The following is a 57,671-nucleotide window of genomic DNA, read 5'->3' as shown; positions in this document are numbered from 1 at the left end:
CCACCACCGAGCCGAGACCGTCGACGAGGTAGTAGTACCGCACCCCGTTGGCCCGCAAACCGATGAGCGAACCGGTGTTGTCCCGGGTGTAGTGGTCGGTGGTCCCCGGCGCGGGGTCCGTCGAGTTCGCGGTCACCGTGCCACCGGAGCCCGCCGGAGCCTTCGCCGACGCAACACCCAGGGCCGAGCTGACGTACGTGGTCGAGCCCGCGCCCCGCCGCTCGGTCTGGTCCGCGCCACCGTAGGTGAGCGGAGTCAACGCCGTCCCGCCCGGCTTGGTGATCGAGGTGGTCTGGTTGTTCACCGTGTTGTAGGAGAACGCCCAGCCCGACGACGAGCCGGTGGTGTTGCCGTTGGCGTCGTACGAGTACGTCGTCGAGCCCGCCGACGTCAACTGGTGGGCGTCGTTGTAGCTGTACGACGTGGTGGTGCCGCTCTCCGTCTTGGAGGTGCGGTTGTAGTTCTCGTCGTAGTCGTAGCTGCGCGACAGCGCACCCGACGCACCCGTCAGACGGTTCAGCTTGTCGTAGGTGTACGTCGTCGTTCCGGACAGGTCGGTGACCTTCTGCCGCTGCGCGGTGTCGGTCGTGACCCCGTTGACCGTCTTGCTGTAGTCGTAGGTGAACGAGGACAGCTTCGCCGACGTGCTGTCGTTGGTCGCCGTAATCGACGTCTGCCGGCCGGACTTGTCGTACTTCATCTCCACGGTGACCCGTGGTGACGTCGGCAGGTACATGAACCGCCGTCGGTTGTTCTCGTCGTACGTGAAGGTCACCGCGGTGGACGCACCCGGCTCCAGCAGCGACGTCACCAGGTTCACGGCGTTGTAGCCGTAGGTGACCGAGCCGCCGCCGTCGGTGTACTTGGTCATGTTCCCGTTGCGGTCGTACTCATAGCTGATCGGCGCGGCCCCCGGCACGGACTTGCTGCTGGGTCGGCCGAACCTGTCGTAGCCGAACGTCGTGACACCGGTCGGGTCGGCCAACTGGGTGAGGTTGCCGTCCTTGTCGTAGGTGTAGTCGACGACGACGGCACCCTTGAAGGTGATCTTGTCGACCCGGTCCAGCTGGTCGTAGACGTACTGGGTCTTCTGACCCTTGCCGTCGGTGTGTTCGAGCAGGCGCGACAGCGCGTCCGGCAGGATGGTGATGTCTCCCAGCGGCCCCGGATTGTCCACCAGGGTCAGATTGCCCTTGGCGTCGTACGTGTAGTTGGTGCGGACGTCCTTGCCGTCCTCGCGCCACTTGACCGTGCCGTTCGAGTTGTGCTCCGCCTCGTCGATCTTCTGCCCCGGATACTGCGAGCTCTCGGTGCCGGTCTTGTTGCCCGCGGCGTCGTAGGAGTAGGCGGTGGTGTTGCCCTGGGGATCCGTCGACCCGCTCACCGAGTTCGGGTGCGAGGTGTCGTTGTAGGACATGGTGGACTTCGCCCCGGTGGCGATGCCGACCGACGTCATGTTGTTGGTGTTGGCGTCGTACCCGAAGGTGGTGGTGTTGGTCAGTGCGTCGGTGACGGTCTCGATGTTGTCGTTGGCGTTGTACTTCTTGGACCGCTTGTGGCCGAGGGCGTCCTTCACCTCGGTGACCCGGTCGCGGGTCTCGTAGGTGTGGGTGGTGATGCCATCGGTGGTCGAGGCGGTGGCGTAGCCGTTGGGGTCGGTCACCTCGGTCTTGCCGGTGGAGTAGGTGAGCAACCACCGGGCCTCGGACGGCGTGCCGCCCGGGTTGGTCAGCTCGAAGTAGTCGAGCATCCGGGAGGTGTCGGGCTCGTAGCCGAGGTTGGTGACCCGACCCTCGGGCGTGATGATCTTCGTAAGGCGATCACCGGTGTACTCGTAGACCGTGACGCCGTTGGCGGTGTCGGTCACCGTGTTCAGGTTCTGGTCCGAGTTGTAGGTGTAGCTCACCCGGCGTCCGGTCGAGTCGGTCATCGAGGTCAACCGACCCGAGGTGTACGACAGGGTCACCACGCGGCTCTGGGTGTCGGTGACGGTGGTGACGTTCCCCGAGCCGTCGTACCCGAAGGTGATCTTGTTGTTGTTCTTGTCCTGGGTGCGCAGCAGCCGGCCGGTGGCGTCGGCGAAGTAGAAGCTGCCCTCGCTCTTGTCGAACTTCAGCCGCAGTTCCCCGGTGCTGGTGTTGCGGGTCAGCTTGGCGTCCAGACTCGGCGGGGTCCGCCAGGAGTTGGTGCCGTCGTTGACGAATCGCGCGGTGAAGCCCGTGGGCGCCTGGTAGGTGATGTCGGCGGTGGCGTGGTCGGTCTTGGAGAACGAAAGCTTCACGTCCTGCCCGGTGCCGAGCACCCAGCCCTTACCAAGCGTCGACGTGGCCGTCGACCGCGAGTTGTAGTAGCGGTCCAGCACCAGGTCGGTGCCGGTGCCACGGATGTTGAAGTCGGTGCCCTTGAGCAGCAGGTTTCCGTTGGCGACGTTCACCTTGAGCTGCAACCGGTCGGTCAGGTCCTGGTCCTGGAAGGAGAACCGGCCCTGCTCACCCGTGGGCGAGCCGTCCGAGGTGGTCATGAACCGCCAGCCCGACCACGGCCCGGCGACGCTGCCGTCGTGGCCGCGAGCCCGCCACTTGTACGTGGTGTTGGCGACGAGTTCACCGGACGGCACCGTCCAGCTCGACTCGCTGCCGTTCGTGACGCTGCCACCGGAACCGGAGACCTCGAGCGTCGACCCGCTGCGGTCGTAGATCTCGAAGTCGACCCGGCCGCTGCCGCCGTCCGGGTCGCTGAAGACACCCTTCATGGTCGGCGTCCGCGTCTCGGTCTCGCTCGCGTCGCCCGGCTGAAGCTTGGTCGGGTCCAGCGCGTTCGGGTAGCTGTTGTAGTTCACCACCGCGTACGGGACCTGGCTCTGGATGTCCGCGTCGTCGGAGCGGAACTGCTTCCAGCTGTCCGGGTCGGTCTCGCTGGTGGCCCGGATTCCCATGTAGGCGGTGGCCTGGTTGGCCGTGGCGGCCCGCTGGAAGAAGCTGGTGCCGGTGATGCTCACCCAGCCGTCGTCACAGGTGCTGTTCAGGCCCTTGGTGGCGGTGGAGGTCGCCTCCTGGTAGTTCCACGCCGGCTGGCTCGCCCAGCGCGTGGTGGAACTGGCGGCCCCGGTCGACCAGATCTGCCATGACTTGGCGGAGCAGGTCGTGGAGTACCAGTTCCAGAAATAGACGGTCGCCGAGGTGATCTGCTTGCCACGCAGCGCCGCCGTTCCCCAGTGGACGAACCCTCGGGCGACGCCGGGGTTCTCCCCCGACGCCTTACCGATCTGGATGTCGTTGGCCCCGGACCGGCCAACCGTGTCGTCGGACTTGACGTAGGTCGCGAAGGTGGGCGAGACCGGATTGATCGACGGATCCACGATGACCGGGTAGACCGTCGCGGGGTCGGCGAGGAACGCCTGGTCGGGGGTGAGCGCGAGGTCCATCGCACCAACCCGCGCCGTCTGCTTGGCGGCGATCTTGACCAGCCGCTTCGGGCCGCCGGTGGCCGGGTCGACGGACGAGTCCCACATCTCGGGGGTGGCCGAGGTGGCCACGATTCGGCCCTTGTCATCGGCGAAGCGCAGACCGCCGGCACCGTCGCCGGTGGTGACCAGGCCCTTCGCCCGCACCGGCAGCCGCACCGACGCCACCTGGGCGGCGGCGGCCCGGTTCTTGACCAGCAGGTACTGCCGCACACCGGTACGGCTGGCCTCGACCACGAGGTCGACACCCGGCCGGACCTCCGGGTACGTCGCGCGGTTGGCGGCCAGCACCGGCTTCGGCAGCGCGCCGGTCCACCCGATCGCGGCCCGGTGCGCACCGATAGCGATGCTCAGCAGGTCGTGCTCACCCGCGCCCACCGCTCCGGAAACCTTCAGACCGTTGGGGTGCGCGACCGGTGCGACCGAACCATCCGCCTCCGCACGCATGGTGAGGTCGATCGGCACGAGCTGACCCGCCGCGTCCCGCATCCGGATCGGGCCGGCATACACCTGGGCGGTCGACGTGCCATCGGGGTTGACGAAGACATCCTGCGTCTCGCTGCGGGCAGCGAGGTTCTCCACCCGCTTGGCACACCGGCGGGCGGCGTCCACCGCAGCGGCCTCGTCGGGCTGCTGGTCGGCGCAGCTGGCGTCGGGACCGGACGCCGGCGCTGGTGCGGCGACCGGGGCCGCGACCGCCGGCCCGGTCAGGGTCGGCAGCGTACCGGCCACCAGGGCCAGCGAAGCGGCGACCGCTAATCGTCGAGTGGTACGTGTTCCACTACGGAGAAAGGCATGACTCACCTACGGACCTCCAAGTCCGAAAACGACAGTGATCGAACCGTAGGAGAGATACTTGCCGCACGTCAATCATTACTTTGTGTTGCGTGATCAGCAGTTCGACTACCCATTTAATCGTCGACAAAGTGACGCCTACACGTCGCAGCTGGGGCAGAGCGGTCACCATTGCGGCAATTTCAGGTGATTCCCAGGGAGTTCCCGTGGCACCGCGTACACGCCTCTACCTGGGATGATGTGCCGACAAGGCCGTGCAAGCCGAAACGGGGCAGCGCGCCGGAGCACCTACCGCTAGGATGGACTCAAGTCGATTTTCGAAGGTCACCGGCAGCATTTCTCCGCCTACCTGAAAAGCGCCCGGAGTCTGTCCACATTCGGGTCACCGCACGGTCGACGAAAGTCCAACAATGACGCCACCGGCCCACCACAATTGTCAGTGGCGGGCCGCCACCAGAGCTTCCCGCATCGCCGCCAGCGGCGCGGTCACGCCGGTGAACTGTTCGAACTGACCCACCGCCTGGGCCAGCAGCAGGTCCAGTCCCGACACCACCCGCAGACCGGCCGCGCGGGCGGACGCCGCCATCGGCGTCGGCCACGGATCGTAGAGCGCGTCGAAGAACACCGCCCCCGGCCGCCAGATCGCACCGCCGGCCAGCGGATCGGCGACCCCCTTCGGCACCGTGGAGACGACCACGTCGGCGGCCGAGACGTGCCGTTGCGCATCGGCCCAGCGGCCGGCGCTCAGGGCGACACCAAGCGCCGTTGCCACCGGCCGCAACTCGTCCACCGCCTCGGCCCGACGGGCCACCACGACGACCGACGAACAGCCCAACCGCGCGGCGGCGGCGAGGGCGGCGCGGGCCGTTCCACCCGCGCCGAGCACCGTCACCGCCGCACCGGCCACCACCCCGGCCCCGGTGAGCACGCCCACCATGCCACCGACGTCGGTGTTGTCCGCGTACCACGTGCCGTCCGTACGGCGTACCAACGTGTTCGCCGCGCCGACGGCGACGGCGACCGGCGACGCGGCGTCCGCCACGGCGAGCGCCGCCTCCTTACCCGGCATGGTCACCGACAGTCCGGCCCACTCCGGGCCCAAGCCGGCGACCAGATCCGGCAGCTCCGCCGCCCCGCACTCGATCCGGGTGTACGACCATCCGGTCAGCCCGGCGGCGGCGTACCCGGCGTTGTGGATCACCGGAGAGAGGGAGTGCGCGATCGGCGCACCGACCACGGCGGCCCGCACTAACAGTTCTCGCCGCTGAGCACGCCGTTGCGGCACATCTGTCGTTGCAGGTTCCGGAAGTCGGCATCGTTGGAGCCGTAGCCCATCGTGCCCTTCTTGTCCACGGTCATGAAGTAGATCCAGTCGCCCACCGGCGGGTCCATCGCGCCCTTGAGGGCGTCCTCCCCCGGGTTGCTGATCGGCGTGATGGTCAGGCCGTCGGCACCGTGGGTGCGGTACGGGTTCTTCGGATCGTTGAGTTCGCTGGCCTTGAGGACGTCGGAGTCCTTCGGGTCCTTACCCTGCAACCGCAACCAGTAGTTGATCGCGCTGTCGATCTCCAGGCACTTGCAGTGGTACTTGTCGGTGTACACCCGGTTGTAGATCACTCGGGACACCTTCGGGAAGTCGACGTGGTTGACCGACTCGGCCTGTGCGATGGAGGCGGTGATCAACGCTTCGTACGGGGAGATGCCCCGCTTGTCCTGGACGGTGTCGACGAACTTGATCTGCTCGGTCACCTCGAGGAACTTGTCCACCATCAGCGACAGGATCTGCGCGGCCGTCGCCTTGGGCGGAAGCTCGTACGTCGCCGGGAACAAGAAGCCCTCCAGGCTCTTCGCCCCCTTCTTGCCGTCTCCCCGGTTGAACCAGAAGGCCGGCACCCCCAGCTTGACCGGGTCCTTCGCCGCGGCCTTGAACTCGGCGACCGGGATCTTCGTCGCCTTGGACAGCTCGTCATAGATCGCCAAGGTGATCATCCCCTCCGGGATGGTCACCCCGTTCACCACCCGGCTCTTCGGATCCAGCAGCAGGAGCAGGGCCTCGGACGCCTTCATCTCCTTCTTGACCTTGTAGCGGCCCACCTGGAGGTTCTTGCTGCGCGAGTTCTCGTCCGCCGCCTCGATGAAGGCCTTGACGCTCTTGACCACACCGGCCTCGTACAAGGTGGCACCGACATCGGTCGCGCTGTCACCGGCCTTGACGTCGACCAGCACCTCACCCGAGCCGGCACCGTCGTAGTCGGGCGTGACGAAGTAGTTCTGGATCCGGTCGAACCCGTAGTAGGCGCCACCACCGATGGTGCCGAGCAGGACCAGGGCCATCAACAGCGCCAGGAACGTCTTGCCCCGACCGCCGCCGGAGCCTGACTTGCGCTTGCGGAAACTACGTCGATGCCGGCCCTTCTCACCCCGCTCCGGCTCGTCAAACCCAAGATCCAGATCGTCGATCATTACGTCCGCCTCCGCTGCGCGTCCAGCCAGCTCTGCAGGATCTCCACCGCGGCCGCCTGGTCGACAACCGCACGTTGACGCTTGCCACGAACGCCACGCTCGGCAAGCCTACGAGAAGCGACCACGGTCGACATCCTCTCGTCGGTGAGCGTTACCGGGACCGGAGCTATCACATTGACCAGACGGTCAGCGTAGGCCGTGACACTGATCGCGGCCGGGCCGTGTTTGCCGGCCAGATTGACCGGAAGCCCGACGACCACCTCGACCGCCTCGTGCTCGGCCACCAACGCCGCGAGCTGGGCAATGTCACTCGGCACCGCCTCCGGCGCGGCGGTGAGATCGCGGGCGAGGGTCACCAGCGGCGTGGCCAGCACCCCGTGCGGATCCGAGCGGGACACCCCGACGCGCACCTGACCGACGTCCACACCGAGACGAACTCCCCGTGTGAACCCGCTCACCGTAGGTCACCCCTGTGCTGTCGACGAACCAGGGCGGACCATTCGGTCCGCCCTGGTCGACACTGACCGTCCATCACGCCTCGGTGATCGCCTTCTCGACGGTAAGCAGCAGGTTCGGCGCCTCGGTCGCGGGCAGACCGCCACCCTGAGCCAGGTCGGGGCTCCCCCCGCCGCGCCCGGAGAACGCCGCCTTCACCAGGTCCGACGCGGCGAGGCCCCGGCTGCGGGCCGCCGCGTTGACCGCCACCACCAACGACGCCTTGCCGTTCGCCCGGGCCGCCACGGCGACCACCGCCGGTCGCGCCGGGTCGATCTTGCCGCGAATCTCCTGGGCGAGGGTCCGTACGTCGTTGCCGGCCGCGCCCTCCGGCGCCTCGGTTCCCACGTACGCCACCCCGCGCACGTCCTTCGCCTGTGCGGCCAGCGCACCCGCCCCACCCAGCACCAGCTGGGCGCGCAGCTTCTCCAGCTCCTTCTCCGCGTCCCGGAGCTGGGTGACCGTCTGCTCGACCCGGTCGGCGACCTGGTCGTTGGGCACCCGGTACAGCTCGGCCAGCCGGGACACCAGCAGGTGCTCACGCGCCAGGAAGCCGAACGCGTCCATGCCGACCAGCGCCTCGACCCGCCGTACGCCGGAGCCGATCGACGACTCGGAGAGGATCTTCACGAGCCCGAGCTGCGCCGAACGGGCCACGTGCGTGCCGCCGCACAGCTCCCGGGCGTAGTCGCCCACCTCGACGACCCGCACCTCCTCGCCGTACTTCTCACCGAACAGCGCCATCGCGCCGATCCGCCGCGCCTCGTCCAGCGACGTGATGAAGGCGTGCACCTCCAGGTCGGCCAGCAACACCTCGTTGACCTGCTGCTCCACGTCACGCAGGACGGTCGGCGACACCCCGGTCGGGGTGTTGAAGTCGAACCGCAGCCGACCCGGCGCGTTCAACGAACCCGCCTGGGTGGCCGACTCGCCGAGGAAGTTGCGCATGGTCTGGTGCACCAGGTGCGTGGCCGTGTGCGACCGGGAGATCGCCCGCCGCCGGCTGGTGTCGATCTCGGCGTAACCGGTGTCGCCGGGGTGCACCTCGCCCCGGATGACGCGGGCCCGGTGCACGATCAGGCCCGGGACGGGCTGCTGCACGTCGAGCACCTCGACCTGACCGTCGCCGACGGTGATGATGCCGTGGTCGGGCTGCTGGCCGCCGCCCTCGGCGTAGAACGGGGTCGTGTCGAGCACCAACTCGACGGTCTCACCCTCGGTCGCCGCCGCCCGTGGGCCGTCCGCGCCCAGCAGTGCCCGCACCCGCGACTCGCGGGCCACCTCGCTGTAGCCGGTGAACGTCACCGGGCCACCCTCGTCCAGCACCGACCGGTACGCCGACACGTCGGTGTGCCCGGTCTTGCGCGCCTGCGCGTCCGCCTTGGCCCGGGTCCGCTGATCGGCCATCAGCCGACGGAAACCCTCGTCGTCGACCTTCAGGCCCTGCTCGGCCGCGATCTCCAGGGTCAGGTCGATCGGGAAGCCGTACGTGTCGTGCAGCTGGAACGCCTTCGCCCCGGACAGCGAACTGCCGCCCGCCGACCGGGTCTCGGCGATCGCCGTGTCCAGGATCGTCGTCCCGGCACGCAGCGTCGACAGGAACGCCTCCTCCTCCGCGTACGCGTACTGCGCGATCCGGTCGAAGTCGGTCGCCAGCTCCGGGTACGAGGGCGCCATGCAGTCCCGCGCCACCGGCAGCAGCTCGGGCAGCGCCCGGTCCTGCCAGCCCAGCAGCCGGATCGACCGGATCGCCCGACGCATGATCCGCCGCAGCACGTACCCACGGCCCTCGTTGCTCGGCGTCACGCCGTCGCCGATCAGCATCAGCGCCGTCCGCACGTGATCCGCGACCACCCGCAGCCGCACGTCGTCCGGGTGCGACTCACTCGCCACGTGCCCGGAGTGCGCCCCGTACCGCTTGCCGGTCAACTCGGCCGCCCGGGCCAGGATGGGCCGCACCTCGTCGATCTCGTACAGGTTGTCGACGCCCTGCAGGATCGACGCCATCCGCTCCAGGCCCATGCCGGTGTCGATGTTCTTCGCCGGCAGGTCACCCAGGATCGGGTAGTCCTCCTTGTTGGTGCCCGGACCCCGCTCGAACTGCATGAACACGAGGTTCCAGTACTCCATGTACCGGTCCTCGTCGACCGCCGGACCACCCTCAGCGCCGTACTCCGGGCCCCGGTCGTAGAACAGCTCCGACGACGGACCGCACGGCCCCGGGATGCCCATCGACCAGAAGTTGTCCGCCTTGCCCCGACGCACGATCCGCTCCGCCGGCACACCCACCGACCGCCAGATCTCGAACGCCTCGTCGTCATCGAGGTAGATCGTCGGCCAGATCCGCTCCGGATCCAGCCCGTAACCGCCCTCGGCGATCGGCTTGGTGGACAACTCCCACGCCAGCGGAATCGCGCCGGCCTTGAAGTAGTCGCCGAAGGAGAAGTTGCCGTTCATCTGGAAGAACGTGCCGTGCCGGCTGGTCTTGCCGACCTCGTCGATGTCCGGGGTACGGATGCACTTCTGCACGCTGACCGCCCGCGCGTACGGCGGGGTCTGCTGGCCCAGGAAGTAGGGCACGAACTGCACCATGCCGGCGTTGACGAACAACAGGTTCGGATCGCTGATGGCGGGCAGCGGAGCGGACGGCACCACGGCATGGCCGTTCGCCTCGAAGTGCGCGAGGTACCGCCGCTTGATCTCCGCCGTCTTCATCGCTGGTGTTCCTCCGGAAAAATCTCTCTATCGCCGATCCGCGGGTCTTCCCGCAGCTCGGCGAACTGGTCGTCGAACGCCTCGCCCTGGACGAACGCCTGGTGAATTTCCTGCTCACGCTCGGCCATTCCGACCCGCACGTCCTCCACGAAGCTACGCACCGACTCGACCAGGCTGCCAGCGGATTCCGACAACGAGCTGGCGATGCCGGCCGGGGTGTACGCCTGCGCGGTCCGGGTCGCCCTGCGGACCACCACCACGCCCACGGCCACGCCGATGCCGAGCCAGAACAACCGCTTCATGTCGCGCTACCTCCTGTGGCCGGGTCGGTCAACGGTTGCCGCGCCGGGCGGCCCGCCGCTGCTGCTTGATGGTGTCGCGCACCTCGCGCTCGGTCTCGGCGTGCCGGCGGCTGGCGGCGGCACGGCGCACGCTGTAGCCGAAGGCGGCCACCTTGACCAGCGGGTTCGCGGCCGCGGCGGACACCACCGTCGCCAGGTTGGCGACGTTGGCGGTGACGTTCTGGGCGTGGCTGGTCATCGTGTCGACCTTCGCCAACTGCAGGTTCACACCGTCGAGCGAGGTCTGCACCTGCTCCAGCGCCACGTTGACGTTCTTCACCGTGGTGTTGACGTCGCCGAGCAGCGGTGCCGTCCGGTCGTTGAGGTCGTTGATCATCCGGGTGGTGGCGTCCACCGTGTGCCGCAGCCGCAGGATCGGCAGCGTCAGGATGAGCACCAGCACCGCGAACGCGCTCGCCGCGATCAGCGCCGCGACCGCCAGAATGTCGCCCACGCGTGTCCTCCTCAAGCAGATTTCCGCCGGACCCGACGTCCCCGGAACGCACAACCGTGGTGCCCACCGAACCCACCGGACCGTCACCGGCCGGCGGGTCCGCCAGCCCCAGACCCTACCGTCCGTGATGGAGAGCGGCTCAGGACGGTGAGGGTGTCACATCGCCCAGCGGATCCCCACTGACCGTCGGGTACGGATCCTCGCCGGTCAGTGACGGATCGGTGCTGGGCTGCGGCCTGGTCCGCTCGTCGTCGATCGCGTTGCGCACCTTCACCGACACCAACGAGCCGGCGCACTCCCCCGCAGCGGCCGACGGCTCGGGGGACGGCACGATCGCCGGCTCCCCGTCGACCGGCGGCGGTACGCAGGCCGGTGCGCGCACCCACAGGTCGAGGGTCAACTCGTCCTGACGCCAGCACGTGTAACTGCCCTTCGTCTCCTGCTCCGGGCAGCGGCTGACCTTCCACGGCCGCCAACCGTCGCCGCGCAGCGCCTCCTCGTAGACCTTCGCGGTCTCCTCCGGCGACTTCTCCGAGGTGACGGTGCGCTCGCGCAGCCGGCAGTCGAGCAGGCACCAACGGCTGCCGCTGACGTCGTCGACCGTCTTCGTCGCGGCCCACGCGGGCACGTCGAGCTGGTCCAGGTTGTCGAACACCGGATCCCTGCTGAGGGTGCGGAGGCCGAAGAAGAGCGGCACCGCACCGAGCAGCACGATGCTGACCAGCGCCAGCACGGCGACCCGCAGCCGACGTCGTTCGCGCGACTGCCGGTGCTGCTCGGACCGGGCGCCCGGGGCCGCGTCCTCGTCGTCGGCGACGTCCTGGCCGGCCGCGCGCAGCGCCGGCTCGTCGACCGGCTCGACGGGTCGCCGGTCCACCGGCCCCGCCGCGCCCGGTGGCACGACGGCGGCACGGGCGACCGGCTCCCCGGCACGACCGGGCGGCGGCACGGGGGCGACACCGCTGGGTTCGGGACGGCCGCCGTCGCGGGGCGGCGGCAGCGCCCGGCCCGCGGCGCGGTCCGCCGGTCGCGGGGCGGCGGCACGCGCGGCCACAGGTGACCCGGGACCGGGTTGCTCGACGCCCGTCCGGACGTCGCCGCCGGGTGGCTGGGCGACGCCCGGGGGACGGACCGCGGCGCGCGCCGGAGTGTCCGGGCGGGGTGGACCATCCGGGCCGACGCCCGGCGGCACCGCCGCACGGGCCGGACCATCCGGGCGGGGCGGACCATCCGGGCCGACGCCCGGCGGTACCGCCGCACGGGCCGGACCGTCCGGGCGGGACCGGGCCGTACCAGGTCGGGGTGGCGCGTCCGGACCGACGCCGGGCGGCGTCGCCGCGCGAGCGGGACCGTCGGCGACCGGCGGCACCGCCGCACGGCCCGGACCCTCGGGGCGGGACCGGGGCGGGCCGTCCGGACGTGGAGCGGGTGGACCATCGGGGCCTGCGCCCGGCGGCACCGCCGGGCGCGCCGGTCCGTCGGGGCGGGCGACGCCGGGCCGAGGCGGACCGTCGGGCCCACGGCGGCCGGCGCCGGAGACCGGCGCGTCGCCGGGCGCGAGCCGGGCCCGACCACCGGGTGGGCCGGAGCGGGCACCCCGCACGGGCGCGCCAGGCACGGGGCGTCCGCCGGGCGGACCGGCGTACGGGTCGTCACCGCGCTCGCCCGCCGGGCCGGGCCGCCCCTCGGTGGCCGGCTCGGCCGTCGGGCGGCGGCGACGGTTGATCGGGTCCGGGGCGGTACCCGGAGCACTCCGGCGGCCGACGGGGCGCTCCCCCGGCACCGGCGACTGCGGCCCGGAACCGCTCGGGTGCTCGCCGGTGGTGTCCGGGGCGCGGGCGGCCCGGCGGCCGGTGGGAGCGTCCGCGCCCGGGTCGGCGGGCGGCCCGGCGGCCCGGCGGCCGGTGGCACCCTCCGCGGCCGGATCGGGTACGGCGAGTGGAGCACCGGAGCGGTCGTTCAGGTCGCCGGCGGGCGGTGGGCCGGTACGGCGGCCGGCAGGCTGCCCGCCGCTTCCCCGACGGTTGACCACCGGCAGGCCCGGGTCGGTGTGCGGCAGCCGGCCGGCCTGCCGCAGCCAGTCCGCCGGCCGCTCCGGACGGTCCCGGCGCTCCGGCTGCGGCTCACCGCCGGTCGCCACGCGTCGGTCCTGCTCGTCGGGGACCGCCCGACGGCGACCGCTGCCGTCGGTGGCCGCGCCACCGGTGGCCGCGCCACCGGGGGCAGCGCCACCGGGGGCAGCGCCCCTGGGCGACGCGTCGGGCAGCGGCGGGGCGTTGCCCGAGCGGGGAACCGACGGCTCGTCCGGTTCTGCGGCACGGCGGCGACCGCCCGCGGCGGGGCGGGGTGGCTCCGGCGCTCCCGGGTCGACCGGCCCGGGACGACGCCGAGCCGTACGCGGGTCGTCGGCGACCGCGGGATCGGGTCGCAGTCCGTCGGCGACCTGCGGGGCGACACCGGTAACCGGTCCGTCGAAGCGGGCGGCGCCACCGGCGGGCCGCGCCGGTTCGGGCGTACGCCGTCCGGGCGGCAGACCGTCACCGCTGAGCGGCCGGCCGCCCGCGCCCGGCTCGGGCGCGGGTCGCCGACCGGGCGGTACGGCCTCGGGCCGGCGCAGCGGCGGCAGGGCCTCCGCCCGGCCGGTCGGCGCGGGGACCTCGGGACGGGGGCCGGTCGGAGCGCCCACGGCCGGTGACCCCGGGGGCGGGCCGGACGGCCCCACGGTCGGACGCGCCCGCGCGGGGCCGGCGGGAGCGCCGCCCCTCGGTCGGGGGCCGGCGGGGTCAGCCGGGTCCCCGCCGCCCGGGCGGACGGTCGGCGGCGTACGGGGGCCTGCGGAGGTCGGGGCGACGCCGGGAGGCGGCTGGTTGCCGCGCGGCGACGGCGGACCGGGTACGCCGGCCGGCCCGGGCTCACGCGGGCGCTCGACCGGTGCCCGGTCGGCGGGCGGGCGGGCGTCCGGGCGACGGCCGGGCGGGGGCGCCTCCCCGGGCCACGGCCCGTCGACACCTCGACGCGCCCCGGCGGCCTCAGTGTCCGGCCGACGCGGGCCGGGCGGCGCGTCCGGCGGCGTCGGCATGCCGGCACGCGGGGGCACGGGCTCGGCCGGAGCCCCGTCCGGGCCCAGCTCGCCCCGTTGCTGCTTGGCCGAGCGGAGGTCGTCGATCCAGCCGAACTCCTCGCCGGCTACCGGTTCCTCCGGCTCGGCCTCGGCTCGGCCCCGACCCCAACGGCGGCCCTTGGCGCGGGGATCACGCCGCTCGTCCGGGCCCTCGTCGGGGCGGTCGGCACCACGCGATCTCACTGTTGACCCTCTCCTGCGGCGTTCGTGCCGCCGTCCTGCGTCGTAGCGGCACCGTCCACACCCGTGCCCACCCGGCCGTTCCGGCCAGTAAGCGCCGTCGCCGGCTGCGGCGTTACCGGTTCTCCGGCCGACACGGGCGGTCCAGCGGTCGCGGGCGGTCCGGCGGTCGGGCTTTCCGGGCGGGCCGGTGGGGCCGGCAGCCCGCGGACGATCCGGCGCAGCAGCGGCAGCCGCGTCGCCACGGACCGTTCCGCGCCGTGCGGGCCGGGTTGGTAGTAGTCGACGCCCACCAGGTCGTCGGGGACGTACTGCTGGGTGACCACGCCGCGCTGGTCGTCGTGCGGGTAGCGGTATCCGGTGCCGTGGCCCAGCCCACGGGCGCCGGCGTAGTGCGCGTCGCGCAGACCCCGGGGCACCGCGCCGCCCCGCCCGGCCCGTACGTCGGCGATGGCGGCGCCGATCGCGGTGGTCGCCGAGTTCGACTTCGGCGCGGTGGCCAGGTGGATCACGGCCTGGGCCAGGTTGAGCTGCGCCTCGGGCAGACCGACGTACTCCACCGCGTGGGCGGCTGCGGTGGCCACGCTCAGCGCGGTGGGGTCGGCCATGCCCACGTCCTCGCTCGCGAAGATGACGAGCCGTCGGGCGATGAACCGGGCGTCCTCGCCGGCGACCAACATCCGGGCCAGCCAGTGCACCGCGGCGTCGACGTCCGAGCCGCGCATGCTCTTGATGAAGGCGCTGATCACGTCGTAGTGGGCGTCGCCGTCGCGGTCGTACCGCACCGCCGCCACGTCGACCGCCTGCTCGGCGGTGGCCAGGTCGATGCGCCCGGTGCCGAGGGCCGTGGCGGAGGCCGCCGCCGCCTCCAGCGCGGTCAGCGCCTTGCGGACGTCACCGGCGGCGAGCCGCACGAGGTGGTCCTCGGCGTCGGTGGCCAGGGTGAGCGCGCCGCCCAGGCCGCGCTCGTCGGCGACCGCACGGCGCAGCAGGCCGCGTACGTCGTCGTCGTCGAGCGGTTGCAGGGTGAGCAGCACGCATCGCGAGAGCAGGGGCGAGATGACCGAGAAGTACGGGTTCTCGGTGGTCGCCGCGAGCAGCGTGACGGTCCGGTCCTCGACGGCGGCGAGCAGCGAATCCTGCTGGGTCTTGCTGAACCGGTGCACCTCGTCGATGAACAGCACCGTCTGCGGGCCGCCGGAACGGCGCTGACGACGGGCCGTCTCGATCACCGCGCGGACGTCCTTGACGCCGGCGGACAGCGCCGACATGGCGACGAACCGGCGGTCGGTGGCACCGGCCACCAGGTGCGCGATTGTCGTCTTGCCGCTGCCGGGCGGGCCCCAGAGGATGACCGACATCGGTGCACCACCAGAGACCAGTTGCCGCAGCGGAGCGCCGGGGGCGAGCAGGTGGTCCTGCCCGATCAGCTCGTCCAGGCTCACGGGTCGCATGCGGACAGGCAGGGGCGAATCGTCCGCTACCGGAGTGAAGCCGTCGACACCGGCGGGACCCTCGGGCGCGGCACGCGGCCCGGTGGGGGCACCGAGGGAGAAGAGAGCGTCGGACTCCATCAAGAAGACAGTACCGGGCCCGACCCGAGACGCCGGAATCGCGCTACGGGCCGGGCCATCGCTGATCGGTCTCGGTCAGCCACGACCGGGGCGGCGACCCCGGTACCAACGACCGCCACCACTGCCCCGCGGCCCGCTGCCGACGCCGCCCAGGTAGAGCGCGAGCAGGAAGAGGCCGAGGAGCACGAGGGTGTTCCAGTTGAACAGGTCGGGCGCGCCGAAGTTGGTGTCGAGCAGGTCGATCAGCAGGGCGAAGCCAAAGACGATGGCCGCGAGAATGGCGAGCATGTCGGTCCTCCGGTGGGGGTTCCCAGTAGGTCGGCGCCTGATGTACCCAATCGGTCGACCCGCCAATCTCCACCATGGATCGGCTGCCCACTGTGCCGCCCAGCGCCGTCGTGCCGGCAGGCCGGGCCGCGCGCAGCACCCGAACGGTGGCGGCATCGCGGCGCGGAGACCCCGCGAGATCGCCGACGTCGCGGCGTTGCCGCCTGCGGACACCGCCAGATCCCCGATCCGCAGTCGACCTGCCGCCGCGACGACGGCAGAGGACCGCGTCCCGGCTGCCCCTCGGGCGGGGCCAATGACCCGGCGGCAACGCCCGCATCTCGGCCCACGGCGGGGGCGAGAACTCACACGAGCGTCGGCAGGGCGGATGACCGGCAACAATGCCGCATCTCGCCCACGGCCGGGAGCGAGGACTCGCATGAGCGTGATGCCTGTGAGTCATCTTGATGACTCACAGGCATCACGCTCACCGAGGTAAGGCACGCCGCCGCGAACACCGACGGGTGGCTGGGGAGATTCGTCCCAGCCAGCCGTCGCACGAGCAGCGCAGGCTACCGGTCGGCGATGGACGCGAAGGTGAGGACCCGCGCAACTTCGGCGACACTGCTGTCTCCGGTGCGGGTGAAGCAGCAAGATCCCCGAAGTTGCGACGATCTTGAGCGTGCGCGCGGGGCGCACGGGGCGAACGGGGCGCGCGGGGCGCGCGGGGCGCGCGGGGCGCGCGGGGCGCGCGGGGCGCGCGGGGCGCGCGGGGCGCGCGGGGCGCGCGGGGCGCGCGGGGCGCGCGGGGCGCGCGGGGCGCGCGGGGCGCGCGGGGCGCGCGGGGCGCGCGGGGCGCGCGGGGCGCGCGGGGCGCGCGGGGCGCGCGGGGCGCATCACTGGGCCGGCGCGGTCGCCCGTACGCCGGCTCCTAGGCTGTTGCCATGATCATCGAGGACCAGGCGCTGCACGACCGGGCCGCCATCCTGGCCGCCGCCGGGGGGCACCCGTTCGTCCGGCACTCGCTCTCGCCGGGCATCCCGGCGCGCGGTTGGCAGCGCGACGGCGCCGTGCTGTGGTTGTTGCCACCCGAGCGGGGCTCCGGCGCCGACGCCGTGGGTCCGGCCGGGCCGGTACTGGACCTCTGCGCCGCGCTGGTCGCCGAGGGACTGCTACGACCGGAGCAGCGCATGCACCTGCCCCGGTTCGACCCCGCCCTGGCGGTCGGGCGGGTGGCGGTGGCGCAGCACGTCGACTGGGACTTCCACTGGACCACCGTCGCGCCCCCGCCGCAGCCGGGCGAGCAGCGGGTCGTACGGCTGACCGACGCCGACCGCCCGGCGCTGGATGCTCTCGTCGACGAGGCGTTCCCGACCACCACCACGCGCCCGGGCGACCCCACGGTCGTCGACTGGTACGGCATCCGTTCCGGCGACCGGGTGGTCGCGTGCGGCGCGGACCGCAGCCGGGGGGACGTCGGCTTCCTGGCCGGCCTGACCGTCGCCCCCGACCAGCGCGGCCGAGGACTGGGCGCGGCCCTGACCGCCGGGATGACCCGGGCGCTGCTGGCCCGGCACGACACCGTCGCGCTCGGCGTCTACCCGGACAACGTCGGGGCGGTGCGGCTCTACCGTCGCCTCGGCTTCACCAACACCCTGTCCCGCACCGGGATCCGCCTCGGTCCCGAGCGCTAACGCCGCTCGACCGGCACCGCCGCCTCGGTCGGGTCGACGGCACCGCCCGTCGGGTCCGCGCCCCCACCGGCGGAGCCGCCGCGCGGGCGAGGCGGCTCCACGACGCCCTGGGAGTCCGCCGCCGGGTCGGCCGCCGCAGCGCCAGCCAGGTCCGCCGCCGCAGGGCCGGACGGGTCGGCCGTCGCCAGCGCACCGGCCGGGTCCGACGCGGGCCGCCGGCCAGCCCGCCAGGCCGGCAGGTAGAGCGGGGCGGCGACGGCCAGCACGACCGCGCCGACCACCATCGCTGTACCCACGCTGGTGCTGGCGGCGAGCGCGGTCAGCACCACTCCGCCGAGCGCGGCCGCCGGTTGCCCCATCATCGAGTTCAGCGAGAGCACGCTGGTCCGGTACGGGCCGTCGACCTGGCGGTGCAACAGGCCACTGTGCAGCGGGTTCGACGCGCCGTGCACGGCGTAGCAGGCCAGGTAGGCGACGAGCACCCCGATCGGCCCCGCGAACAGCCCCATCCCGACCACCGTGACGCCCTGCAGGATGCGCAGCAGGGCCGCTCCCGGCGCCGCCCCGGGCCAGCGCAGCAGCAGTGGGGTCAGCGCCGCGCCGACCGCGTTGGCGATCCAGGCGGCGGAGCTGGCCGGCCCGAGCAGCGCGGCGGCGCGTTCCGGGTCACCGACCACCTCGGCGAGCCGTACCGGCAACAGCGACTCGAAGGTGATCATGCCGAAGCCCCAGAACAGCTCCACCGCCACCAGCGCGAGCAGCACCCGGGATCGGCGCAGCAGGCCGACCGCCTGGCCGATCATGCGGGGCGCCTGCGTCACCGACCTGCGCACCGCCGCCAGACCGGTGGCCGGCCGCTTTTCGACCAGCAGGGCCAGCAACGCGCCGAGCGCCACCGCCTGCGCGAGGAGCGCGGCCAGCACCGGCACGGTGAGCGCGCTGACCGGCCCGAACGGCCCGAGCGCGACGAGTCCACCGCTGAGCAGGGCACCGCCGCCGATGGCGACACCGACGACGGTGCCGGCGTACCCGAGGCCCTTCTCGTACTCGGCCTGCGGGTCGGCGGCCAGCGTGGCGTCGACGTACCAGGACTCCAGGGGGCCGCTGTCGAGCGCGCGGTAGATGCCCTGCAGTGCCCAGACCAGGAAGAAGAGCGCGAACGAGTCGGCCACCGCGAACACGGCGAGGGAGGCGAGGTTCAGGACCCCGGCGGCGAGCAGGACCGGCTTGCGCCCGAGGGCGTCGGCGAAGCCACCGGTGGGCAACTCCAGCGCGAGCACCAGCAGTCCCTGCGCGGTGGTGACCAGGCCGATCTGCGGCAGCGACAGGCCGCGCTCCTGCATCAGCAGGATCATGACCGGGATCATCAGGCCGGTGGGCAGCCAGCGCAGGCCGTACAGCGTGAGGTAGCGACGCCGGACCTGGCGTACGGTGAGCGCGCTCACGACGCCACCTCCATTCGCGACTGCGGGGCCCGCAAACCCGGCTCACTCCTCGCGCTCATCGGGGGCCGTCCAGCAGCGGATAGGCGGCCAGGAAGACGTGCACCGGCCGGGCCTGCGGGTCGGCGGGCTCGGCCGTGTCGACCGACTCGGCCTCCCGGTGGTAGCGCTCCAGCACCTGCCACACCTCCGCCTTGAGCGCCTCCAGCCGCTCGCTCGGGATGGTCATGAAGATGTCGCCCATGCCGAAGGCGTCCCGCCAGGCGGGGGACCACTCGTGCTGGTTGGCGAACCAGCGGTCGGCGTGTTCGACGAGGAGGCGCACCTGGTCGCCCTGGATCCATTCGATAGCGGCACGGGCGTCGGGGTCGTCGTCGAAGTCGCTCGGATCCCAGCTCGTGACGTCGTGCGCAGCCTGCCACCAGCGCTGCCGCCCGCTGCCCCGGTCGGGATCCTCGGTGACCAGCCCGACCTCGGCGAGTTGGCGCAGGTGGTAGCTGGTCGCGCCGGTGTTGGTGCCGAGCAGCTCGGCGAGGGTGGTGGCGGTGGCGGGCCCGTTCACCCGCAGGGCACCGACCAGTCGCATCCGCAGCGGGTGCGCGAGCACCCGGACCTGCCGCTTGTCGATCCGCACCTCCCGCGGAGCGGGCTGCGGAGTCGCTTCGTCATTCACCATGACTGCACACTATCTTTGCACACTTGTCATGCACAAGAGTTGTGCACAGGAAGTGTGCGTGATGTCAGACCAGGAGTTCCCGTACCCCGCGCAGGTGCGTCCGCAGCAGGCCGGCCGCGCGGGTGGAGTCGAGGCGTACGTCGCCGGGGCGCACCACGCCGACGGCGGCGGCCGTGGTGGTCTTCAGTCCCGTCGCGTCCAGCCCGAACCGCTCGGCGACCAGCAGGCCCAGCTCGGCCCGGCTGACGGCGTCCGCGCCGGCCACGTTGAGCAGTCCGGCGTACGACGAGTGGGCCAGCTCCAGTACGGCGTCGGCCAGGTCGGTGACGTCGACCGGGCACCGGACCTCGTCGGTGAACAGGACGGCCCGGCCGGCGAGCGCGTCCCGGCAGAGCTGGATCTGCTTGCTGCCCTCCCCGAGGATCAGCGAGGTACGCACCAGCGCCGCGCCGGGATCGATCGCGCGCACGGCGGTCTCGGCCGCCGCCTTCGCGGCCCCGTACGCGTTGACCGGGCTGGGCGGCTCGTCGTCGAGGTACGGCTGGGGCCGGCCGCCGTGCAGCGCGTCGCTGGACAGGTGCACCAGGCGGGCGCCCACCTCGGCGGCGGCGAGGGACACGTGGGCGGCGCCGTCGGCGGTGACCGTCCAGTCGTCGTACCGGTAGGGGGTGGCGACCACGGCGTCCGGCCGCACCTCGGCGACCAGCGCGCGCACGGCAGCCCGGTCGGTCACGTCCAGCCGCCGCGCCACCACCCCGGAAACACCGACGTCACCACGGTGGAAGGTGCCGACCACCGACAGCCCCGCACGTACCCCCCGCCGACACACCTCCCGCCCGAGAAACCCACTACCCCCGACGACAAGTACCCGCATCTCCGCCCACTCCCCCGTTGATCAAGAGGTCTGCGTCATCTCGCGGGGCGATGATGACGCAAACCTCTTGGTCGACCAAGCAGGGGTCGGACCGAACCGGGTCAGACCGGGTCGGCTACCGGGGCGGCCGGTCCGGCGGTGCCGGTGTGGGCCGTGGCCGCGGGCTTGGGCTTGGCGTCGATGCCGGCCTCGGCGCGCTGCTGGCCGGTGATCGGGGTGGGCGCCCCGGTCAGCGGGTCGAAGCCGCCCCGGGTCTTCGGGAACGCGATGACCTCGCGGATGGAGTCCGCGCCGGCCAGCAGCATGCAGACCCGGTCCCAGCCGAATGCGATTCCGCCGTGCGGCGGGGCACCGTACTTGAACGCCTCCAGCAGGAAGCCGAACTTGTCCTGCGCCTCCTCGGGGGTGATGCCGAGCAGGTCGAAGACCCGCTGCTGCACGTCGCCCCGGTGGATACGGATCGAGCCGCCACCGATCTCGTTGCCGTTGCAGACGATGTCGTACGCGTACGCCAGCGCCCGGTCCGGAGCCTCCTCGAACCGGTCCACCCACTCCGAGTTCGGCGAGGTGAACGGGTGGTGCACGGCCGTCCAGCCGCCCTCGTCCGTCTTCTCGAACATCGGCGCGTCGACCACCCAGCAGAACGCCCAGGCGCTCTCGTCGATGAGGCCGGAGCGCTTGGCGATCTCGACACGGGCCGCGCCCAGCAGCTCCTGCGCCTCGCGGGTGGTCGTGCTCGCCGCGAAGAAGACCGCGTCGCCCGGCTTCGCGCCGACCGCGTCGGCGAGCCCGCCCAGGTGCTCGGCGGAGAGGTTCTTCGCCACCGGGCCGCGCGCCTCGCCGGTCTCGGCGTCCAGCACCACGTACGCCAGGCCCCGCGCGCCGCGCGCCTTGGCCCAGTCCTGCCAGCCGTCCAGCTCCTTGCGGCTCTGGGCCGCGCCACCGGGCATCACCACCGCGCCCACGTAGCCGCCCGCGTCGATCGCGCCGGCGAACACCCGGAACTCGGTGCCGCGCAGGTAGTCGGTCAGCTCGGTCAGCTCGACGCCGTAGCGCAGGTCCGGCTTGTCCGAGCCGTACCGGGCCATCGCGTCGTGCCAGGTGATCCGCGGGATCGGCCGGGTGATCTCGTGCCCGGCCAGGTCCTTCCAGAGCGCCGAGACGATCGCCTCGCCGAGGTCGATCACGTCGTCCTCGGTGACGAAGGACATCTCGATGTCGAGCTGGGTGAACTCCGGCTGCCGGTCGGCGCGGAAGTCCTCGTCGCGGTAGCAGCGGGCGATCTGGTAGTACCGCTCCATGCCGCCGACCATCAGCAGCTGCTTGAACAGCTGCGGTGACTGCGGCAGCGCGTACCAGCTGCCGGGCTGCAACCGCACCGGCACCAGGAAGTCGCGAGCGCCCTCCGGGGTCGACCGGGTCAGCGTCGGCGTCTCGATCTCCAGGAAGTCCCGCTCGTGCAGCACGCCCCGGGCGAGCTGACTGGCGCGCGAGCGCAGCCGCAGCGCGTTCGCCGGGCCGCTGCGGCGCAGGTCCAGGTAGCGGTACTTGAGCCGGATGTCGTCACCGGCCTCGACCTGGTCGTCCACCGGCAGCGGCAGCGGCGCGGCCTCGGAGAGCACCTCCAGCGCGGCGGCGGTCACCTCGACCTCGCCGGTGGGCAGGTCGGGGTTCTCGTTGCCCTCGGGGCGGCGGGTCACCTCGCCGGTGACCTTCACGCAGAACTCGTTGCGCAGCGCGTGCGCGTCCTCCTCGCGGAACACCACCTGCACGACGCCGGAGCCGTCGCGCAGGTCGACGAAGATGACACCGCCGTGGTCGCGCCGGCGGGCCACCCACCCGGCGAGCGTCACCGTCGAGCCGGCGTCCGCGGCGCGCAGGCTTCCGGCATTGTGGGTACGGATCACGGCTGGCAACTCCTCATCGTGGAACAGTCCTTCACCCGCATTGTGTCAGGGGTGACCGCCCCCGCTGGGGGGCACCCGTCAGGCCCGCGTGATTAGCTGGTGGGGTGAGCCGGCGAACCCCGGGCGACGGGCCCCGACGCCGGTTAGCGTGACCTGATGCGCGCCGTACCGAACTGGGGCGTCGCCACGGCGGTGGCCGCGCCGGTGCTGCTGGTGGGCGGCTGGACGGTCGCGGGCGCCCGGCAGCCCGCCGGGTACGACCCGATCCGGGACACCATCAGCGAACTCGCCGGGCCGGACGCCACCGACGCCTGGATCATGATCAGCGCCCTGGTGCTGCTCGGCTGTTGCTATCTGGCGATCGCCGCGGTGTTGCACGCGGCCGGACTTCCGAGTCGCTTCCTGCTCGCCGTCGGCGGCGTGGCCACCATCGCGCTCGTCGCGTTTCCTCGGCCGACGGTCGGCGGCTCGCTCAGCCACGGCATCGTGGCGACCGTCGCCGTGCTGGCACTGGCGCTCTGGCCGGCCGGGTCGGCGCTGCGGCTGCCGCGTGGCCCGGACGCCGCGCACCCCCGGGTGCCGCAACCGCCCTGGGCGTTTCGGCGCGGTGTGGCGGTGAGCGCCACCCTCGTGCTGCTGGCCCTGTTCGGCTGGTTCGCGTTCGAGGTGACCAGCGGATCCCGGACCGGTCTGGCCGAGCGGGTGACGGCGGTGGGCGTCTCACTCTGGCCGCTGCTGGCGGTGTTGTCGGCCCGCCGGGCGCACCTCGCGTGGGCCACCGGGGCCACACCGCTCGGGCCGACCCTGCCGGCGACCCGTGTCGTACCCCCGGATCCGCTGCTGCCGACGGACGGCCCGGACCGGCTCGCGTGAGCCGACCCGCACGCGCGACGCGGGCCGCCGGAGTGCCCCGGCGGCCCGCGTGCGGTACGTCGATCAGAAGACGCTGACGCCGTAGACGCTGAGCGGCTCGGTGACGGGCTGGAAGAAGGTGGTACCACCGGTGCGGCAGTTGCCGCTGCCGCCGGACGTGAGGCCGAGCGCGGTGCTACCGGAGAAGAGCGAGCCACCGCTGTCGCCACCCTCGGCGCAGACGTTGGTGCGGATCAGGCCGGAGACCGAGCCCTCGGCGTAGTTCACCGTGGCGTTGGTCGCGGTCACCGAGCCGCTGCGCAGGCCGGTGGTGCTGCCCGAGCGCTGCACCGACTGGCCGACGGACGCGTTGCCGGCGCCGGTGATGTCCCGGTAGCTGCCGTTGTAGAGGTAGACGTTACCGGCGGCGTTCGCGGAGTTGCTGTGCCGCACGATGCCGTAGTCGTTGCCCGGGAAGCTGGTGCCGGTACGGGTGCCGAGCAGGCTGGTCTGGCTCGAGTTCGAGTACCAGTTGGTGCCGAGGTTGGTGCAGTGCCCGGCGGTCAGGAAGTAGTAGGTGCTGCCGCTGCGCACGTTGAAGCCCAGCGAGCAGCGGTAGCCACCGGTGTAGATGGCCTGGCCACCGGAGATCCGGGTGCTCAGCACGCCGGCCTCGGCCTCGACCCGCACCGCGCCGTTGGCACGCGCGGCGGCCGCCTTGACCCGCTCCAGCTTGGCGCCGGTGACGGTGCTGTCGACGGAGACGACCACCTGGTTGGTGACCGGGTCGCTCCACCAGGCGGTGCCCGGGATCTTCGCCGAGCGCTCCAGCTCGGCGGTGGCCCGGTTGAGCTCGGCGGCGCCCCGGGTGACGTACCGGACGCTCGCTCCGGCCTTGCTGACCGCGCTCGCGGCGGCGGCGTCGGTCACGGTGACGACGGTCTTGCCGCTGGCGTCGATGTACGAGCCGGCGGAGCGGTCGCCGAGCGCGGCGGAGAGGGCCGCGCCGGCGTCGGGCGAGGCGGCGGGGGCGGCCTGGGCGGGTGCGCCGATGAGCGAGCCGACGACCAGGGTTCCGGTCACGGCGACGGTCGCCGCAACACGGAAGGAGGACCTCGTGGGTCGCATGTAACAAACCTCCTGGGCGGGGGAGACGGGTCTGGCCGGGGGTGGCTGACCCGAGGGCAACCCGGCCGATCTGCGAAAACCGGTCGAGTGAACTGAAGTATTCACATACTTAAGATCATTGACAAGAGCTGGTTTCGCCCGAATTCGTCGACCGGCACCGATGACGCCGCCGCAACACCATGGACACACTCGTGGGCATCTGCCGTCACACCCCAACGACCGCCGGATCTCTTTCGGACAGCCCCGGGCAACGACTGAGGTTGATGCCACAACGGACGGGCGTGCGCGCGTCGAACCGTCACAGCGCACAGGTGCCCGCGACGCCGGGCCGTCGCAGCGGGCGGACGCCCGCGACGCCTCGGATGGGCGGCGGGCGGCGTCAGGGGGTGCGGCGGCGCGCGCCGGGCCCCGGGCGGGGCAGCACGTCACGCGGTTCCCGCACCTGGTGCCCGTCGGCGCAGCGCAGTTCGGCGCGCACCTCGGCGCCGCAGTCGCGGTGCTCCACGCGCAACGGCGCGCCCTCGGCGTCGGCCAGGTACCTGTCGCCCCAGCCGAGCACGGCGACCAGCACCGGCCAGAGGGCGAAGCCCATCTCGGTCAGCCGGTACTCGTGGCGCAGCCGGCTGCCGGGCTCCCGGTACGGCTCACGACGCAGGACACCCCGCTCGACCAGCAGGGCCAGCCGGTTGGTGAGAACCTGCCGCGGGATCCCGGTGCGGACCCGCATGTCGTCGAAGCGTCGTACGCCGCTGAACACCTCGCGCAGCACCACCATGGTCCACCGCTCGCCGAGGATCTCCATCGCACGCGCGATGGTGCAGTTCTCCACCGACCAGTCCAGTGCCGCGGGCCTCATCCGACCAGGCTAGGTCTCATTGACAGACTCAGCAACATCCTGCCACGCTGCGTCCATGACACAGACTCAGGAGCCGGCGCGGAGCCGTACCTTCACCTGGTCGGACCCGGCGGCCAACGCCGCGCAGGTCGGTCGGCGCAGCGGCCTCGACATGCTCCGCGCGATGATCGCGGGGGAACTGGCCGCGCCCCCGGTGATGCACCTGCTCGACATGGCCCGCATGGAGGCCGACGAGGGGCGTGTCGTCGTCGAGCTGACCCCGCAGGAGTTCCACTACAACCCGCTGGGCACCGTGCACGGCGGCGTCCTCTCGACGCTGCTGGACACCGCCGCCGCCTGCGCCGTACACACCACGCTGCCCGCCGGGGTCGGCTACACCTCGCTGGACCTGAACGTGAAGTTCCTCCGGCCGGTCACCGTCGCGAGCGGCACGTTGCGCTGCGAGGGCACCGTCCTGCAACGCGGACGCCGCACCGCCCTGGCCGAAGCCCGCCTGAAAGACGCCCAGGACCGCCTGGTAGCCCACGCCACCAGCACCTGCCTACTCCTCCCCCTCCCCTGACCCACCCCGCCTCGACCCCACCCCTTTGCCGTCGATCTTGCAGTTCCTGTCGCCGAAACGCGGGCTGCGCCCCGATTCGTGACAGCAGAAAGTGCAAGATCGACGGGGTGGGACGCGCGGGGTGGGGCGCGCGGGGGTGGGTGGGTTGTTAGCGGAGGGCTAGGCGGGCGGCTCGGGCGTCGCGCTTCTCCTCGAAGCGGGACGCCGCGCGGTCCAGGTCCGCCAGCTGGGCGGCGAGCTGCTCTCTCGCGGCTTCGCCGTCGGCGTTGAGGCCGGTCACGTTGAAGACGTCCCACTGGCGCAGCACCGGCTGCAACACCTCGTCGCGGTGCTGGCGCAGGTCGTAGATGCCGGCGAGGGCGATCGCCACCGACTTGCGGGCGAAGCCCTCGATGCCGTTGCCGGGCATCTGGAAGTCGGCGACAACGTCGGCGACGGCCCGCATGGCCTGACTCGGGGCCAGCTCGAACGCGGCGGCCAGCAGGTTCCGGTAGAAGACCATGTGCAGGTTCTCGTCGGCGGCGACCCGGGCCAGCAGCGCCTCACAGACCGGGTCCCCGGTGGCCTTGCCGGTGTTGCGGTGCGAGATCCGGGTGGCCAGCTCCTGGAACGAGACGTACGCCAGCGAGTGCAGCACCTCGTCGTCGTGCGCGTTGACGTAACCGGCGGACATGTGGGTCATCCGGGCCCGCTCCAACGCCACCGGGTCGACGGCCCGGCTGACGGTCAGGTAGTCGCGGATGGCGACTCCGTGGCGCCCCTCCTCGGCGGTCCACCGGTGCACCCAGGTGCCCCAGGCGCCGTCGCGGCCGAACAGGGTGGCGATCTCGTGGTGGTACGAGGGCAGGTTGTCCTCGGTCAGCAGGTTCACGATCAGCGCCGTGCGGGCCACGTCCGGGATGGTGGAGTCGGTGGGCGACCACGCCTCACCACCGAGCGGCCCGTCGAACGTACGACCCTCGCTCCACGGCACGTACTCGTGCGGGAACCACTCCTTCGCCAGCGAGAGATGGCGGTCCAGGTTGCGCGCGACTACCGGCTCCAGCTCGACGAGCAGGGCGGTCTGGCTCAGTGTGGTGCTCACGGTCACGAAGAACTCCCTACGGTGGCGTAACTTACGCTACCGTAGGTCCCCGCGACCGTTAGCGCCAGTGGGAGTCTCAGTTCACCGCCGGCCGGAGGTCGGCGGCCGGCGGCGTCCAGGCCTGCGCGTCGGCCATGACCTGCTCGCCGGAGCGGATGTCCTTCACCTCGTCCGCCACGCCGTCGGCCCCCGGGAACCAGACGTACGGGATGCCGCGCCGCTCGGCGTACCGGATCTGCTTGCCGAACTTGGCCGCGCTCGGCGACACCTCGGTGGCGATCCCCCGCCGACGCAGCGCCGCCGCGATCGTGTCGCTGGCCGCACGGTGCTCCTCGTCGGCGAGCGCCACCAGGACACAGGTGGGCACCGACCGGGAGACGGACAGCTCCCCCGCGCCGAACAGCAGCCCGAGCAGCCGGGTCACCCCGATCGAGATGCCCACCCCCGGGTACGAGGTGGTGCCCGCGGTGGCCAGGTTGTCGTACCGGCCGCCGGAGCAGATCGAACCGAACCGCTCGTAGCCGCGCAGCTGGGTCTCGTAGACCGTGCCCGTGTAGTAGTCCAGGCCGCGCGCGATGCGCAGGTCCGCCACGCAGAGGCCGGGCGAGTGCCCGGCGGCGGTCTCCACCACCCGGACCAGCTCGTCGACGCCCTCGTCGAGCAGCGGGTCGGTGACCCCGAGCGCGCGTACGGCGTCGGCGAAGGAGGCGTCCGGCGCGGAGATCTCGGCCAGCGCGAGGCACGCCTTGGCCTGCGCCTCGCTCGCCCCCGCGGTCTCGGCCAGCAACTCGACCACCTTCGCCGGGCCGATCTTGTCGAGCTTGTCGACGGTGCGCAGCGCCGCCTCCGGGTCGGTCACCCCGACGCCCCGGAAGAAGCCCTCCCAGATCTTGCGGTTGTTGACCTGGATGGTCACCGGTGGGATGGGCAGGGCGCGCAGCGCGTCCCCGATCACCAGCGGCATCTCCGCCTCGTGGTGCGGGGCCAGGGTGTCCCGGTCGACGATGTCGATGTCGGCCTGGACGAACTCCCGGTAGCGCCCCTCCTGCGGCCGCTCCCCCCGCCACACCTTCTGGATCTGGTAGCGGCGGAACGGGAAGGCGAGCTTGCCGGCGTTCTCCAGCACGTAGCGGGCGAACGGCACGGTCAGGTCGAAGTGCAGCCCGAGATGGTCGTCACCACCGGCGCCCTCGGCGTCGGCGTGCAGCCGCCGGATCACGTAGACCTCCTTGGAGGTCTCCCCCTTGCGCAGGAGCTGGTCCAGCGGCTCCACCGCGCGGGTCTCCAGCGGGGCGAACCCGTACAGCTCGAAGGTGTCGCGGATCTTCCCGAGCACGAACTGCTCGATCATCCGCTGGCCGGGGGTCCACTCCGGGAACCCGGAGATGGGCGTGGGCTTGCTCATCGCGTACTCCTTGCGGTTCCGCGCCCGCGGCGCGGTGGTGTCGTGGGTCCGCGCGCGGCGCGGACGAATGATCTAGAGACCCCGGGTGGGCGCGGCCGGCGACGTGCCGGCCACCTCGACGAGGTACGGGTTGCTGGCGCGCTCACGGCCGATGGTGGTGCTCGGTCCGTGGCCGGGCAGCACGACGGTGTCGTCGGCCAGCGGAAGGATCTTGTCGCGCAGGCTGGCGAGCATGGCCGGCATGCTGCCGCCGGGCAGGTCGGTGCGGCCGATCGAGCCGGCGAACAGGACGTCGCCGGAGAGGCAGATCTCGTCCGCCTCCCAGCCCGACCCGGCGCCGGGCAGCCGGAACAGCACAGACCCGCCGGTATGGCCCGGTGCGTGGTCGACGGCGATCTCCAGGCCGGCGAGCGTGAGGGTCGCGCCGTCGGTCAACTCGGCCACGTCCTCCGGCTCGCTGTAGCTCAGCCGGCCGCCGAAGAGCGACGTCAGGTCGGCCGAGAGGCCCTTGGCCGGGTCGGCGAGCATCTCCCGGTCGCCCGGGTGCACGTACGCGGTGATCCCGCGGGCGTCGCAGACCGGCGCCACCGAGAACGTGTGGTCCAGGTGGCCGTGGGTCAGCAGGACCGCAGCCGGATGCAGGCGGTGCTCGGCGAGCAGCGCGTCGAGCTGGTCGAGCACCCCGATGCCGGGGTCGACCACCACGCACTGCTCCCCCGGCGCGGTGGCGACCACGTAACAGTTGGTGCCGAAGGCGTCCGCGGGAAAGCCGGCCACGAGCACGGGCGCTGTCCTCTCCGTCGAGCTGTCGTCCTGCCCAGCAGCCTATCGGGCGGGCCGAGCGGGTTTGCCGCGTCCGTCCCACAGGCCCCGGGCGGCACAGTGACAACCTCCGATAAGCGCTGCTCGGGACGGGGTGCACCTCGTACACCACATTCCCAGTCACTAGCCGTACACTCTGGCGGGCGTGTGGCGCGGCACACGCGACGCCCGGACGGGCCGCAAGGGCCGGCCGCCGGTGACGATCAGGCGAAGAAAGGGGAGCACCTGTGGCTTCCAGCAGGGACCGGCAGCGCAAACTGGCGCGGGCCAAGCTCGACCGGCAGATGGCCCGCCGAGCGGCCGCCACACGGCGTCGTCGGCAGATCCAGGCCGGTGTGGGCGCCTTCCTGGTCCTCGCGGTGATCGTGGCCGGCTCGGCCTGGGCGCTCGGGGCGTTCGACTCCGACCCGAAGCAGAACACGGCGGCCGAGGAGACCTGCCTCTGGACCCCGCAGGACGCGACGGCGAACACCAACCTCAAGGACGTGGGTACGCCGCCGACCAAGGACCTGCCCACCGACGGCACCCGGCCGATGACCGTCACCACCAACCAGGGCGCGCCGATCACCGCCGAGCTCAACCTGACCAGCTCGCCGTGCGCCGCCGCGAGCATCGCCCACCTGGCGGGCCGGTCGTTCTACGACAACACCAAGTGCCACGAGATCACCGCCGACGGCGCGCTGCGCTGCGGTGACCCCAGCGGCACCGGCCTGGGCGGGCCCACCTACTCGTTCTACGACGAGGACCTGCCGACCGCGCCGTCGCCCTCGGCCAGCCCCGCGCCCGGACAGCCGCCGACGTACCCCAAGGGCACCGTCGCGATGATCTCCAACCCGCCGGGCGTCAACGGCAGCCAGTTCCTGATCTTCTTCAAGGACTTCACCACCGCGGACCCGAAGTACCCCGTGATCGGCAAGGTCACCGGTGGGCTGGACGTGGTGGAGAAGATCGGTGCCCAGCCGACCGTGGACAATGGGACCGGGGCGAAGGTGAAGCCCAAGACCGACGTGGTGATCCAGAGCCTCACGGTCGGCGAGCCGGTCACCGGCGCGGCACCGCCGCCGTCCGGCGCCCCGGCCAGCAGCCCGAGCGCCGGCTGACCCCGGTCGCCCCCCACCCACCCGAGCGGCACCCCGCAGCAGACAGCCAGGAGGATCCAGGCGTGACGTCCACCAGAGAGCGGCAGCGCGCGGCGGCACGCGCCCGACTCGAGAAGGAGATGGCCGAGCGGTCGGCCAAGGCCCGCAAGCGCCGCCAGACGCAGGCGATCGTCGGCGCCGCCGCCGCGCTGGTGCTCGTGGTCGCCGGCACCGTCTGGCTGGCCACCAGCCTCGGCGGCGACGACGACAAGGGCGAGAACGCCGCGTCGGCGCCCGGAGCGTCCGAGTGCGTCTACAACGCGATGCCGGCCGACCAGCGGTCCCCGCAGATCAAGGACGTCGGGGTGCCGAGCAACCAGCAGTCCGCCCAAGGCGTGCAGACCATGACGATCGACACCAACCTGGGCCCAATCACGGCCAAGGTCGACCGGTCGCAGGTGCCGTGCACCGCAGGGGCGTTCAGTCTCCTCGCCGAGAAGAAGTTCTTCGACAACACCAAGTGCCACCGCCTGGTAACCGAGGGCATCAAGGTCTTGCAGTGCGGTGACCCGAGCGCCACCGGCAAGGGCTGGCGCGACACCGACGGCACGGGTGGCCCGAGCTTCCGGCTGCCGGAGGAGAACCTGCCCACCGACAAGCGTCCGCCGTACCCGGAGGGTGTCATCGCGATGGCCAACTCCGGTCAGCCGGGCAGCACCGGCAGCCAGTTCTTCATCGTGTACGGCGACTCGCCGCTCGACCCGGCGTACACCGTGCTGGGCACCGTCACCGGTGGTATGGACATCGTCAAGGACGTGGCCAAGGCCGGCGACGACGGGGCGTTCGCCCAGCAGGCCGGTGGCGGCCACCCGAAGAAGGAGGTCGTCATAAAGACCCTCACGATGAGCAACCCGCAGGGCTGACGCCCGCCAGGATGACGAAGCGCCCGCCGGCTGAGCCGGCGGGCGCTCTCGTGTCTGGGGTACGCGTCAGGCGCCCGAGGTGACCCGGTACGCGTCGAACACGCCGTCGACCTTGCGAACGGTGGCCAGCAGGTGGCCCAGGTGCTTCGGATCGGCCATCTCGAAGCTGAACCGGCTCACCGCCACCCGGTCGCGGGTGGTGGTGACGGTCGCCGACAGGATGTTGACCCGCTCGTCGGAGAGCACCCGGGTGACGTCGGCGAGCAGCTTGTGCCGGTCCAGAGCCTCGACCTGTATCGCCACCAGGAACGTGGAGGCGGACGTCAGCTTCCAGCTCACCTCGACCACGCGCTCGGCCTGCGCCCGCAGGTCCTCGGCGTTGGCGCAGTCGTCCCGGTGCACGCTCACCCCACCGGAGCGAGTGACGAACCCGAACACCGAGTCCGGCGGGACCGGGGTGCAGCAGCGCGCCAGCTTGATCCAGACGTCGCTGACGCCCCGGACCACGACACCGGGATCGCTGCTGCTCTGCCGGCTGCGCGGCGGCCGGGTGGCGACGGCGGTCTCGGCGATGTCCTCCGCCGCGCCCTCCTCGCCGCCGTACGCGGCCATCAGCTTCTGCACCACCGACTGCGCGGAGACCTGGCTGTCACCGACCGCCGCGTAGAGCGAGGCGACGTCGGCGAGGTGCAGGTCCCGGGCGATCGACATCAGCGCGTCGGAGGTGAGCATCCGCTGCAACGGCATGCCCTGCTTGCGCATCGCCTTGACGATCGCGTCCTTGCCGGCCTCGATCGCCTCCTCGCGCCGCTCCTTGTTGAAGTACTGGCGGATCTTGGTGCGGGCGCGCGGGCTCTTGACGAAGCCCAGCCAGTCCTGCGTCGGGCCGGCCGTCTCGGACTTCGACGTGAAGATCTCGATCACGTCGCCGTTGGACAACGTCGATTCCAGTGGCACCAGCTTGCCGTTGACCCGCGCGCCGATGCACTTGTGCCCGACCTCGGTGTGCACCGCGTACGCGAAGTCCACCGGCGTCGACCCGGTCGGCAGCGGGATGACGTCGCCCTTGGGGGTGAAGACGTACACCTCCTGGCTGGACAGGTCGAAGCGCAGCGCGTCCAGGAACTCGCTCGGGTCGGCCGCCTCGCGCTGCCAGTCCAGCAACTGCCGTAGCCAGGTCATCTCGTCGATGTGCGCCGGCGGGCCGACCACCTGGGTGCCCTTGTGCTCCTTGTACTTCCAGTGCGCGGCGATACCGAACTCGGCGGTACGGTGCATCGCGTACGTGCGGATCTGCATCTCCACCGGCTTGCCGGTGGGCCCGATGACCGTCGTGTGCAACGACTGGTACATGTTGAACTTGGGCATGGCGATGTAGTCCTTGAACCGGCCCGGCACCGGCTGCCAGTTGGCGTGGATGACCCCCAGCGCCGCGTAGCAGTCCCGCACCGTGTCGACCAGGATCCGCACACCCACCAGGTCGTAGATGTCGTTGAAGTCGCGACCCCGCACGATCATCTTCTGGTAGATCGAGTAGAGGTGCTTCGGTCGGCCGGTCGTCTCCGCCTTGATCTTGGCGGCCTTCAGGTCGGTACCGACCTTCTGGGTGACCTGCCGCAGCAGCGACTCGCGCTGCGGCTGGTGCTCACCGATCAGCCGGTTGATCTCCTCGAACCGCTTCGGGAAGAGCGTGCCGAAGGCCAGATCCTCCAGCTCCCACTTGATCGTGTTCATACCGAGGCGGTGGGCCAGCGGCGCGAGGATCTCCAGAGTCTCCTTGGCCTTCTGCTCGCGCTTCGGCGCCGGCAGGAAGGACAGGGTACGCATGTTGTGCAGCCGGTCGGCCAGCTTGATCACCAACACCCGCGGGTCCTTGGCCATCGCCACGACCATCTTGCGGATCGTCTCGGCCTTGGCCGCGTCGCCCAGCTTGACCTTGTCCAGCTTGGTGACGCCGTCGACCAGCAGGGCGACCTCGCCGCCGAAGTCGGCGCGCATCGCGTCGAGGGTGTACTCGGTGTCCTCGATCGTGTCGTGCAGCAGCGCGGCGACCAGCGTGGTGGTGTCCATCCCCAGGTTGCCCAGGATGGTGGCCACCGCGAGGGGATGCGTGATGTACGGGTCGCCGGACTTGCGGTACTGCCCGGAGTGCCACCGTGCGGCCGTGTCGAAGGCACGCTGGAGCAGCCGCGCGTCGGCCTTCGGGTGGTTCTCCCGGTGGCTGGCGATGAGCGGCTCCAGCACCTCGCTGACCTGCGAGGTCTGCCAGGGCGCGTTGAACCGGGCCAGGCGGGCGCGCACGCGCCGGCCGGTAGGTGCGTTCGAGAACCCGAAGCCACCGCTCGGCGACGGGTCGACGCCGAGGTCCGTCGGGAACGGAACCACGACCCCGTCCGCGCCGGGCGACGCCTCGACGGCGCTCGCCGTGACATCGGCCGGAGCCGTCGCGCTGTCGGCAGGAGCCCTGCCGGAGCCGTTGTCGGTGCCCGTCACCCGGGCCGGCACCTCGCCGTTCCGGTCGGTCACCGAGCCGTCAGCGTCGCCTGTGGGGTGCACCGTGCCCTCCGCCGGAGGGACGACATCGTGGGACACCGGCCTCCTCACCGCTCGCCGGAAACACGCCGGCCGTGTGTCGGCCGGCCTGGTCTCGCGTCACCGGACGGCGTACCGCCCGCGTCAGCAATGGGCAATGCTACCCGCACGGACGGTCCCCTGCCGCTCCGCCGGACGGCCGACGCCCGCGCGGCCGGCCTGACCGGGCCCCGGCTGCGCCGGTCGGCACGACCGGTCGACCCGGAACGTGGGCGCGTCCCCGTCCCGGCAGGGGCGCGGCAGGGATCAAACGGTCAGAAGGGCATGGACCGGACGCGGCGTCAGTCGCTCCCGCGCGCCCAGGAAGGCGAGCTCCAACAGGACGGTGAAGCCCGTCACCGTACCGCCCGCGCGCTCGACCAGGTCCAACGTCGCCTCGGCGGTACCCCCGGTCGCCAGCACGTCGTCGACGACGAGCACCCGGTGGCCGGCGGTGAAGGCGTCCTCGTGCACCTCGAGGGTGGCGTCGCCGTACTCGAGGGCGTACGAGACCGAGTGCGCCGGGCGGGGCAACTTGCCGGCTTTGCGTACCGGCACCACACCCACCCCGGCCGCGTACGCCACGGCCGCCGCGACGACGAACCCCCGCGCCTCGATGCCGACCACCACGTCGAACGAGTCCCGCCCGTGGTACGCGACGATCCCGTCGACGACCTCGCGGAACGCCTTCCCGTCGGCGAACAGCGGCATCAGGTCCTTGAACAGGACACCGGGCTTGGGGAAGTCCGGCACGTCCAACACCCGGCTGGCGACCAGTCGGGCGGCCTCCGGGCCGCTGTCCCCACGCGGGGCGTTGCTGTGGGTCTCCGTCACGGCTGTTGCGTTCCCTTCCAACGACGACGGCGTCCGGCTTGCTGCTCGCACAGCATGCCGGACGCCGTCCGGGCGTTTCCTCCCGGGTCAGCCCCGGGGTCGGTCAGCGCCGTTTGGCGCTCGGGCTCCGGGCCGGTGGGCGCCGGGGTCGGTCAGCGGCGCTTGGCGCCACCGGGCCGGTTACCGCCGCCGCCGGGGCGACCGCCCCGCGCGCCGGTCGGCCGCTTGCCCGCCGGTCGCGAACCCACCTTCGGGGCCGCGCCGGCCAGCGCCGCGGAGTCCGGGTCGATCACGTCGGCGGCGTCGCCGTCGACCGGGGTCGGTGCGACCTTGCCGGTGGTCTCGCCACGGCCCGACGTGCCCCGGCGGGCCTGTACCCGCTTGTTGTGCGCCTGGATGCGCGGGTCGTAGTTCTTCAGCAGCGCCAGCAGTGGCGTCGCCACCAGGATGGAGGTCAGGAACGCCACCGCCATACCGACGAACAGCACCAGACCCAGGTCCTTCAGGGTGCCCGCGCCGAGCAGGCCGGCGCCGATGAAGAGCAGACCACCGACGGGCAGCAGCGCCACCACGGAGGTGTTCAGCGACCGCATGAGGCTCTGGTTGACGGCCAGGTTGGCCGCCTCGCCGTACGTCATGTTGTTGTTGGCGGTGATGCCCCGCGTGTTCTCCTGCACCTTGTCGAAGACCACCACCACGTCGTAGAGCGCGAAGCCCAGGATCGTGAGGAAGCCGATGATCGTCGACGGGGTGACCTCGAAGCCGACGAGCGAGTAGATGCCGGCGGTGAGGATCAGGTTCATGAACAGCGACGAGACCGCGGCCACGGCCATCCGCCACTCGAAGCGCAGGATCAGGTAGACCATCACCAGCGCGATGAAGATGACCAGGCCGAGCACGGCGCGCTCGGTCACCTGGCTGCCCCACGCCTCGCTGACCTGGTTGCTGCTGATCTCCTTGACGTCGATGTTCAGGTCGTCGGCGACCTTGGCCTTGACCGCGTTGGCCTGCTCGACGGTGAGCTGCGGCGTCCGCAGCTCGTACGAGTCGCCACCCGGGCCGCCGACCTTCTGCGTGGTGGCGACCTTGACACCGGTGTTCTCGGCCGCGAGGGCCGAGTTGACCTCGCGCTCGGCGTCGTCAAGCGTGCCGACGCTGGCCGGCACCTGGAACGAGTTACCGCCGGCGAACTCGATGCCGAGGCTGAAACCGCGGAGCGCGAAGCTGAGGATCGCGACCAGGATCAGGACACCGGCGACACCGAACCACAGCTTGCGGCGGCCGACGATGTTGAGACCGGCCTCGCCGTTGTAGAGGCGGCTCGCCAAACCGTTTTGAGCCATCTCAGGCCTCCTTGGCGCGCGGGTTGCGGGGCTGAGTCTGCTGGCTACGGGCCGGAAGTGCCCGGCCCAGGCCGCTGACCCGCGGGGACAGGAACGCCCGGGTCCGGGCGAACATCGTCATGATCGGGTGCCGGAAGAGGAAGACCACGACCAGGTCCAGCACCGTGGCCAGGCCGAGCGCGAACGCGAAGCCCTTGACCGTGCCGACCGAGACCACGTAGAGCACCACCGCAGAGAGCAACGTGATCGCGTTGGCCGAGATGATCGTCCGGCGGGCCCGGATCCAGGCGCGGGGCACCGCGCTGCGTGGGCTGCGCCCCTCTCTGATCTCGTCCTTGAGTCGTTCGAAGTAGATGACGAACGAGTCCGCCGCCACACCGAGCGACACGATCATGCCGGCGATACCGGCGAGGGTGAGCGTGAAGCCGATCTGCCGGCCGAGCACCACCAGCGCGCCGAAGACCAGCAGTGCGGAGAGGATGAGGCTCAGGAAGATGACCGAGCCGAGCAGCCGGTAGTAGAAGAACGCGTAGATGATGACCAGCAGCATGCCGATGCCGGCCGCGAGCAGACCGGCCCGCAGGTGGCTGGCGCCCAGGGTCGCGGTGACGTTCTGCGCCTCCTGCTGCTCGAACGTCACCGGCAGCGCGCCGTAGCGGAGCTGGCTCGCGAGGGTACTGGCGTCCTTCTGGGTGAACTGGCCGGTGATCTGCGAGTTGCCGGTCAGCACACCCTGGATCTCCGGCGAGGACACGATCTCGTTGTCCAGCACGACGGCCACCCGGCACTTGCCGTCCTGGCCGAGGGCGGTCGCGTCACAGGCCTGACCCTCGTTGGTGAACGCCTCGCGGGTGAGCGCCGTCCACTTGCCCTGGCCGTCGCCGGTGAAGTCGAGGCTGACCACCCAGGAGTTGGCCTGGTCGAGCACCGCGTCGGCGTCGTTCACGTCGGTACCCAGCACCTTGGCCTGGTCGAGCAGGTACTTCGACACGCCGTCCTCGCAGGAGACGACCTGCTGCTTCGGGTCGGAGATCGACGCCGGCGGGCGCTTGTCGAGCTGCGCGCACCCGATCGTCGGCACGTTGAACTGCATCTGCGCCGGCAGCACGGCCACCTCTTGCGGGCTCAGCGTGCCGAACGGCTTGAGCTTGTCGCCCAGGGACGGGTCGGCGCTCAGGTCGGCGGGGGCCTGCAGCCCGCTCGCGGCCTGCCAGGCGGCGGCCCCGACCTTCTGCTCGACAGCCTTGCGCTGCTCCTCGATGCTCGCGGGCACCGGCTCGGCGCTGGCGCTCGCCGACGGCGCGGCACTCGCCGACGCCGACGGGGTCGGCGTGGCGCTGGCGGACGGCGCGGGCGCCATCCCGCCCTGCCCGCCGCTGGCCGACGGGCTGACCTTCGCCGCGCCGGTCGCCGACGGGGTCACCTTCGGCGCGGCGCTGCCCGACGGGGCGCCGGACGGCGGCGCGGCGCTCGGGGTCGGCGTGGCGGCCGGCGGCGCGGCGGCCGTCCCGCTGCCGTCTGCGGCCTTGAGCACCTTGCGGAAGCGCAGCTCGGCGGCGCTGCCCACGTCGGTGAGGTCCCGGTTCTCACCGGGCAGGGAGATGACGATGTTCCGGTTGCCCTCGGTGACCACCTCGGCCTCGGCCACGCCGAACGCGTTGACCCGGCTCTCGATGATCTGGCGGGCCTCCTCGAGGTTCTCCGCCGTCGGGGGCTTGCCGTCGACGGAGTTGGTCGCCTCCAGCGTGACCCGGGTGCCGCCGATCAGGTCCAGGCCGAGCCGTGGCTCCAGCCGGTCCTTGAAGCTGCCGCTGGCACCGCCCGCGAAGAACACCAGAAGGTAGAGGACGACGAAGATGAGCCCGAGCACGGCGAGTTGCCGGCCGGGGCGCATCTGTCCCTGAGGTGGTGCCACGGTTGTCCTGTCTCCCTGTACGGTCGCGCCGCTGCGCGCGGCGGCGGCGAGTGTCGGGCCGGGGGTTCCGGCCAACGATCTGACCTGGGTCGGCGGGGTGCCGACACAGTGGCCGGACACGCCGGCACGGAGACGCCGACGGCCACGGGAACGTGCCGACGCCCGGCGTCGACCCAACTATCCAGTTTTCACGTCACATCCGCTGCCCCGTCGGGCGCGGCGCCCCGGGGAGTCGGCCGGCCGGCCGTACCGCCGGAACCGTCGCCCCCGCGGGAGGGTCACTCCTTGACGGTGTCCGCGTCCTCGGTGACCGGCTCGCTCGGCAGCTCGGCGCGGGTGACCACCCGGGCGATGGCCGGCCGGGCGTACCGGGTCTGGACGCCCGGAGCGATCTCGAGCAGGACGGCGTCGTCCTCGACACCGGTGACCGTGCCGTAGAGCCCTCCGATGGTGACCACCTCGTCGCCCGGTCCGAGCGCGGACTGCATGGCCTCGGCTTCGCGACGACGCTTCTGCTGGGGACGGATCATCATGAAGTACATGACGCCGAAGAGCAGAGCGATCATCAGGATCGGCGTGAAGCCGCCGGCCCCACCACCCGCTGCAAGGTATTGCACGGTTACTGCCTTCCGATTGGTCTCCTGACCGGCACGGGGGGTGCCGGAGCGGAGGCGGATTCTCACGTCCTGTACAGACCGCGGCGAAGTCTAATCCCTGCACCTGAGAACACCGAATGCGGCACAGATCACGTTCACATTACGGCTGATCGGTATCCACGGAGAACAGATCGGGTGCTGGCGGGACATCCGCACCAAATGTACCATTCGGCGGCGTACGCCCCAGATGCAGCCAGGCGGCCTCCGTGGCCACCCGCCCGCGCGGCGTACGCGCCAACAGGCCGGCACGCACCAGGAACGGCTCGCAGACCTCCTCGACCGTGTCCGGCTGCTCCCCCACCGCCACGGCGAGAGTGGACAGCCCGACCGGGCCACCCCGGAACGAGTCCACCAGTGCGGTCAGCACCGCCCGGTCCAACCGGTCCAGGCCCAGCGCGTCGACGTCGTACACCGTGAGGGCCTTGCGGGCGGTGCCGAGGGTGACCACACCGTCGGCACGGACCTCCGCGTAGTCACGGACCCGGCGCAACAACCGGTTGGCGATCCGGGGCGTGCCCCGGGAGCGACCGGCGATCTCGGCCGCGCCGTCCGGGGTGATCGGCACCCCGAGGATGCGCGCCGAACGGTGCAGCAGCGTCTCCAGGTCCGCCGGGGCGTAGAAGTCGAGGTGCGCGACGAAGCCGAACCGGTCCCGCATGGGCCCGGTCAACAGACCCGAGCGGGTGGTCGCGCCGACCAGGGTGAACGGCTCGACGTCCAGCGGGATCGCGGTCGCGCCCGGTCCCTTGCCGACCACCACGTCGACCCGGAAGTCCTCCATCGCGCTGTAGAGCAGCTCCTCCGCCGGACGGGCGATCCGGTGGATCTCGTCGATGAAGAGCACGTCGCCCTCGGCGAGACTGGTCAGGATCGCCGCCAGGTCACCCGACCGTTCGATCGCCGGGCCGCTGGTCACCCGGATGCCCGCGCCCAGCTCGGCGGCGACGATGTTGGCAAGGCTCGTCTTGCCCAGCCCGGGCGGCCCGGAGAGCAGGATGTGGTCCGGCGGAGACCCCCGCCGCATCGCGCCCTGCAACAGCAGGTCGAGCTGGTCACGCACCCGGTCCTGGGCGATGAACTCCGCCAGCCGCCGAGGCCGGACGGTGGCCTCCGCGTCCCGCTCGGCATCGCTGACGTACGCCGAGACGAGCCCGTCGGTCTCGCTCATCGGGTACGGCCCAGCAGCCGGATGGCCTGCTTGAGCAGGACCGGCACCGGCGGGGTGGCCCCGTCGATCGTCTCCGCCACGGCGGCCACCGCCTGGTCCGCCTGCCCGGCCGTCCAGCCCAGACCGACAAGCGCCTGCCGGACCTGGTCGGGCCACGCGCCGCCGGTCACGCCGCCGGCCCCGTCGGCGCCGATCGAGACCGGGCCGATGCGGTCGCGCAGCTCCAGCACCAGGCGCTCGGCGCCCTTCTTGCCGATCCCGGGCACCCGGGTCAGCGCGGCGGTGTCGGCGTTGGCGATGGCCTTGCGCACCGCGTCCGGCGTGTGCACGGCCAGCACGGCCTGGGCCAGCCGCGGACCGACCCCACTCGCGGTCTGCAACAGCTCGAACAGCGCCTTGGCGTCGTCGTCGGCGAACCCGTACAGGGTCAGCGAGTCCTCCCGGACCACCAGGCTGGTCGCCAGCCGCGCCGGCTGCCCCACCCGCAGCTCGGCGAGCGTCCCGGGCGCGCAGTGCACGGCCAGGCCGACCCCGCCGACCTCGATCACGGCCAGATCCGGACCCGTCGCGGTCACCGTGCCGCGCACGCTGGCGATCATCGTGCTCCTCCTCGTCGTGCCCGGTCGGCCGCGGCGGCCAGCTTGGAGCGGGTGCCGCCGCGCCACACGTGGCAGATGGCCAGGGCGAGCGCGTCGGCGGCGTCCGCCGGTTTCGGCGGCTCGGCCAACCGCAGCAGCCGGGTCACCATCGCGGTCATCTGCGCCTTGTCGGCCTGACCGGAACCGGTCACCGCCGCCTTCACCTCGCTCGGGGTGTACGTCTGCACCGGCAACCCGGCCCGCGCCCCGGCCAGCACCGCGATGCCGCTGGCCTGGGCGGTGCCCATCACCGTACGGACATTGTGCTGACTGAACACCCGCTCGACGGCCACGCTCTCCGGCCGGTGCTCGGCGACCAGCCCGCTCAGCGACCGGTCCAGGTGCAGCAGCCGCAACGCCAGGTCGTCGGCCGGGTCGGTGTAGACCACGTAGTAGGCGACAAGCGTGCAGGGCCGGCCGGGCACGCCCTCGACGACGCCTACCCCACAGCGCGTCAACCCCGGGTCGACCCCCAGCACCCGCACGCCGCCCCCTCCCCCAGTACGTGTGTTCGACACCCTAACCCCCACCCTCCCCCACCGCCCCCACGGGACACGCCCCGCGGCCCCGCGCCCCACGCGCCACGCGCCCCACGCCCACGCCCACGCCCACGCCCACGCCCACGCCCACGCCCAGATCGTCACAACATCGGGGAAGTTGCTGCCTCAGCCGCGCCGGAAACAGCAACATCGGGGAAGTTGAGCAGATCTTGGCGGCGCGACCCACGATCGCGGTACGGCACGGACGGCATGGCACGGGCCAACGCCCTGCACGGCCCAAGGTCAGGCTCGATCCTGGATCTAGTTGCCTCTTCGACCGGCCGACACCACTACATCCTGGATGCAGCGTGATCTTGCCGACGGCCAGGCATACCGGCGGGCCGGCAGGCCCGGGCCGGGCAGCGCAGACACCCAGACGCCAGGAGGCAGGCGGCAGGCGGCAGGCGCACATTTCGACGGCCAGGCGGGCCAGCGGGCCAGCAGGCCGGCGGGCCGGCGGGCCGGCGGGCCGGCGGCAGACGCCCGGCGGCAGACCGCAGGCACAGGCCGCAGGCGTCCCAGACGGGCCAGCGGCGGGCGGCACGGGCCAACGGCGGGCGGCACGGGCCAACGGCGGGCGGCACGGGCGAGCCGGTGGCCAGCCGGGCGGCGCGGTTCGCCGGAAGGGCACACAGCTTTGCCCGGGAGTATGTGGCTCCGGCCCATGTGCCGACGGACACACAGCTCGTAACTTCTTGCGCCATGACGGCAGAACCCGTGGCGGTCCCCCACGTCGTACAGGTCGACCTCGCCGGTCGGACCGCCCTGGTCACCGGTGGCGGCAGCGGCATCGGGCGGGCGTGCGCCCTGCGGCTCGGCGCGGCCGGCGCGAAGGTGCTCGTGGTGGACCGCAACCTGGAGGCGGCCAAGGCCGTCGCCGCCCAGGCCGGCGGACGCGCTGAGGGCGTGGACCTGGCCGACGCGGCTGCCGTGGACGCCCTCGACGCGGACGTCGACATCGTGGTGAACAACGCGGGGCTCCAGCATGTGGCGCCGGTGCAGGACTTTCCCGTCGAGCGATTCGAGTACATCCAGCGGGTGATGGTGGAGGCGCCGTTCCTGCTGATCCGCCGGGCGCTGCCGCACATGTACGCCCGGGGCTGGGGTCGGATCGTCAACATCTCGTCGGTGCACGGTCTGCGCGCTTCGCCGTACAAGGCGGCGTACGTGTCGGCGAAGCACGCCCTGGAAGGGCTGTCGAAGGTGGTGGCGCTGGAGGGGGCCGCGTACGGGGTGACCGCCAACTGCATCAACCCCGCGTACGTGCGGACCGCTCTGGTGGAGAGCCAGATCGCCGATCAGGCGGCCAGCCACGGTATCGAGGAGGCCGAGGTCGTCGAGAAGATCATGCTGGCCCGGGCGGCCGTCAAACGGCTGATCGAACCGGAGGAGGTGGCCGAGTTGCTGGCGTACCTCTGCTCGCCGCCCGCGGCCTTCATCACCGGCGCGTCGATCGCGCTCGACGGGGGCTGGACGGCCAACTAGTGGGTCCGCGCACAATGTCGACCATGTCGTCGCCGGTGGAGTTCCTGGAACTGCTCGCCCGCGAGGCCGCCGCGGTGGAGTTCGAGGGCCCGCTGGTGGCCGCGCGGGCCGCGGGTGTGCCGCCGGACCGGCTGGCCGAGTTGGAGCAGGCCAAGACGGTGGCGTTGCGGGTCCGTGCGCTGTTGGAGCGCCGTCGTCGTCGGGAGACCGAGCTGTCCGGCCTGTACGACACGGTCAGTGACCTGGCGGGGCTGCGCGACCTGGACGACGTGCTGCGGGCGATCGTGCACCGGGCGCGCAACCTACTCGGCGCCGACGTGGCGTACATGACGCTCAACGACGACGATCGCGGCGACACGTACATGCGGGTGACCGACGGGTCCGTGTCGGCCCGCTTCCAGCGGTTGCGGCTGCCGATGGGCGCCGGCCTCGGTGGTCTGGTGGCGCAGTCCGGCGCGCCGTACGTCACCGCCAACTACGGCGAGGACGCGCGCTTCCACCACACCGGTGAGATCGACGCCGGTGTGGGCGAGGAGGGCCTGGTGGCGATCCTCGGGGTGCCGCTGCGGCTCGGCTCCACCTCGATCGGGGTGCTCTACTCGGCCAACCGCTCGGCCCGACCGTTCGCCCGGGAGGAGGTGGCGTTGCTGGTCTCCCTGGCCGCGCACGCCGCGGTGGCGATCGACACGGCCCGGCTGCTGACCGAGACCCGTTCGGCGCTGGCCGAGTTGTCGGCGGCGAACACCACCATCCGGGCGCACAGCAGTTCGGTGGAGCGGGCCGCGGCGGCGCACGACCGGATGACGGCGCTGGTGCTGCGCGGCGGCGGCGTGGAGGACGTGGCGGCGGCGGTGACCGACGTGCTGGGTGGGGCGCTGTTGGCGTTGGACGCCGAGGGTCGCCTGCTGGCCCGGGTCGGCGAGATCGACGAGCCGGAGCGGGCGGACATCGTCGAGGCGGTGGCCGCGTCCCGGACGGAGGGGCGCAGCGTCCGTCGTGGTCCGCTGTGGTACGCGGCGGTGGTCGCCGGCACCGAGAACCTGGGCGCGCTGGTGTTGCGTCCCAACGACGAGTTGGTCGACGCGGACCAGCGCATCCTGGAGCGGGCCGCGCTCGTGACCGCTCTGCTGCTGCTGTTCCGTCGGACGGTGGCCGAGGCGGAGGGCCGGGTCCGGGGCGAGTTGCTGGACGATCTGATCGCCCGGCCGCTGCGCGACACCGACGCGCTGCGCAGCCGGGCCCGTCGGCTCGGTGTGGACCTGGACGCGCCGCACGTCCTGGTGGCGGTGGGCGACGATGCGATCGCGGCGACCGGCTCGGCACGGCAGCGGGTGCTCTCCTGGGCCACCACGTACGCCTCGGCACGGGGTGGCCTGGCGGCGGCGCGCGACGGTCGGGTGGTGCTGATGCTGCCGGGTCAGGACGCCGGCGGCAGCGCCCGCGCGGTGGCGCGGGACCTGTCGCGGGTGACGGGCCGGCCGGTGACCGCCGGGGCGAGCGGCCCGGCGACCGGGCCGGGTGCGCTGGCGGGGACGTTCCACGAGGCGGACCGCTGCCTGACCGCCCTCGGCGCGCTGGGCCGCGCCGGGCAGGGGGCGAGCACCGCCGAGTTGGGCTTCGTCGGGCTGCTGCTGGGCACGGTGGGTGACCGGGGCGACCGGGACGTGGCGCGGTTCCTCACCACCACCGTCGGGCCGGTCGTCGACTACGACGCCCGGCGGGGGACGGCGCTGGTGAAGACGCTGGAGGCGTACTTCGGGGTGGGGGGCAGCCTGGCCCGGGCCGCCGAGCAACTGCACGTGCACGTCAACACGGTCACGCAGCGGCTGGAGCGGGTCGGGCAGCTGCTCGGCGCGGACTGGCAGCGCCCCGAGCGGGCGTTGGAGGTGCAGTTGGCGCTGCGCCTGCACCGGCTGCGCGCCCCGGCGGACTGACCCGACGCTCAGGGCCGCGCCAGCGAGACCGCCCGCCGGCCCGGCCGGGGCGCGGGGTCGGCTCAGCGGGCCCTGATGCCCTCGAGGACGGCGTCGACGACCTGCGTGGGCAGCGTGCGGTCGTCCAGCTCGGGGTTCCACTGGAGTACCCGTTGGATCAGCATCGGCCCGGTGAGCAGTGCCATGGTGACCTCGATGTCGATGTCGGGCCGGAGCAGCCCTTCGTCGATGCCGCGCCGCAGCACCTCGCGCATGAGCTGCCGCCGGGGCTCGATGATGTTCTGGTACAGCTGGAACTGGTCCGGGCTGCGGTTCACGGCCGGCACCAGGCACGGCATGATCTTGGCCGCGCGGCTGTCGACGTTCTGGCCGACCGCGCCGACCAGCACGAGCAGGTCGTCGCGGACGGAGTGACCGGCCGGCTGCGGCATGATGCCCTTGAGTCGGCGCAGCGCGTCGATCAACAGCGCGTCCTTGCCGGCCCAGCGGCGGTAGATGGTGGCCTTGCCGACGCCGGCGCGGCTGGCGATCGCCTCGATCGAGAGCGCCTCGATGGTGCTGCCCTCGGCGAGCAGGTCGAGGGTCGCCTCGACGATCGCCTCGTCGGCGCGGAGGCTCCGCGGTCGCCCGGGCGACCGCGGAGCATCGGCGGTGGAGGTCATGTCGGACATTGTTCCCGAACCTAGGCCGTGCCGGCCAACTCGGGCTCGGTGGCGGGCTTCGCCGACGCCGGCGGCAGGGCATCGCGGCCCGGCATCCAGCGCAGGACCACCAGCATGCCGAGAGCGGCGACGATCGCGGACAGCGCCGCCGCCCAGTGCATGGCCGTGACGAAGGCGTCGTTGGCCGCCGAGATCAGCGTGGGCGCCGCGGGGCCGAGTTGGCCGGCGGCCGCGTACGCCCCGGAGATCGACTCGTTGGCCGCGTCCTGTGCCTTCGCGGGCAGGCCGGTCAGCGCGTCGCTGACGTCGCTGCGGTAGACCGCGCTGAGCACCGAGCCGAGGACCGCCACGCCGAGCGCGCCGGCCACCTGGCGGACGGTGTTGCTCACCGCCGAGCCCACGCCGGCCTTCTCGCGCGGAAGCGCCGACATGATGGACTCGGTGGCCGGCGGCATGATGTTGGCCATTCCGACGCCCTGGATGAAGAAGACGACCAGCACCAGCCAGATCGGGGTGGACGCGCCGATGAAGGCGAACGCGGCCAGCGCCACGACCGTCAGTCCCAGCCCGACGGCGGCGACCGCCCGGCCACCGTAGCGGCGGACCATCGCGGCGCTGCGCGGCGCGAAGATCAGCTGGGCCCCGGCGAAGGGCAGGAAGAGCAGGCCGGTCTGCAGCGGGCTGTAGTCACGCACCAGCTGCAGGTAGAAGGAGCTGAAGAACATCACGCCCATCGCGGCGAAGAACACCAGGCCGACGATGGCCACCGGCGCGGCGAACCGGGGCACCTTGAACAGGCGGACGTCGAGTGACGGGTGGTCGGAGCGGAGTTCGTGCCGCACGAACCAGGCCAGCACGGCGAGGCCCAGCAGGATCGAGCCCCAGGCCACGGGACGGTCGAAGCCGTGCTCGCCACCGTCGATGATGCCGTAGGAGAGGGCCACCAGGCCGACCACGGAGAGCAGGACGCCGAGCAGGTCGACGCGGCCGGGGCGCGGGTCACGCGACTCGGGGACGAGCAGCGCCACCAGGATCACGCCGGCGGCGACCACCGGGACGTTGATCAGGAAGACCGAGCCCCACCAGAAGTGCTCCAGCAGCGTGCCGCCGAGGATCGGGCCGATCGCCACGGCCAGGCCGACCGCGCCGGCCCAGACGCCGATGGCCCGGCCGCGCTCGCGGGGGTCGAAGACGTTGGAGATGATCGAGAGCGTCACCGGCATGATGGCCGCGCCGCCGACCCCCATGAGGGCGCGGGCCGCGATGAGCTGCGCGGGGCTGTCGGCGTACGCCGAGAGCAGCGACGCCAGGCCGAACAGCGCCAGACCGATCATCAGGAAGCGCTTGCGGCCGGCGCGGTCGCCGAGCACGCCGAAGGTGAACAGCAGGCCGGCGAAGACCAGCGTGTAGGAGTTGATCGCCCACTCCAGCTCGCCCTGGCTGGCGCCGAGGCCGTGCACCGGGTCGGCCAGGGTGCGTAGGGCGACGTTGAGGATCGTGTTGTCGAGGACGACGACGAGGAGGCTGATCACCAGCACCCCCAGGATCGCCCACCTCCTCGGGTGTCCGGTGTTGTCGTGCAGCTCCATGCCCGGTTCTCCCCCCGGTTGCACCCGTTCCGCAATACGATACGGGCCAGACTCGTAACGGCGAACAGCCTACGACCGCCATTAACGATACGGCACTGTTTCGTATCGGAAGTGGTCCGCGTCACGTCTCGGCCCGACGCCGCTCCCCCTGCTCCGGCCAGCCCAGACAGGCGGCCACGGCGGCCGGCAACGCGGCCAGGTGGGCCGTGGGGGCGGCGAGCGGTTCGATCCAGCCCGGCCCGGCACCGTAGACGCGCAGGCCGGGGAAGTCGCGGGCGAAGCGCACCAGACGGTACGCACGGCCGGTGACCGGCGTCTGCGACCACACCACAACGGTGTACGGGCCAGCGCGGCGAACGGCGCTGCTCAGCGCGGACCACGGCAGCGCGGGCCCCAGGTGCAGGCAGCCACGCCCCCGCTCCCGCAGCGCCGCGGCGAGGGCGTGCAGACCGAGCGAGTGCGCCTCCCGCTCGGCGCCGGCCAGCAGCACGCCGCCGGTCGGCAGCGACCGCCCGGGTTCCCGGCGGTACACGTCCAGCCCGACCCGGACGCCCTCGGACAGGGCGTGTTCCACGGCGATCTCGGCGGCGTCACGCCCGGACAGTGGCGCCAGCAGCGGCTGGCAGACCTGTTCCCAGAGCGCCGACACGCCCCACTCGGCCGCCAGCTCGAGGATCAGCGAGGCGACACGGTTACCGTCCAGGTCCTCGGCCGCCAGCGAAACCCGCTTGAGCGCGGTCTGCACGGCGTCGGCCGGCATCGGATCGGTCAGCACAGACGTACCCCCGGGTCGGTGTTTCTCTACCCAGGGTTCGCCGCGACCGGGCGCGGCGGATGCGCCCGACGCGGAATTTACCGGCGGCGGGCCGCGCCGGCCGGCGCGGCCCGACTTGACCGGACCTCCTAACTTGAAGATCCACACAGCCCAGCGGAAGGCCCACCCCATGCCTGTCGGCTTCACCATGGCGATCGTGCTCGCCGTTGCCCTGGTCGTCAGCGCCGTCGCCGCGCTCGTCGCCCCCGCCCGCTCGCTGAAGCGGGTGGCCGCCCTCGCCGCGCTCGGCTTCCTCACCCTCAGCCTGGTGGTCGGCATCGCCTCCAGCGCCCACTCGGTGCCGATCCGCTCGGTCGGCATCGTGACCAGCTTCGGCAAGCCGACCGGCGAGGTGACCGGGTCGGGCCTGAAGTGGGTGGCCCCCTGGCAGAAGGTCGGCGAGTGGGACGCGGGCCGGCAGAAGTACGACCACATCGGTGGTAACGACTGCGTCCGGGTCCGTACCGGGACGCTCGCCGACGCCTGCGTCGAAGTGCTCATCGAGTGGCAGGTCAAACCGGAGAACGCCCCCAAGCAGTTCATGGACTACAAGGGAGACTTCGAGAGCTTCCGGGGACAGCGGGTGGGCGTGCAGCTCGACAGCGCGGTCAACGACGCGTTCGCCGCGTACAACCCGCTGGAGAAGATCGACGCGCGCACCGGCGACCTCAACGTCGACCTGAAGCCGTTCGCGGCCAACATCAAGACCAGCGCGGAGAGCCGTCTCGCCACGGACGTCGACATCCTGTCGGTGACCATCACCCGGGTCAACCACGACGACAAGACCGAGGGCAACATCAAGGCGTTCCAGGACAAGCTGGCGCAGACCCGCAACCTGGAGCAGGACCGTAAGAACGCCGAGATCTCCAAGCAGATCACCGAGACCAACGCGAAGGTCGACAAGGTGACCCGGTGCCTGGAGATCGCCGAGAAGAACGGCGCGAACCCGGGCCTGTGCATCAATCCCGGCATCGTCACCGGCAAGTGACCCGGGGCGGGCTCAGACCATCCGGCGCAGCGCGGTTTCCACGGCATCCGTCAACGGGTCACCCTCCGTCGCCGGATGCCGGGTCAGACCGAACTCCACGTCCGGCAGGGTGGGTAGGGCGTGGGCGTGGTCGGACGACATGCCGGGTTCGAGGTTGGCCGGCATGAGCGCCGCCACGCCGAGCCCGGCCCGGACCGCCGCGAGCACCCCGACCAGGCTGTTGCTCTCGAAGGCCACCCGCCACGGCCGACCGGCACGCCCCATCGCGTCGAGGACGGCCGTACGCCAGGAGCACGGGGTCGAGAACAGCACGACCGGCAGCGGATCGGCGGCCACCTCCACACCCTGGCCGACCGCCCACACCAGCGATCGGCGTACCGTCCAGCGCGGCGGACCCGGGATGTCCGGCACCGCGTCGAGCACGAGCTGGACGCGGCCCGCGTCGTAGGCCTCCCGCATGGAGACGTTGGACAGGCTGAGCACCTCCAGCGTCGCGCGGGGGTGCAGCCGGGCGAGGTCGGCGAGCGCCTGCGGCAGCTGGGACGCGGCGAGGTCTTCGAGCAACCCGACGCCACAGTGGCCGGTGAGCGCACGCCCGGTCTCGGTCAGCGCCTGTCCGGAGAGCGCGAGGATGCGTTCGGCGTACGGCAGCAGCTGCTCACCCGCCCGCGTGGGCGAGACGCCGGACGGCGACCGGTGCAGCAGCGGATGGCCGACGACGCTCTCCAGCCTGCGCACCTGCTGGCTGAGGGCGGGTTGGGTCTGGCCGAGGGCGGTCGCGGCGCGGCTGATGCTGCCGGCCCGTACGGCGGTGACGAACGACCGCAGCAGGCCCGTCTCCAGGTCCCTGACCATAACGAGTCATTATGCCTCACCCAAGCAGATGACCACTTCTTATGGGTCGGGCAGTGACCTAGCGTCGGCTGGGTGACCAGCTATCGGCAGGTGCTCGGGGTGCCCGGAATGGCGCCACTGCTGGGCGTCTCGCTGCTGGCCCGCACCGCGATAACGGCCGACGTGACCGCCCTGACGCTCTACGTCGTGCTGAGCCTGAAGTTGGGCTACGTGGCGGCGGGTGCCGTCGCGGCGGCCCTGACCGCCGGAGTCGCACTGGGCGGGCCGCTGCTCGGTCGCCTGATCGACTCGCGGGGCCTGCGCGCCGTGCTGCTGGTCACCCTCCTGGCGCAGGTCGCGTTCTGGCTGAGTGTGCCGCTCCTGCGCTACGAGCTGCTGCTGGCGGCCAGTGTGGTGGCGGGCCTGCTGATGGTGCCCGTACAGGCGGTGAGCAGGCAGGCGATCGCCGCGATGACGACAGCCGAGCTGCGCCGGACCGCGTTCGCGCTGGAGTCGGTGCAGGGCGAGCTGTCGTACCTCGTGGGGCCGGCGGTGGTGATCCTGGGCGCGGCGACCGTGTCCCCCGAGCTGGTGGCGTGGGGCGTCGGCGCCGCGATCCTGGCCGGCAGTTCCGGCATCGCGCTGCTCAATCCGCCGATGCGCACGCCCGACGACGGGAACGCCACGACCGGACGGCTGTCACGCCGGCAGTGGCTGAACGCTGACATGATCGCCGCGTTGACGATGGCGCTCGGCACGACGACCCTGCTCAGCGGTGTCGACCTCGCCATCATCGCCACCCTTCGCGAGGCCGGGCAGGTCTCCTGGGCCGCCGTGGTGGTCGTGGTGTTCGGCTTGTCCTCGGTCGTCGGTGGCCTGGTCTACGGCGCGCTGGCCCGGCCGCTGCCCACCTGGCTCCTGCTGGGCACGCTCGGGCTCGTGACGATTCCCGCCGGGCTCGCCGACACCTGGCCCTGGCTGTGCGTCGCCGTCGTCGGCAGCGGGCTCCTCACCGCGCCGACCCTCGCCACGGTGGCCGACGCGGTAAGCCGGCTGGCACCACCGGGCGTACGGGGAGAGGCGACAGGTCTCCAGTCGTCGGCGCAGAGCGCCGGGTTCGCCCTGGGGTCCCCTCTCGTCGGCGTGGCGATCGACCTCTGGGTGCCGGCCGGCGGCTTCGCGGCGGCCGGAATCGCCGGTCTCGCCGCCGCACTTGTCGGACGCCTCCTGACCGGCCACTCGCCCACCCGCGAGGTTGGCGAGGTATGCCGTCCGGCGCAACAGCCGGGAAACCCGTCGAGCGTCGGCGGTGGTCCCGCGCGACAATGATCGGCGTGCCTGAGGTCGCGGTCGTCGTCGCCCACTCCGAGCGCGCGACCGTACGCGTCGGGGACGTGTTCCTCAAGATCGACGCCGATCCGGATCACGCGGACGTCGAGGTGGCGGCAATGGCGCTGGCGCCCGTGCCGACTCCGGAGGTGCTGTGGCGCAACCCGCCCGTGCTCGCGCTCGCCGCCCTGCCCGGGCGGGCACTCGGCCGCCTCGGCGAGCCGTCGACCGCCTCGCCGAGGGCATGGGCGGCGGCGGGCGCCGCCGTACGGACGCTGCACGACGCGCCGCTGCCACCCTGGCCCGGCCAGAGCCTCGACGAGCTGGCCACGCGGCTCGACCGCGAGTGCGCCTGGCTCGTCGCCAACGATGCCCTCCCCGCCGACCTGGTCACCCGCAACCGGCACATCGCCGAGGCGGCGCTCCGGCCGTGGACACCCGTGTTCACACACGGCGACCTCCAGGCGGACCACGTGTTCGTCGCCGGTGACGAGGTCACCGGCGTACTCGACTGGTCCGAGGCGAGCCGGGGCGACGCCCTGTTCGACCTCGCCATCCTGACGCTCGGCCACGAGGAGCATCTCGGCGACGTCGTGGCCGGCTACGGCGCCGACGTCGACCTCGACGTGATCCGGGCGTGGTGGTCGTGGCGCAGCCTGGTGGTGGTCCGGTGGCTGGCCGAGCACGGCTTCGACCCGTCGGCACCCGGCTGCGAGGTCGACGTGCTGCGGGCGCGGATGTGACGGTCGTCAGGGAATGAGGCGGTCGAGCAGCTCGAACCGCTCGTACGGCTGGTCGTAGTCGCCGAAGTGGCCGTCGTCGCGCACGATCTGGGTGCCGCCGAGCCGCTCGAACATCGCGCGTCCCTGCCGGTCGTCGCAGCCGTACGGATCCTCGCGCGAGTTGACGAAGTAGATGTCCCGCACGTGCGACCGGATCGCGGCCCAGTCGTAGCTCTCCTGGAGGACGGGCTCCTCGCTCGCGTTCGGCGGGGTGCAGTAGCCGGCGACCAGGATCGCCTGGGCCACCGTCACCTCGACGTGTTCGAGGAGCGCCAGGAGCAGGGCCGCGCCGCCGGAGTGACCCACCAGCACCGTGTCCTCGTCGACGTGACGCCCGTCGAGCACCGCCGGCAGGAACGTCGCGATCGGCTCGACGTTGACGCCCGGCAGGTGCGGCACCTCGACGACGTACCCCCGGGCCTCCAGCCGCCGGGCCAGCCAGCGGTACCAGACGACGTCCGGGTTGCCGCCCGTGCCGTGGAAGATGATCGCGTTCCGTCCCACCGTGTCCCTCCCTGGTGTCGAACGCCGATCACACCACGGTTCAGCCCAGCGTGACGACCCAGCGGGCGCCCTCGCCCCGCGCCAACCTCCCGAACGCGACCGGCGCCTCGTCCAGCGCCATCGTGCCGCTCACCAGCACCCCCAGGTCCAGCGTGCCGTCGGCCAGCTCGGCGGCCAGCACCGGCACCTCGCGGTCCGGGTCGGACGAGCCGTACACCGAGGAGCGCAGCGTACGGGCGGAGTGGAAGATGTCGAGCGCGCCGAGGCTCACCATGTCGTCCTTCGCGCCCATGCCGACCACGGTGACCGAGCCACCGCGCCGGGTGAGCCGCCAGGCCGCGCGGATGGTGGCGGCCCGGCCCACGCACTCGAAGGCGTGGTCCACGCCCCGCCCCTCGGTGCGTGCCCGCACCTCCTTGGAGAGCCGGTCGTCGGAGAGCAGGAAGTCGGTGGCTCCGGCGGCCAGGGCCAGGTCACGCTTCGCCTCGGCCACGTCCACGGCGAGGATCGTCGTGGCACCGGCCCGGCGTGCCGCGCTGAGCACGGCGAGCCCGACCCCGCCCAGCCCGACGACGGCGACCGATTCGCCGGCCGCGACCCGGGCGGTGTTCCGGACCGCTCCCAGGCCGGTGAGCACCGCGCAGCCGAGCAGCGCGGCCTGCTCGACCGGCAGGCCGACGGGGATCGGCACGACAGCGCTCGCCGGCACCACCACCGCCTCGGCGAGCGCGCCGAGACCGAGCGTCAGGTGCAGTCCGAGCCCGTCCTCGGTCTCGCCACGCGGCACGGTCGGGGCCGTCGTGTCGGCGCAGAGCCACGGCTCGCCGCGCCGGCACCACCAGCAGGCCCGGCAGGCGGGCGCCCAGTTGAGCACCACCGGGGTGCCGACCGTCAGCCCGCTGCCCGGCCCGACCTCCGCCACCACCCCGGTCGCCTCGTGCCCGAGCACCAGCGGAAACCTCGCGGCGATGGTGCCGTTCACCATGGACAGGTCGGAGTGGCAGACCCCGGCCGCCCGGATCGTCACCCGCACCTCGCCGGGGCCGGGCGCGGGCAGGCGTACCCGCTCGACCCGCAGCTCGGCCCCGGGCCCGCGGGCGACCAGCGCTCGGACGACGACCGGCGCGGACGCCGGCTCGGGAGCACCGCCCGGCGCGGTCGGCGGCAGCCCGGTGCCCGTCATCGCTGGATCGCCTTTACCTCGCAGAACTCGGCGAGCCCGTGCGTGCCCAGCTCCCGACCGAGGCCGGACTGCTTGTAGCCGCCGAAGGGGGCGTGCGGGTTGAACGGCGCGCCGTTGATGTCGACGGCCCCGGTGCGCAGGCGTCGCGCCACCGCGAGGGCCGCATCGGTGTCGGCGGACCAGACCGCGCCCGCCAACCCGTACCGCGAGTTGTTGGCGATGGCGACGGCCTCGTCGGTGTCGTCGAACGGGATGACCGCGAGGACCGGGCCGAAGACCTCCTCCTGGGCGAGCGCGCTGTCCGGGTGCACGTCGGCGAAGACGGTCGGGGCGACGAAGTGCCCGCGCGCCGGGACCGGGGCGTCCGGGCCGCCGACGACCAGCCGCGCGCCGTCCGCGAGCGCCCGGTCGACGTGACCGCGTACGCGCTGCGCCTGGGCGGCGGAGACCAGCGGGCCGAGCCGGGTGGTCGGGTCGAACGGGTCGCCGAGGCGGTAACCGGAGACCGCCGCCGCCACCAGATCGAGGGTCTCGTCGTACCGGTCGCGGTGCACCAGCATCCTGGTCCACGCCGTGCAGGTCTGCCCCGAGTTGAGCAGGGCGTTGCCCACGCCCACCTTGACCGCGGTGGCCAGGTCGGCGTCGCGCAGGATCACGTTGGCGGACTTGCCACCCAGTTCCAGCGCGACGCGGGCGATCCGGTCGGCGGCGAGTCGCATGATCCGGCTTCCGGTGGCGGTGCTGCCGGTGAACGACACCAGGTCGACGTCCGGGTGCCCGGCGAGCGCCTCGCCCACCACCGAACCGGTGCCGGGAACCAGGTTGAGCACGCCCGGCGGCAGGCCGGCCTCGGTGACCGCGTCGAAGAGCAGGTACGCGGTCAGCGGGGTCAGCTCGCTCGGCTTGAGCACGACCGTGCAGCCGGCGGCGAGCGCGGCCGCCACCTTGGCCATCACCTGGTGCAGGGGGTAGTTCCACGGGGTGATCGCGCCGACCACGCCGACCGGCTCACGGACGACGAGGGAGTTGCCGACACTCTCCTCGACCGGTGGGCGGGCGGCGAGCGCGACGTGGTCGCGCAGCACCGTCAGCGGGAGCCCGACCTGCACACGGGCGGCGAGCTTGAGCGGCGAGCCCTGCTCGACGGCGATGGTGCGGGCGAGGTCGTCGGCGCGGGCCACGAGCGCGGCGTGCAGCCGGTCGAGGTACGCGGAGCGTTCGGCGGGCGCGGTGGCCGCCCAGCCTACGAAGGCGGCGCGGGCGGCGGCGACGGCGGCGTCCACATCGGCCGCCGTGCCGGCGGGCACCTGACCGACGGTGTCGCCGGTGCTCGGATTCTCCACGTCGAGCACGTCGGTGCCGGCGGGAGGCGTCCACTCGCCGCCGATGTGCAGGTGACGCCGGAGGCGCAGGAGGTCGGGGAGCGGCGACGGCGGTGCGGCGAGATCCATGGCGTCCCTTCGGGGGTGGGCGGCTCAGCGGCGGACGGACGATGAAACTAGCGCTGGGAGTTTCGACGCTACCCGCTGGACCGACCGGACTCCACCGCGCCGAGCGGGCCGACGGCGCGGTCGTACTCGGCGGCCAGTCCGTGCAGCAGCGCGTCCAGGCCGAGGGCGAAGGCGCCCTCGTCGACGCTCTGCTGGTGCTCGGCGAGCAGGTGGGCCTGGCGCAGGTGCGGGTAGTGGGCGGCGTACAGCTCGGGGTCCTCGACGAAGCCGCGGGCGAACGAACCGAGCGCCGACCCGGCCACGAAGTAGCGCAGCGCCGCGCCGATGTGGGTGGCGCGGGCCGGCGGCCAGCCGGCGCGGACGAGACCGCCGTAGACCGCGTCCGCCATGGCGAGGGCGGCCGGCCGGCGGCCCGGCCCCTGCGCCAGGTGGGGCACGATGTTCGGGTGCTCGGTGAGCGCCCGCCGGTAGGACCACGCCCACTCGCGTAGCGCGGTCGCCCAGTCCCGGCTGGCGAATCCGCTGGTGTCGACGCCGCCGGTGACCTCGTCGGCGACCGCGTCGAGGATCTCGTCCTTGGTGGCGAAGTGGTTGTAGAGCGAGGGTCCCTGGACGCCCAGCGCGGCGGCGAGCCGGCGGGTGGAGAAGGCCGGCAGGCCCTCGGCGTCGATCAGCGCGGTGGCTGTCTCGACGATCAGCTGCCGGGTGAGCCGGGGCTGGCGGGGTCGGGGCACTGCGCTCCTCTCGGGTCTGGACGTACTAAAACTTGCACCGCTAGTTTAGACGGGACCGGCCGCGCCGACGCCAGGAGGACCATCGTGGACTTTTCGCTCACCGACGAGGAGCGGGCGGTGCGGGACACCGCCCGGTCGTTCATCCAACGCGAGGTGATGCCGCTGGAGGCGGAGGTGCTTCGCCGGGAGCGGGCCCACCAGCCGAGTCTGGACCATTCCGAGGTCCGCGAGCTGCAACTCAAGGCCCGCAAGTTCGGCTTCTGGGGCCTCGCGACCCCCGAGGAGTACGGCGGGATGAACCTGCCGGCCGTCCTCCAGTCGCTGATCTGGACCGAGCTGGGCCATACCTTCGTGCCGTTCCGCTTCGGCGGCGAGGCCGACAACATCCTGTTCCACGCCACCGAGGAGCAGAAGCAGGAGTTCCTCATCCCGACGATCGAGGGCGAGCGCCGGTCCTGCTTCGCGATCACCGAACCGGGCGCCGGCTCGGACGCCGCCAACATCCGGCTCTCCGCACGCCGGGACGGCGACGACTGGATCCTCGACGGCGAGAAGACCTTCATCACCGGCGGCCACGACGCCGACTTCGCCATCGTGGTCGCGGTGACCGACCGGGAGAAGGGCGCCCGCAACGGTGGCGCGACCGCCTTCCTGGTGGACCGGGCCATGGGCTGGCGCTCGGAGTTCATCCAGACCATGGGCGAGGGCGGGCCCGCGTCGCTCGTCTTCGACGGCGTACGCGTGCCGCACCGCAACATCCTCGGCGAGATCGGCCAGGGCTTCGCCCTCGGCATGGAGTGGATCGGCAAGGGCCGCTACACCATCCCGTCGCACGCCGTCGGCATCGCCGAGCGGGTCCTGCAAATGGCCATCGAGTACGCCAACACCCGGGAGACGTTCGGCGCGAAGATCGGCACCAACCAGGCCATCCAGTGGATGATCGCCGACTCGGAGACCGAGTTGGAGGCGGCCCGCTGGCTGATCCTGCGCTCGGCGTGGACCGTCGACCAGGGCCTCGACCCCCGACACGCGTCGTCGATGGGCAAGCTCTACGGCGCGCAGATGGTCAACCGGGTCGTCGACCGGGTGCTCCAGATCCACGGCGGCATGGGCTACACCCGGGAGCTGCCCATCGAACGCTGGTACCGGCAGGTCCGGCTCTACCGCATCTTCGAGGGCACCGACGAGATGCAGCGGCTCATCATCTCCCGGGACCTGCTGCGCGGGTACACGAAGATCGGCGGTCACCTGGCCTGAGCCCGGATGTCAGTCCGCCGTGAACTCCCTGGCCCTGCCGAGCATCTACCCCTGTGACAGCTGCCCATCAGTCAAAGGGGGATGCTCATGCACCACCAACTCGGGGCCGTCGCGACGGCGATGGTCGTCGCCACGATCGGCGCCGTCGCGGTTCCCGCCGCGCCGGCGTCGGCCAACGTCAGTCAGGGCTACGTCATGGGTTCCGGCACCTGGACGGACGACTGGGGCGACGAGGGCCCGATCTCCGCGTCGACCCGCTCGTACAACAACGTCGTCGCCATGTGGCAGAAGATCCTGGTGGCCGACGGCTACCTCACCGCCTCCGGTGTCGACTGCCGGTTCGGTCCGGCGACGACGGCCGCGACCAAACGGTGGCAGACCGACCGGGGGCTCGTGAGCGACGGCATCGTCGGCCCCAGGACCTTCGCCAAGGCGGCAACCCGCCTCAGCACGTACGAGGGTAGCGACTGGTTCTACTACGACGGGCTCGGCAGCAACTTCGTCTACTTCGGGCGTCTCGCCGACGGCAGGTGGGACATGAGCCTCGGGCCCGATCTGGAGTGGAAGCAGCTCGCGTACACGTACGCGAGCTTCAGCGTCTGCTCCTGAGCACCGGCCGGCCGTGCCCCACCGCGGGGCGCGGCCGGCCTTGCGGCCTCAGCCGACGAGCGCCGTCAGCGCCGCGTCCACGTCCGCCTCGGTCGAGTAGAGGTGGAACGAGGCGCGGACCCGGCCGGCCCGGACCGCCGCCCGGATGCCGGCCGACGCGAGGCGCTGTTCCGCGTCGGGCACGTCGACGGCGACGATCGCGCTGTCCCCCGCCGGCCGGCCCAGGCCGGTCAGGAACCGGTTGGCCAGCGCCACGTTGTGCGCCTGGATCGCCGGCACGCCGATCTCGGTGACCAGTTCCATGGCCGGCGCGGCACCCACCCAGCTGAACCAGGCCGGCGAGATGTCGAACCGGCGGGCATCGTCGGCCAGCCGCAACGGCAGGCCGTAGTAGGAGGCGTGCGGGTCCTGGCCGGCGAACCACCCGGCCGCGTCCGGGCGCAGCCGCTCACGCAGGGCGGGGGCCAGATAGGCGTACCCGGTGCCGCGCGGGTTCATCAGCCACTTGTAGCCGCCCACGGCCACCACGTCGGCCCGGCTGCCGTCGAACGGCAGCCACCCGCAGGCCTGGGTCGCGTCCACCACCACCAGCGCACCGTACGCGCGGGCGGCGGCCACGATCTCGTCGTACGCGGCGACGGCGCCGTCGGACGACTGCACCACGCTGAACGCGACCACGT

General features: G+C 72.2%; 48 protein-coding genes (2 of these 48 only partly in view). 12 read left to right on the top strand and 36 right to left on the bottom strand.

Annotated features, from left to right (window positions below; translation table 11 throughout):
- From ACN269_RS31360 to ACN269_RS31315, 10 genes are all read right to left on the bottom strand, one after another.
- On the bottom strand, positions 1-4,195 hold the 5' portion of the coding sequence (locus tag ACN269_RS31360; RefSeq protein ID WP_421475929.1) for an RHS repeat-associated core domain-containing protein. Its footprint begins 527 nt before the window's first position; only the first 4,195 of its 4,722 coding nucleotides appear in the window; the start codon lies at positions 4,193-4,195; its stop codon lies beyond the left edge, outside the window.
- A 499-nt stretch (positions 4,196-4,694) separates the two neighbouring features.
- Positions 4,695-5,507 (bottom strand): shikimate dehydrogenase, encoded by an 813-nt coding sequence (locus ACN269_RS31355; RefSeq protein ID WP_421475927.1) that lies wholly within the window; start codon positions 5,505-5,507, stop codon positions 4,695-4,697.
- Positions 5,507-6,721 carry an endolytic transglycosylase MltG gene (gene mltG, locus ACN269_RS31350; RefSeq protein ID WP_421475925.1) on the bottom strand — a complete coding sequence of 405 codons (1,215 nt, stop codon included), beginning with the start codon at positions 6,719-6,721 and terminating at the stop codon, positions 5,507-5,509. Before mltG ends, ACN269_RS31355 begins: the two co-directional genes overlap by 1 nt.
- Positions 6,721-7,179, bottom strand: coding sequence for a Holliday junction resolvase RuvX (gene ruvX, locus ACN269_RS31345; protein ID WP_421475923.1), 459 nt, complete (start codon positions 7,177-7,179; stop codon positions 6,721-6,723). Before ruvX ends, mltG begins: the two co-directional genes overlap by 1 nt.
- 73 nt (positions 7,180-7,252) lie before the next feature.
- Entirely contained in the window at positions 7,253-9,931 is a 2,679-nt protein-coding gene (gene alaS / locus ACN269_RS31340; protein ID WP_421475921.1) for an alanine--tRNA ligase, read from the bottom strand.
- Positions 9,928-10,233 carry a hypothetical protein gene (locus ACN269_RS31335; protein WP_421475919.1) on the bottom strand — a complete coding sequence of 102 codons (306 nt, stop codon included), beginning with the start codon at positions 10,231-10,233 and terminating at the stop codon, positions 9,928-9,930. The genes alaS and ACN269_RS31335 overlap by 4 nt, the downstream gene beginning before the upstream one ends.
- Positions 10,234-10,261: 28 nt before the next feature.
- Positions 10,262-10,726, bottom strand: coding sequence for a DUF948 domain-containing protein (locus ACN269_RS31330; RefSeq protein WP_421475917.1), 465 nt, complete (start codon positions 10,724-10,726; stop codon positions 10,262-10,264).
- A gap of 139 nt (positions 10,727-10,865) precedes the next feature.
- Entirely contained in the window at positions 10,866-11,564 is a 699-nt protein-coding gene (locus tag ACN269_RS31325) for a hypothetical protein (RefSeq protein ID WP_421476670.1), read from the bottom strand.
- A 2,462-nt stretch (positions 11,565-14,026) separates the two neighbouring features.
- Positions 14,027-15,601 carry a replication-associated recombination protein A gene (locus tag ACN269_RS31320; RefSeq protein WP_421475915.1) on the bottom strand — a complete coding sequence of 525 codons (1,575 nt, stop codon included), beginning with the start codon at positions 15,599-15,601 and terminating at the stop codon, positions 14,027-14,029.
- A 75-nt stretch (positions 15,602-15,676) separates the two neighbouring features.
- A complete protein-coding gene (locus ACN269_RS31315) occupies positions 15,677-15,889 on the bottom strand; it encodes a hypothetical protein (protein WP_421475913.1) in 213 nt (70 codons plus the stop codon).
- A gap of 923 nt (positions 15,890-16,812) precedes the next feature.
- Between ACN269_RS31315 and ACN269_RS31310 the strand changes: the two genes are divergently transcribed.
- Entirely contained in the window at positions 16,813-17,562 is a 750-nt protein-coding gene (locus ACN269_RS31310; RefSeq protein ID WP_421475911.1) for a GNAT family N-acetyltransferase, read from the top strand.
- On the opposite strand, the gene ACN269_RS31305 is transcribed toward ACN269_RS31310, so the two are convergent.
- The 4 genes from ACN269_RS31305 to aspS all read right to left on the bottom strand — a co-directional run bounded on the left by ACN269_RS31305 (position 17,559) and on the right by aspS (position 22,461).
- Positions 17,559-19,007 carry an MFS transporter gene (locus ACN269_RS31305; protein WP_421475909.1) on the bottom strand — a complete coding sequence of 483 codons (1,449 nt, stop codon included), beginning with the start codon at positions 19,005-19,007 and terminating at the stop codon, positions 17,559-17,561. The genes ACN269_RS31310 and ACN269_RS31305 overlap by 4 nt on opposite strands.
- 55 nt (positions 19,008-19,062) lie before the next feature.
- The gene (locus ACN269_RS31300) at positions 19,063-19,680 is read right to left on the bottom strand and encodes an ArsR/SmtB family transcription factor (RefSeq protein ID WP_421475907.1); all 618 of its coding nucleotides are present in this window, start codon (positions 19,678-19,680) and stop codon (positions 19,063-19,065) included.
- Positions 19,681-19,744: 64 nt separating this feature from the next.
- A complete protein-coding gene (locus ACN269_RS31295; protein WP_421475905.1) occupies positions 19,745-20,554 on the bottom strand; it encodes an SDR family oxidoreductase in 810 nt (269 codons plus the stop codon).
- 101 nt (positions 20,555-20,655) lie between these two features.
- A complete protein-coding gene (aspS, locus tag ACN269_RS31290; RefSeq protein WP_421475903.1) occupies positions 20,656-22,461 on the bottom strand; it encodes an aspartate--tRNA ligase in 1,806 nt (601 codons plus the stop codon).
- Between the two features lie 156 nt (positions 22,462-22,617).
- Here aspS and ACN269_RS31285 point away from each other — a divergent pair, with 156 nt between their 5' ends.
- The gene (locus ACN269_RS31285; protein WP_421475901.1) at positions 22,618-23,334 is read left to right on the top strand and encodes a DUF998 domain-containing protein; all 717 of its coding nucleotides are present in this window, start codon (positions 22,618-22,620) and stop codon (positions 23,332-23,334) included.
- A 63-nt stretch (positions 23,335-23,397) separates the two neighbouring features.
- On the opposite strand, the gene ACN269_RS31280 is transcribed toward ACN269_RS31285, so the two are convergent.
- Together ACN269_RS31280 and ACN269_RS31275 are read right to left on the bottom strand one after the other, a co-directional pair.
- Complete coding sequence (locus ACN269_RS31280; RefSeq protein WP_421475899.1) at positions 23,398-24,441, bottom strand: S1 family peptidase; 1,044 nt, start codon at positions 24,439-24,441, stop codon at positions 23,398-23,400.
- 379 nt (positions 24,442-24,820) lie between these two features.
- Entirely contained in the window at positions 24,821-25,297 is a 477-nt protein-coding gene (locus ACN269_RS31275; protein WP_421475897.1) for a winged helix-turn-helix transcriptional regulator, read from the bottom strand.
- Between the two features lie 55 nt (positions 25,298-25,352).
- Here ACN269_RS31275 and ACN269_RS31270 point away from each other — a divergent pair, with 55 nt between their 5' ends.
- Complete coding sequence (locus ACN269_RS31270; protein WP_421475895.1) at positions 25,353-25,859, top strand: PaaI family thioesterase; 507 nt, start codon at positions 25,353-25,355, stop codon at positions 25,857-25,859.
- 148 nt (positions 25,860-26,007) lie between these two features.
- Here the strand turns inward: ACN269_RS31270 and ACN269_RS31265 are convergent, their stop codons facing one another.
- The 3 genes from ACN269_RS31265 to ACN269_RS31255 all read right to left on the bottom strand — a co-directional run bounded on the left by ACN269_RS31265 (position 26,008) and on the right by ACN269_RS31255 (position 29,131).
- A complete protein-coding gene (locus ACN269_RS31265; protein WP_421475893.1) occupies positions 26,008-26,949 on the bottom strand; it encodes an acyl-ACP desaturase in 942 nt (313 codons plus the stop codon).
- A gap of 70 nt (positions 26,950-27,019) precedes the next feature.
- Positions 27,020-28,348 (bottom strand): histidine--tRNA ligase, encoded by a 1,329-nt coding sequence (hisS, locus tag ACN269_RS31260; protein ID WP_421475891.1) that lies wholly within the window; start codon positions 28,346-28,348, stop codon positions 27,020-27,022.
- A 72-nt stretch (positions 28,349-28,420) separates the two neighbouring features.
- Entirely contained in the window at positions 28,421-29,131 is a 711-nt protein-coding gene (locus tag ACN269_RS31255) for an MBL fold metallo-hydrolase (protein WP_421475889.1), read from the bottom strand.
- 266 nt (positions 29,132-29,397) lie between these two features.
- Between ACN269_RS31255 and ACN269_RS31250 the strand changes: the two genes are divergently transcribed.
- A complete protein-coding gene (locus ACN269_RS31250) occupies positions 29,398-30,270 on the top strand; it encodes a peptidylprolyl isomerase (protein WP_421475887.1) in 873 nt (290 codons plus the stop codon).
- A gap of 62 nt (positions 30,271-30,332) precedes the next feature.
- Positions 30,333-31,172 carry a peptidylprolyl isomerase gene (locus ACN269_RS31245; RefSeq protein WP_421475885.1) on the top strand — a complete coding sequence of 280 codons (840 nt, stop codon included), beginning with the start codon at positions 30,333-30,335 and terminating at the stop codon, positions 31,170-31,172.
- Between the two features lie 66 nt (positions 31,173-31,238).
- On the opposite strand, the gene ACN269_RS31240 is transcribed toward ACN269_RS31245, so the two are convergent.
- The 8 genes from ACN269_RS31240 to ruvC form a co-directional block, all read right to left on the bottom strand.
- Positions 31,239-33,764 (bottom strand): RelA/SpoT family protein, encoded by a 2,526-nt coding sequence (locus ACN269_RS31240; protein WP_421475883.1) that lies wholly within the window; start codon positions 33,762-33,764, stop codon positions 31,239-31,241.
- Positions 33,765-34,010: 246 nt separating this feature from the next.
- Positions 34,011-34,577, bottom strand: a complete 567-nt coding sequence (locus ACN269_RS31235) for an adenine phosphoribosyltransferase (protein WP_421475881.1) — start codon at positions 34,575-34,577, stop codon at positions 34,011-34,013.
- A gap of 152 nt (positions 34,578-34,729) precedes the next feature.
- Entirely contained in the window at positions 34,730-35,920 is a 1,191-nt protein-coding gene (gene secF, locus ACN269_RS31230; protein WP_421475879.1) for a protein translocase subunit SecF, read from the bottom strand.
- A gap of 1 nt (position 35,921) precedes the next feature.
- Positions 35,922-37,835 (bottom strand): protein translocase subunit SecD, encoded by a 1,914-nt coding sequence (gene secD / locus ACN269_RS31225; RefSeq protein ID WP_421475877.1) that lies wholly within the window; start codon positions 37,833-37,835, stop codon positions 35,922-35,924.
- 278 nt (positions 37,836-38,113) lie between these two features.
- On the bottom strand, positions 38,114-38,452 hold the full coding sequence (gene yajC / locus ACN269_RS31220; protein ID WP_421475875.1) for a preprotein translocase subunit YajC: 339 nt from the start codon (positions 38,450-38,452) through the stop codon (positions 38,114-38,116).
- Between the two features lie 139 nt (positions 38,453-38,591).
- Positions 38,592-39,659 (bottom strand): Holliday junction branch migration DNA helicase RuvB, encoded by a 1,068-nt coding sequence (gene ruvB / locus ACN269_RS31215; protein ID WP_355053640.1) that lies wholly within the window; start codon positions 39,657-39,659, stop codon positions 38,592-38,594.
- Positions 39,656-40,258 carry a Holliday junction branch migration protein RuvA gene (gene ruvA / locus ACN269_RS31210; RefSeq protein WP_421475873.1) on the bottom strand — a complete coding sequence of 201 codons (603 nt, stop codon included), beginning with the start codon at positions 40,256-40,258 and terminating at the stop codon, positions 39,656-39,658. Before ruvA ends, ruvB begins: the two co-directional genes overlap by 4 nt.
- The gene (gene ruvC, locus ACN269_RS31205) at positions 40,255-40,782 is read right to left on the bottom strand and encodes a crossover junction endodeoxyribonuclease RuvC (RefSeq protein ID WP_421475871.1); all 528 of its coding nucleotides are present in this window, start codon (positions 40,780-40,782) and stop codon (positions 40,255-40,257) included. Before ruvC ends, ruvA begins: the two co-directional genes overlap by 4 nt.
- Before the next feature lie 756 nt (positions 40,783-41,538).
- On the opposite strand from ruvC, the gene ACN269_RS31200 reads away from it, so the two are divergent.
- Together ACN269_RS31200 and ACN269_RS31195 are read left to right on the top strand one after the other, a co-directional pair.
- The gene (locus ACN269_RS31200; RefSeq protein ID WP_421475869.1) at positions 41,539-42,321 is read left to right on the top strand and encodes a 3-hydroxybutyrate dehydrogenase; all 783 of its coding nucleotides are present in this window, start codon (positions 41,539-41,541) and stop codon (positions 42,319-42,321) included.
- Positions 42,322-42,335: 14 nt separating this feature from the next.
- Positions 42,336-44,255: a helix-turn-helix domain-containing protein gene (locus tag ACN269_RS31195; protein WP_421475867.1), complete on the top strand. Its 1,920-nt coding sequence runs from the start codon at positions 42,336-42,338 to the stop codon at positions 44,253-44,255.
- Between the two features lie 62 nt (positions 44,256-44,317).
- On the opposite strand, the gene ACN269_RS31190 is transcribed toward ACN269_RS31195, so the two are convergent.
- The 3 genes from ACN269_RS31190 to ACN269_RS31180 form a co-directional block, all read right to left on the bottom strand.
- Positions 44,318-44,926 (bottom strand): TetR/AcrR family transcriptional regulator, encoded by a 609-nt coding sequence (locus ACN269_RS31190; RefSeq protein ID WP_421475865.1) that lies wholly within the window; start codon positions 44,924-44,926, stop codon positions 44,318-44,320.
- A gap of 11 nt (positions 44,927-44,937) precedes the next feature.
- Complete coding sequence (locus ACN269_RS31185) at positions 44,938-46,506, bottom strand: MFS transporter (RefSeq protein ID WP_421475863.1); 1,569 nt, start codon at positions 46,504-46,506, stop codon at positions 44,938-44,940.
- A gap of 121 nt (positions 46,507-46,627) precedes the next feature.
- Entirely contained in the window at positions 46,628-47,281 is a 654-nt protein-coding gene (locus ACN269_RS31180; RefSeq protein WP_421475862.1) for a transcriptional regulator, read from the bottom strand.
- A gap of 169 nt (positions 47,282-47,450) precedes the next feature.
- Here ACN269_RS31180 and ACN269_RS31175 point away from each other — a divergent pair, with 169 nt between their 5' ends.
- Positions 47,451-48,308, top strand: a complete 858-nt coding sequence (locus ACN269_RS31175) for an SPFH domain-containing protein (protein ID WP_421475860.1) — start codon at positions 47,451-47,453, stop codon at positions 48,306-48,308.
- A gap of 12 nt (positions 48,309-48,320) precedes the next feature.
- On the opposite strand, the gene ACN269_RS31170 is transcribed toward ACN269_RS31175, so the two are convergent.
- Positions 48,321-49,163, bottom strand: a complete 843-nt coding sequence (locus ACN269_RS31170; protein ID WP_421475858.1) for a LysR family transcriptional regulator — start codon at positions 49,161-49,163, stop codon at positions 48,321-48,323.
- Positions 49,164-49,235: 72 nt separating this feature from the next.
- Between ACN269_RS31170 and ACN269_RS31165 the strand changes: the two genes are divergently transcribed.
- A complete protein-coding gene (locus ACN269_RS31165; RefSeq protein WP_421475856.1) occupies positions 49,236-50,471 on the top strand; it encodes an MFS transporter in 1,236 nt (411 codons plus the stop codon).
- Positions 50,468-51,214 carry a phosphotransferase family protein gene (locus tag ACN269_RS31160; RefSeq protein WP_421475854.1) on the top strand — a complete coding sequence of 249 codons (747 nt, stop codon included), beginning with the start codon at positions 50,468-50,470 and terminating at the stop codon, positions 51,212-51,214. The genes ACN269_RS31165 and ACN269_RS31160 overlap by 4 nt, the downstream gene beginning before the upstream one ends.
- A 6-nt stretch (positions 51,215-51,220) precedes the next feature.
- Here the strand turns inward: ACN269_RS31160 and ACN269_RS31155 are convergent, their stop codons facing one another.
- The 4 genes from ACN269_RS31155 to ACN269_RS31140 form a co-directional block, all read right to left on the bottom strand.
- The gene (locus tag ACN269_RS31155) at positions 51,221-51,757 is read right to left on the bottom strand and encodes an RBBP9/YdeN family alpha/beta hydrolase (RefSeq protein WP_421475853.1); all 537 of its coding nucleotides are present in this window, start codon (positions 51,755-51,757) and stop codon (positions 51,221-51,223) included.
- Positions 51,758-51,797: 40 nt separating this feature from the next.
- Positions 51,798-52,940: an alcohol dehydrogenase catalytic domain-containing protein gene (locus ACN269_RS31150; protein ID WP_421475851.1), complete on the bottom strand. Its 1,143-nt coding sequence runs from the start codon at positions 52,938-52,940 to the stop codon at positions 51,798-51,800.
- Positions 52,937-54,391, bottom strand: a complete 1,455-nt coding sequence (locus ACN269_RS31145; protein WP_421475849.1) for an aldehyde dehydrogenase family protein — start codon at positions 54,389-54,391, stop codon at positions 52,937-52,939. The genes ACN269_RS31150 and ACN269_RS31145 overlap by 4 nt, the downstream gene beginning before the upstream one ends.
- Before the next feature lie 68 nt (positions 54,392-54,459).
- Complete coding sequence (locus tag ACN269_RS31140; protein ID WP_421475847.1) at positions 54,460-55,125, bottom strand: TetR/AcrR family transcriptional regulator; 666 nt, start codon at positions 55,123-55,125, stop codon at positions 54,460-54,462.
- 84 nt (positions 55,126-55,209) lie between these two features.
- On the opposite strand from ACN269_RS31140, the gene ACN269_RS31135 reads away from it, so the two are divergent.
- On the top strand, positions 55,210-56,382 hold the full coding sequence (locus ACN269_RS31135) for an acyl-CoA dehydrogenase family protein (protein ID WP_421475845.1): 1,173 nt from the start codon (positions 55,210-55,212) through the stop codon (positions 56,380-56,382).
- An 87-nt stretch (positions 56,383-56,469) separates the two neighbouring features.
- Entirely contained in the window at positions 56,470-56,991 is a 522-nt protein-coding gene (locus ACN269_RS31130; RefSeq protein WP_421475843.1) for a peptidoglycan-binding domain-containing protein, read from the top strand.
- Positions 56,992-57,039: 48 nt separating this feature from the next.
- Here ACN269_RS31130 and ACN269_RS31125 read toward each other — a convergent pair whose 3' ends face one another.
- Positions 57,040-57,671, bottom strand: the 3' portion of a protein-coding gene (locus ACN269_RS31125; RefSeq protein ID WP_421475841.1) for an aminotransferase class V-fold PLP-dependent enzyme. 406 nt of this gene lie beyond the right edge of the window; the window shows 632 of its 1,038 coding nt (coding positions 407-1,038); the start codon falls outside the window, past its right edge; the stop codon is at positions 57,040-57,042.

This window comes from Micromonospora sp. WMMD736 (assembly GCF_049179015.1).
In the GTDB taxonomy this organism is placed as follows: domain Bacteria; phylum Actinomycetota; class Actinomycetes; order Mycobacteriales; family Micromonosporaceae; genus Micromonospora.
Note: the sequence above shows the minus strand (reverse complement) of the source record. Positions and strands in the feature narration are given on the sequence as shown.

What these genes read in the sequence shown, in the direction of transcription:
- mltG (WP_421475925.1), bottom strand. Translation starts at nt 6,721, where the DNA reads ATGATCGACGATCTGGATCTTGGGTTTGACGAGCCGGAGCGGGGTGAG.
- alaS (WP_421475921.1), bottom strand. Translation starts at nt 9,931, where the DNA reads ATGAAGACGGCGGAGATCAAGCGGCGGTACCTCGCGCACTTCGAGGCG.
- ACN269_RS31335 (WP_421475919.1), bottom strand. Translation starts at nt 10,233, where the DNA reads ATGAAGCGGTTGTTCTGGCTCGGCATCGGCGTGGCCGTGGGCGTGGTG.
- ACN269_RS31320 (WP_421475915.1), bottom strand. Translation starts at nt 15,601, where the DNA reads ATGGAGTCCGACGCTCTCTTCTCCCTCGGTGCCCCCACCGGGCCGCGT.
- ACN269_RS31315 (WP_421475913.1), bottom strand. Translation starts at nt 15,889, where the DNA reads ATGCTCGCCATTCTCGCGGCCATCGTCTTTGGCTTCGCCCTGCTGATC.
- ACN269_RS31310 (WP_421475911.1), top strand. Translation starts at nt 16,813, where the DNA reads ATGATCATCGAGGACCAGGCGCTGCACGACCGGGCCGCCATCCTGGCC.
- ACN269_RS31300 (WP_421475907.1), bottom strand. Translation starts at nt 19,680, where the DNA reads ATGGTGAATGACGAAGCGACTCCGCAGCCCGCTCCGCGGGAGGTGCGG.
- ACN269_RS31295 (WP_421475905.1), bottom strand. Translation starts at nt 20,554, where the DNA reads ATGCGGGTACTTGTCGTCGGGGGTAGTGGGTTTCTCGGGCGGGAGGTG.
- ACN269_RS31285 (WP_421475901.1), top strand. Translation starts at nt 22,618, where the DNA reads ATGCGCGCCGTACCGAACTGGGGCGTCGCCACGGCGGTGGCCGCGCCG.
- ACN269_RS31280 (WP_421475899.1), bottom strand. Translation starts at nt 24,441, where the DNA reads ATGCGACCCACGAGGTCCTCCTTCCGTGTTGCGGCGACCGTCGCCGTG.
- ACN269_RS31275 (WP_421475897.1), bottom strand. Translation starts at nt 25,297, where the DNA reads ATGAGGCCCGCGGCACTGGACTGGTCGGTGGAGAACTGCACCATCGCG.
- ACN269_RS31270 (WP_421475895.1), top strand. Translation starts at nt 25,353, where the DNA reads ATGACACAGACTCAGGAGCCGGCGCGGAGCCGTACCTTCACCTGGTCG.
- hisS (WP_421475891.1), bottom strand. Translation starts at nt 28,348, where the DNA reads ATGAGCAAGCCCACGCCCATCTCCGGGTTCCCGGAGTGGACCCCCGGC.
- secF (WP_421475879.1), bottom strand. Translation starts at nt 35,920, where the DNA reads ATGGCTCAAAACGGTTTGGCGAGCCGCCTCTACAACGGCGAGGCCGGT.
- ruvB (WP_355053640.1), bottom strand. Translation starts at nt 39,659, where the DNA reads ATGAGCGAGACCGACGGGCTCGTCTCGGCGTACGTCAGCGATGCCGAG.
- ruvA (WP_421475873.1), bottom strand. Translation starts at nt 40,258, where the DNA reads ATGATCGCCAGCGTGCGCGGCACGGTGACCGCGACGGGTCCGGATCTG.
- ACN269_RS31200 (WP_421475869.1), top strand. Translation starts at nt 41,539, where the DNA reads ATGACGGCAGAACCCGTGGCGGTCCCCCACGTCGTACAGGTCGACCTC.
- ACN269_RS31195 (WP_421475867.1), top strand. Translation starts at nt 42,336, where the DNA reads ATGTCGACCATGTCGTCGCCGGTGGAGTTCCTGGAACTGCTCGCCCGC.
- ACN269_RS31190 (WP_421475865.1), bottom strand. Translation starts at nt 44,926, where the DNA reads ATGTCCGACATGACCTCCACCGCCGATGCTCCGCGGTCGCCCGGGCGA.
- ACN269_RS31185 (WP_421475863.1), bottom strand. Translation starts at nt 46,506, where the DNA reads ATGGAGCTGCACGACAACACCGGACACCCGAGGAGGTGGGCGATCCTG.
- ACN269_RS31175 (WP_421475860.1), top strand. Translation starts at nt 47,451, where the DNA reads ATGCCTGTCGGCTTCACCATGGCGATCGTGCTCGCCGTTGCCCTGGTC.
- ACN269_RS31170 (WP_421475858.1), bottom strand. Translation starts at nt 49,163, where the DNA reads ATGGTCAGGGACCTGGAGACGGGCCTGCTGCGGTCGTTCGTCACCGCC.
- ACN269_RS31160 (WP_421475854.1), top strand. Translation starts at nt 50,468, where the DNA reads ATGATCGGCGTGCCTGAGGTCGCGGTCGTCGTCGCCCACTCCGAGCGC.
- ACN269_RS31150 (WP_421475851.1), bottom strand. Translation starts at nt 52,940, where the DNA reads ATGACGGGCACCGGGCTGCCGCCGACCGCGCCGGGCGGTGCTCCCGAG.
- ACN269_RS31145 (WP_421475849.1), bottom strand. Translation starts at nt 54,391, where the DNA reads ATGGATCTCGCCGCACCGCCGTCGCCGCTCCCCGACCTCCTGCGCCTC.
- ACN269_RS31130 (WP_421475843.1), top strand. Translation starts at nt 56,470, where the DNA reads ATGCACCACCAACTCGGGGCCGTCGCGACGGCGATGGTCGTCGCCACG.